The organism is Polaromonas sp. C04, assembly GCF_002002705.1.
Taxonomy (GTDB): domain Bacteria; phylum Pseudomonadota; class Gammaproteobacteria; order Burkholderiales; family Burkholderiaceae_C; genus Rhodoferax_A.
Map to the genome: position 1 here is coordinate 1 of NZ_MUNS01000035.1, position 57,671 is coordinate 57,671.

The following is a 57,671-nucleotide window of genomic DNA, read 5'->3' on the forward strand; positions in this document are numbered from 1 at the left end:
CCCCCTCCCCCGCCCGCCGCCCACTCGCAAAGCAGGCTGTCATCAAATAGCCCCCCGTAGGCGCCTCCCAATCGAGCATTTCGCCAGCACAGAACACGCCGGGTAGTTGCGCCAGCATCAAATAGTCATCCAGCGCCTCGAACGGCACGCCGCCCGCGGTGCTGATGGCTTCAATGATCGGCCGGGCGGCAACCAGGCGGATCGGCAGGGCCTTGATGGCCTCTGCCAGCCGGGCGGGCTGCGCCAGCTCGTTCTTATTCAGCAGTTCGTGCAGGATGCTGGCCTTGATGCCGTCCAGGCCGAGGCGGCTTTTGAGGTGGCTGGAGAGCGTGCGCGAGCCGCGCGGGTGCGCTACCTCGGCCAGCACACGCTCGGGCGTTTTGTCGGGCAGCAGGTCGAGGTGGAAGGTGGCGCTGCCATGCGCCGCGATCTCGTCGCGCAGCAGGCTGGACGCCGCATACACCAGGCTGCCCTCCACGCCCGTGGCGGTGGCGACGAATTCGCCGCGGCGGCTGAAGCTGTGGCCCTGCGAGTCGGTGAAGGCGATGGCCACCGACTTGAAGGGCTGGCCGGCGAAGCGGGTTTTGAAATGCTCCGTCCAGCCGGCGCGCCCGGCGCTTCCCACATCAAAGCCGCAGTTGGCGGCCTGCAGGGGCGCGATAGTGATGCCGCGCGCACCGAGCAAACCCGCCCACGCGCCGTCCGATCCCAGACGCGCCCAGCTGGCACCGCCCAGCGCGAGCACGACGGCGTCGGCCTGCACGCGCACCGGGTTCGGGTCCTGCGGCGTGGCAAAGGTCAAGGCGCCTGGATCGCCTTGATCGTTCCAGCCGGTCCAGCGGTGCCGCATATGGAACTGCACGCCCGCCGCCCGCAGCCGGTGCAGCCAGGCGCGCAGCAGCGGCGCGGCTTTCAGGTCCTTGGGGAAGACGCGGCCCGAGGTGCCGACAAAGGTGTCCACACCGAGCGCCTTGGCCCAGTCGCGTAGCTCGGCGGCGCCGAACGTTTTTAACAGCGGCTCGATCTGCGGCTGGCGTGCCGCGTAGCGCGTGACAAATAGTTCGGGCGGCTCGGAATGCGTCAGGTTCAGCCCGCCCTTGCCGGCCAGCAAAAACTTGCGCCCTACCGAGGGCATCGCGTCGTACACATGCACCTCGACGCCCGCGCCCGCCAACACTTCGGCGGCCATCAAACCGGCCGGGCCGCCGCCCACCACCACTGCTTTTTTCATTCAATCCAACCTTGTAATTTCCCTGAGTGTGCCTTGTGCGGTCATGAAGGCGGCCTTGACCGTGGCATCGGGGTAGATGGCCTGCACGGCGGCGCGGTAGGTTTGCAGTTGCGCCACCTTATCGGCCTGGCGCTGCGGCTGCGCCGCCGATTTGTAGTCGAGCACCCACCACTCGGGCACGTCCTTGCGGCGCACCAGGCGGTCCAGCCGCAGGCTGGCGCCCTGGTGGGACAGCGCCACTTCGTTGCCGTGCCAGGCGATCGCCTCGGGGCTCCAGGCCCAGGCACCTTCGCCGACCAGGATGCGCTGCGCCATCTCCAGCGCCTGCTGCGCCTGCGCCGCGTCCAGGGCGAACTCGCGCGCCACCGACTGCACCTGCGCGCCGGGGCACGCGCTGGCCCCGAGCGGCGCCCATTCGAGCAGGCGGTGCATGGCTTGGCCGATCAGCGATTCGGGCGAGGACGCCGGCGCGCCAGCGCCATCTGCTTCTGTTTTAATAGCCGACTGCGCAGGCGGTACAAGGGCTGGCGGCAGAATTGGCAACAAATACGGCGCTGCACCGGGCACCTGGAGAGCACCGGGCACAGCAGTGGCGGCGCCGTCGATGGGCGTCGCAAGCGCCTGCAGCCGCTGCCACCAGCTGCCCGCATTCGCGTTTTTCGGCTCCAGCGACGACAGCACGAGACGCTGTTTGGCGCGCGTCATGGCCACGTACAGGCCGTTGAGTTCCTCGCGCGCCCGGGCGATTTTCTCGGCCTGCAGCGCGGCGACGGCACTCGGCGGCGGGCTGGTTTCGCTGGCCAGAAACATGAAGCTCTGCGGCGCCGGCGCCTCGCCCGGCCAGTCCACCAGCACGCCCATGGTCTGCGCGGCGGGCTCGGCGGCGTCGGTGTCGAGCAGCAGCACCAGCGGCGCCTCCAGTCCCTTGGCGCCGTGCACGGTGAGCAGACGCACGGCGTTGGCGTCGGCCATGGCGGGCGCCTTCACGCCGCCGGCCTTCAATGCGCGCACCAGCGCATACGGCGTTGCGTAGCGTGCGCCGCCACCCTGGTCCAGCGCGGCCGCCAGCACGGCGCGCAGATTCGCCAGCACGCTGCCCTGCAGCGCGGCCGGCGTGGCGGCGCAAAAGCGCGCGAGCACGTCGCCGTGCGCGTAGATGCGGTCCAGCGCATCGTGCGGCGGCAAGCTGTCGAGCCAGCCCTTCCATTGCATCAAAACAGTCGCCAGCCCTTGTCCATTGGGCGCTTTCAGCTCTGTTTTTGGTAGCAGATCGAACCACGCGCTGGCTTGCCGCGCATCAGGCCCATCAGGCGCATCGGCGCGGGTTTGCCGCTGCAGCATGGCGATCTGCACCAGCTCGGCATCGCTCACGCCAAACAGCGGCGACTTGAGCGCCTGCGCCGTTGAGAGGTCGTGCGAGGGCGACACCAGCGCGTCGAGCAGCGCCACGATGTCGCGCACCTCGGGCGCTTCGGCCAGATCGGTCTTTTCGGGCTGCTGGCTTGGGATGTGCAGCGTGCGCAGTTCGTCCTGCATCACCGCGAGCCGGTCGCGCTTGCGCGCCAGCACCATGATGTGCTGCGGCTGCAAACCATTGCGCAGTTGCTGCGCGAGCCAGTGCGCGGCCTGGCGGCACTCCAGCGTGCGCAGGGTCTCCTCGGGCAGTTCGCGCGGCGTGGTGAGGCTGTCGCGCCACGCCAGGCCGTCATCGTCTTGCGCCCTTGACTCCTCCCGGCCCGGGCGCGGGATCTGCGCCAGCTTGAGCACCGCGCCCGCCTCGCTCGATGCGGTGCTGTGCGCCCGAAAGCCCAGGTATTCGCCGGCCTCTTGCGCTGCGGTCATCACCTGGTTGACCGTGGCGATGACCTCCGGTGCATTGCGCCGCGTGTGGTCGCAGCTCAGCAGGTCGCCCCCCAAACCATCCACCACAAAGGCCTGCGCCGCCAGAAACACCTGCGGCTCGGCGCGCCGGAAGCGGTAGATGCTCTGCTTGGGGTCGCCCACGATGAAGACGCTGGGCGCGTGGCCGCCGGCCCCCGCGTAGCCACTGAGCCAGCTGCTGAGCGCCTGCCATTGCAGCGGATTCGTGTCCTGGAATTCGTCGATCAGCAGGTGCTTGATGCGCGCGTCGAGCCGCTCCTGCACCCAGCCGCTGAGCAGCGGGCTGGAGAGCATGACCAGCGCGGCGCGCTCCACATCGTTCATATCGATCCAGCCGCGCTCGCGCTTGAGGGCGGCGAATTCGGCGCAGAGCACGCGCGTCAGGCGCGCCATGCGCTGCTGGTGCAGCCACGCGTCGTGCTGCGTGCGCGCCTGCGCCACGCGCAGCAGCAGTTCCTGCGCGGCACGCACCTGCTCGATGCCAATGATTTTTTCGCTGAACTTGCGCGGCTCGCCTTTTTGCGTCAGCAGGGCCGTGGCAGCGGCCTGCGTGTCGCCTGCCGTGATGGCCTGCTCCAGCTCCACGCCCTTGGCCGAGAAGGTCGGCGCGCTGGCGCGGCCCAGCGCCTGCGCGGCGGCCTGCAGCTGCTGGCGGTGCGCGGGTTGGGCCAGCAGTTCTTCAGGCTCTTGCAGGCCGGCAAACCCGGCCAGCAGCGCATCGAAGCGCGGGACGGATCGCTCCACCACGCCTTGCGCATCGGCCAGCGCAAACTCCACACGCTTGGCCAGCGCCGCGCTCAGGGCCTTTTCGGTTTGAAACCGGCCATGCTCGGCCACCGCCGCAAAGTAGTCCTGCCGCACCTCGGGCAACGCCGTCAGGGCCGCGTAGAAGCGGCGCCAGACCTCGCCGACCGCCTGCGCGTCGTCCTCCAGCAATTCGTAGTTGGCGGGCAGGCCGAGCGACTGCAGCACGGCCAGCGGCGCGGTGCCGAGCAAGGCGGCGAACCAGCTGTGGAAGGTGCGGACCTGTACCGGCCGGCCGCTGGCCAGCACACTCGCGTACAAATTCTTCAGCGCTGCGCCGCCGCTGTGGGCACTCGAAGGGCTGACGCCGCGATAGAGCAGTTCCTGCTCCAGCTGCTCAGGCGTTGCGCGCGCGAATTCGGCCAGCCATTCGCCCAGGCGCTGGCGCATCTCGCCCGCGGCTTTCCTGGTAAAGGTGATGGCCAGGATTTCGTGCGGGCGCACGTGTGCCTGATCACTGTCCTGTGCGCCGTCGAGCAGGGCCCGCACGATGCGCGACACCAGCATCCAGGTCTTGCCGGCGCCGGCGCAGGCTTCCACCGCCACGCTGCGGCGCGGGTCGCAGGCGATGGCGTAGAACGCCGCGCTGGAGACGCGCCGGCCGTTGTGTTCGTAGGCAAATTCGGAGGCAGATTCAGTCATGCGGCGTCCCAGAAGTCTTTGCGGCACAGGCCGCGCGCGGCGCAAAAGTCGCAGGCCGAACCTTCGCCCAGCGCCGGCAGGGCGGCGCCCTCGCCAATGCGCGCCATGTCGTGCAGGATGCCGGCGATCAGCGCGTCGCGCACCTCCACCACGGCGGGCTGTTCGACCGCGGTGGTCGCGCCCTTCTCGCCCACGTTGAGGTAGGCCGCGCGCAGCGTGTCGTGCGGCTGCAGCGCGGCATAGAAGGCCAGCTGCGTGTCCTCGGTGGGCTGCCGGACGCGCTCGCGCGTCTTGGCCAGGGCCTCGGTCTTGTAGTCGATCAGCAGGACCGCGTCGTCCGCGTCCTGGTCGATACGGTCGATCTGGCCGATTAGCGTGAGCACGCCGAGCGGCTGCTCCTGCCAGGCCTCGGCCTGCTCGAAGCGGGCGCCGCTGGCTTCGTGTCCGGCGAGCCAGGCGAGGTAGCCATCGCGCACCTGCGGCCACGCGGCGGCGAACGGCAGGAACTCGTCTTCGCCGAGGTGCATGGCTTCGGTGATTTCTTCGGCTGCTACATTAATCATAGCTACCAGCGCAGGCAGGTCATGGGCTGGAGCCGCTTTTAATGCTTCATGAAAGGTTTTGAGCACCGCATGCAGCCACAGGCCGAAGTCGCGCTTGTCAACTTCGCCCTCGAGTTCGTCGGCCTCCTTCAGGCCGAGCTGGCGCAGTGCAAAAAAGCGGTAGGGGCAGCGCCGCAGATCCTCGTAGGCGCTGGCCGACAGGCGCTGCACCGGCAGGCTGGGTGCCACCGGCTGCGGCCGTGGCGCGGGTTGCGACGGCACGGCGCGGTGCTCGCGCGGGTCCATGGCCGTGGGCGCAAGGCCCTCCAGCAGCAGTTCCTGCACCAGCGGGCTGGGCAGCAGCGGCTCGCCCGTGTCGTCGCTGTGGCGCCACAGCACGTCGCCGTGCGGCGTCTGCAGTGCATCGCGCCAGGCGGCGCGCACGGCCAGCGCCAGCGCCTCGCGCGTCGGCAGGGCGAGCGCTGCGCGCTGCGCGGCGGTCCACGGCCCCGGCGGCTCGGGCGAGACCGCCAGGCGCACCTCGTCGCAGCCCGGCAGCACCACCGCGGCAAAGGGACGCGCCAGCAGTTGGGACATCGGCAGAATCACCACCTGCTCGTCGCCTGCCAGGCTGGTGTGCGACGGCACAAATTTGTCGGCCTCCAGCGCTTCGTTGACCCAGGCCGTGAATTCGGCCAGATCCAGCCGCCGCGTGGCCCAGACCGTGGGGGCCAGCGACTGCTCGAACGCGCCCTGCTCCGCCGGACTCAGGCGCAGCACGGCCAGCAGCTTGTCACCGGCCGCGTCGCCGGCCAGCAAGGCCCACTGCCCGCTGGCGTGCAGGAGCACACGCAGGCCCTCAAGCCACTGCACCAGCGGTCGGGGGCGCTGGACGGTTTGCAGCAGGCGGTTGACCTCAAGGGTCAGCGCCGTCAACGCCGCGATCCCGGGTTGCGCAGTGTTCGCTGTCGGATCAGGCGCATTCCACGCCCGCCAGGCCTGCACGCCAGCGCGCCGCAGTGATTTTTCGAGGAGCAGGACCTGACTCTGCGCAAAGGCCGGAGCGTTCTTCAGCCAGTCCAGTACGGCGTCGGAGCTGGCGTCCCAGCGGCAGGCCCGCAGCGCGCCCATCACATGGGCGGCGGCGCGCGTGGTCGAGAGCGTCCAGCCGTTCTCGTCGCGGATCGTGATGCCCTGCGTGTCCAGCATGGCGCGCACGCGGCGCGTCAGCACGCGGTCGGTGGCGGCCAGCGCCACCGGCGTACGCCCGGCCTCGATGTGGCGCAACACGCAGGCGGCCGCGCGCTGGGCCTCGTCCTCAAGGTCGCGCGCCGCATGCAGCACGATGCTGCCGCGGGCAGCGTGTGTCGGCAGCGCGATGGACGCGGCCTTGTCGCCCCTCTGCGCCTGCAGCGCCTGCGCCAGGGGTTCGGCCTGAAAGCCTTCCAGCACGATCAGGCAATCCAGTCCGGTGCCGCCAGCGGCATCGACGGCAGTCGCCTCGAACAGCGTATCCGTGGCATAGCTGGAGGCCGCCGCCCATTCCAGCGCCACGCGGGCCACGGCCGCTTCCAGCGCCAGCACCGGGGCGTCCAGCCCCGAGGCCACCACGGCGCGCGCACGGGCCACCCAGGCCGGCCGCTGCGCTGGCGCGATGGCGGCGACCAGCGCGGCCAGTTGCTGCGCGGACTCGACCAGCCGGCCCGCCAGGCCGTCGCGCTGCGCACCCAGCCCGGCGCGCTCCAGCAGGGTTTGCGCAGTGAGCCCATCGCGCGCTGCATCGAACGTGATGTCGTCCGGCCCGGGCATGAAGCCCGTCATGCTGCGGGCCCAGTTCCGGGTGGTTTCAAAGCGCGGCGCGAAGCCGCCTTGCATCACTTGCGACCAGAGTTTTTGCGCCAGCGGCATGAGCTGGGCGTAGGGCAGCAGGACCACGGTCTGCACCGGGTGCAGCGCCGGTTGCGCCATGCAATGCTCAATCGCCGCGGCGATTCTGGCGATCAGCCCGTCTTGCGGATCGAGCCACAACGCGCGCACCGGATGCCCTGGCGCCAGCGCGGATTCATGGCTTTTTGCTATCACGTTCATAGAGTCCGCGTCCCCGGTCATTTTGCTTGCTTTCTGTCACAATGCCTCCACTTTAGCGGTACACCCCATCCAACAAGGAACACGCCATGGCCAGCGAACTGATCAAACATATCTCCGACGCCACTTTCGAGGCCGAGGTCCTGCAATCCGACAAGCCGGTGCTGGTGGACTACTGGGCCGAGTGGTGCGGCCCCTGCAAGATGCTGGCGCCGATCCTGGACGAAGTGTCCACCGCCTATGAAGGCAAGCTGCAGATCGCCAAGATGAACGTGGATGAAAACCGCGACATTCCGGCCAAATTCGGCATCCGCGGCATCCCCACGCTGATGGTGTTCAAGGGCGGCCAACTCGCTGCCACCAAGGTCGGCGCCATGAGCAAGGCGCAGATGACCGCCTTTATCGATCAGCAACTCGCCTGAGTCTTTTCCCCGGCAGTCCCGGCACCGTGCTTGGGGCTGCTATCGTTTTTCCTGTCATAATCCCCCCAGTTCGCCAATTCGCACACCCACGCGAATAGGTTCGAGTTTCCGGTTTGTGAGGCACACCCAGCCTCCTTTCAAATCCCCCAATTTTTGTCAAATACTCCTGAACGGAGTCCCCCCATGCACTTAAACGAACTCAAGGCACTGCACGTGTCTGAAGTCCTCAAGCAGGCTGAAGAGCTGGAGATCGAGAACACCGGCCGCATGCGCAAGCAGGAACTGATGTTTGCCATCATCAAAAAGCGCGCGCGCGCCGGCGAACAGGTGATTGCCGACGGCGTGCTCGAGATCCTGCCCGACGGCTTTGGCTTTTTGCGCAGCCCCGACACCAGCTACACCGCCAGCACCGACGACATCTACATCAGCCCGAGCCAGGTGCGCCGCTTCAACCTGCACACCGGCGACATGATCGAGGGCGAAGTGCGCACCCCGAAAGACGGCGAGCGCTACTTTGCCCTGAACAAGCTCGACAAGGTGAACGGCGGCGGCCCCGAAGAGAACAAGCACAAGGTCATGTTCGAAGCCCTGACGCCGCTGTTCCCGAAGGAGCAGATGAAGCTCGAGCGCGACATCAAGGGCGAAGAAAACATCACCGGGCGCATCATCGACATCATTGCCCCGATCGGGCGCGGCCAGCGCGCGCTGATCGTCGCGCCGCCCAAGAGCGGCAAGACCGTGATGATGCAGCACATCGCGCATGCCATCGCGGCCAACTACCCGGACGTGCACATGATGGTGCTGCTGGTCGACGAGCGCCCCGAGGAAGTGACCGAGATGCAGCGTTCGGTCAAGGGCGAGGTGATCGCCTCGACCTTTGACGAGCCGGCCGCGCGCCACGTGCACGTGGCCGAAATGGTAATCGAGCGCGCGAAGCGCCTGGTCGAGCTGAAAAAAGACGTGGTCATCCTGCTCGATTCGATCACCCGGCTGGCGCGCGCCTACAACAACGTGGTGCCTTCCAGCGGCAAGGTACTCTCGGGCGGCGTCGACTCCAACGCACTGCAGCGGCCCAAGCGCTTTTTTGGCGCGGCCCGCAATGTGGAAGAAGGCGGCTCGCTGACCATCATTGCCACGGCCCTGGTCGATACCGGCAGCCGCATGGACGAGGTGATTTTTGAAGAGTTCAAGGGCACCGGCAACTCCGAGCTGCACCTGGACCGGCGCCTGTACGAAAAGCGCGTGTTCCCCGCGATCCAGCTCAATCGCAGCGGCACACGCCGCGAGGAGCTGCTGCTGGCCCCCGAAATCCTGCAAAAAACCCGCATTCTTCGCCAATTCCTGTTCAACATGGACGAAATCGAGTCGATGGAGCTCATGCTCAAGAACATGAAGGCCACCAAATCCAATGTCGACTTCTTCGACATGATGCGCCGCGGCGGCTGAAGCAGCGCGGCCTGCGATGGCCGGCGGATCTGGATTTCATGCGATAATTTAAAGCTAACGCGAAAAGTACCTGGTTTTTATATTGCGCAAAGGGTTTGCGCGAGGCGCCGGGCGGCTGTCGCAACTGAAAAGGAAAGAACATGAAAGAAGGCATTCACCCCAGCTACCGCGAAATCTGCTTCGTGGACCTGTCCAACGGTTTCAAGTTCGTGACGCGCTCGTGCGCCAACACCAAGGAAACCATCAAGATGGACGACGGCCGCGAACTGCCGCTGTACAAGCTCGATACGTCGAGCGAATCGCACCCCTTCTACACCGGCACGCAAAAGTCGGTGGACAACATGGGTGGCCGTGTCGAGCGCTTCCGCAACCGTTTCGGCAAGACCGCCGCCAAGTAATTCGGCCGCAGGTTTTCTGCTGTACGTCCGCCAAAGGGCAGCCCGGGTTACCGCGCTGCCCTTTTGTTTTACACACCAGCCCCTGATTTTCAGCACGGCATCCTCCCCGCGTGAACCAGCCGACCCCCGCCATCGTTGCCCAGGGCGCCGTGCGTCGCCTGCCGCGCATCGCGCTGCTGCTGTTTTGCGCCGCCTACGTGCTGCCCGGCTTCATCGGCCGCGAGCCCTGGAAAAGCGCCGACATGACGTCGTTCGGCTACATGCTGGAGCTGGCGCGCGGCGCCAGCGGCTGGCTGCATCCGCAACTGCTCGGGCTGCCGCCGGAGACTGACGGACCCCTGCCGTACTGGCTCGGCGCCTGGGCCCTGCAGGCGGCCCCGGGCTGGATCACTCCGGCCTTTGCGGCCCGCATCCCGTTTGTGTTTTTGCTGGCGCTGACCCTGGTCGCGACCTGGTACGGCGTGTACTACCTGGCGCGCAGCACGCAGGCCCAGCCGGTGGCGTTTGCCTTTGGCGGCGAGGCCAAACCAACCGACTACGCCCGGGCCATGGCCGACGGTGGTCTGCTGGCGCTGATGGCCTGCCTTGGGCTGGCGCAGCTGTCGCACGAAATCACACCCGCCCTGACGCAGGTCTGCTTTACCGCGCTGACCTTTTACGCCGTGGCAGCGGCCCCCTATCGCACGGTGGCCCCCGCCATTGGCTTGACTGTGGGCATGGCCGGACTGGTGGCGAGCGGCGCGCCCGCCATGGCCACGCTCTTCGCGGCCGGCAGCGCGCTGCTGTGCCTGGCCGAGCCGGATGAAAGCCATGACGCGCGCCGGCGCAGCATTTTCTGGGCCTGCGGCATCGTCGTGGTGACCCTGCTGGCGGCCTGGCTGGCAGCGTGGCTGGACCTGTGGCGCTGGCGCGCCACCCTCCCCGAGAGTCGCTGGGTGGAATGGCGCAACCTGGGCCGGCTGCTGCTGTGGTTTACCTGGCCGGCGTGGCCGCTGGCCTTGTGGACCCTGTGGCGCTGGCGCCGGCAACTGGCCAGTCGCCAGCTCAGCCGGCACCTGGCCCTGCCGCTGTGGTTTGTGCTCGTCTCGGTGGGCGCCATGACCATCATGCGGCCGGCCGACCGCGCCCTGATGCTGGGGATGCCGGCGCTGGCGACACTGGCCGCGTTCGCGCTGCCCACGCTCAAGCGCAGTGTCACTGCGTTGATCGACTGGTTCACCCTGCTCTTTTTTACGGGCTCGGCCGTCATCATCTGGGCCATCTGGATTTCGATGCAAACCGGTTTCCCGAAGCAGCCCGCCGCCAACGTGGCGCGGCTGGCCCCCGGGTTTGAACCCAGCTTCTCGCTGCTGGCATTTCTGGTCGCGCTGGCCGCCACGCTGACCTGGGGCTGGCTGGTGAAATGGCGGGTCGGGCGAAACCGCGCCGCCATCTGGAAAAGCCTGGTGCTGCCCGCCGGCGGCACCGCGCTGAGCTGGCTGCTGCTGATGACGCTGTGGCTACCGGTACTGGACTTTGCGCGCAGTTATGCGCCGCTGGTGGGGCGGGTCGTGAGTGTCATCAACCGGCCGGAATGCGTCGAAGTCTATGGACTGAGCCGCGGCCAGATTACGGCCTTCCAGTACCACGGCCATTTGAACCTCAAAGAGGCCGCGATGCAGGCGCAGTGCCCCTGGCTGGTGGTCGACGCCGATGCGCGCGACACGCTGCACAAGTCCGTGAACCTCAAGCAATGGACCCTGCAGGGCATCTTCCGCCGCCCCTCGGACGACAACGAGAATGTGCTGCTCTACAAGCGTGCGCCTCGCTAGAGCCCCCACGCTTGCCACTGCGTGTGCTGCGCTGCCCCCCGAGGGGGCTGAACTTGCTCGGGGCGGCCCTTCGCTGCATTCATGCCCGAGCTGAAAGTCATCATCCGGCACGCCGTCACCGTGCTGGTGGGCCAGCTGGCCGTCATGGCATTCGGCGTGACCGACACCATCGTGGCCGGGCGCTATTCCGAGACTTCGCTGGCTGCGCTGTCGGTGGGCTCGGCCATCTACATCAGTGTCTACGTGGCCTTGATGGGTGTCATGCAGGCGCTGCTGCCGGTCTGGGCCGAACAGCATGGCGCGCGCCGCCTGGCCGACGTAGGCCGCTCGCTGCGCCAGGCGCTGTACCTGTGCGCCATCACCATCGTGATGGGGATGGCGGCCCTGCTGTCGCCGGACGCGGTGCTGCGCTGGACCGAGGTGCCCGCCGCACTGCAGGGCGAGGTGCAGCGCTACCTGGGTGTGCTCGCCCTCGCGCTGGCCCCGTCCCTGCTGTTTCGCATCTACAGCACGCTGAACCAGAGCCTGGGCAAGCCCCAGCTCGTGACCTGGCTGCAAATCGGCTCGCTGTTCATCAAGGTGCCGCTCTCCATCTGGTTTGCCTTTGGCGGTCTGGGCCTGGCGCCGCAAGGCGTGGTCGGATGCGCCTGGGCCACCCTGGTCGTGAACTACGCCATGCTGGCGCTGGCACTGTGGCTGCTGCGCACCCAGGACTTCTACCTGCCCTACCGCATCTGGCAACGGCTGGAGCGGCCCGACTGGCGGCAAATCGGCGAGTTCGCGCGACTCGGCATTCCCGGCGGGTTGGCCATTTTGGTGGAGATCACCTCGTTCACACTGATGGCGCTGTTCATCGCCCGACAGGGCACGGCGGCCGCAGCGAGTCACCAGATCGCGGCCAACCTGGCGGCCGTGCTGTACATGATGCCGCTGTCGATCGCCATTGCCACCAGCGCGCGCACGAGCTACTGGCTCGGGGCCGGCGACCCGCGCCGCGCCCGCGCCGCCATTCGCATGGGTTTTAAGCTTGTAGCCCTGATGGCTATTGCGCTGTCCACTATTCTTTTCATAGCACGCGGGGAGGTAGCGGAAATCTATGCGCGCAACCCGGCCGTGATTGCGCTGGCCAGCGCCCTGCTCGCCTGGGTCGCCGCCTACCACCTGGCCGACGCGGTCCAGACCCTGTGCGTGTTTGTGCTGCGCTGCTATCGCGTGACCGTGGCGCCGCTGCTGGTGTATTGCGTGCTCTTGTGGGGATTGGGACTGACGGGCGGCTACCTGCTGGCTTACCACGGTGTCGGGACTGTCCACGCCATCGCATCGCCCATCACGTTTTGGGCGACCAGCGCCATCGCGCTGGCCCTGACCGCGACTATTTTTGCAGCGATTCTGTGGCGGGCCGTGCGGCGACCGGCGGCGCGGCAGGCGCAGGCGCCGCGCCGCCCGGCCCCTTGATGCGGCTGGCGGGAAAGATAATCGAAAACGTGGAGCCCAGCCCCGGCGTGCTGGCTATGCGCAGCTCGGCGCCGTGCCGCTGCGCGACATGCTTGACGATCGCCAGGCCGAGTCCGGTACCCCCCGTCTCGCGCGAGCGGCTGCGATCGACGCGGTAGAAGCGCTCGGTCAGGCGCGGAATATGCTCGGGTGCGATGCCCGGCCCCGAGTCCTTTACTGAGAACTCGGCGCGCCCGTCCGGCAGCATCCGCCACTGGACCTCGATGACGCCGCCCGCGGGCGTGTAGCGCACGGCATTGTTCAGCAGATTCGACAGGGCGCTGTGCAGTTCATTCGGCGCGCCCGCAATCTCGCCCATGCTGTGCGGGTCCGGCGCAGGGTCAAAGCGCAATTCGTGTCCCGCGGTCTCGCCGCGAGTCACTAGCGCCGACAGCGTGCGCGCCTCTTGCAGGCACCGCTCCAGCAGCGGATGCACCGGTGTCCATCCGGCAGCGCCGGGCGGCGGACTGCCTTCCAGCCGCGACAGGGTCAGCAAATCGTTGACCAGTGTCTGCATCCGCTCCGCCTGCTGCGCCATCAGGGCCAGATAGCGGCTGCGCTCGGACTCGTTCAGCGGCAGCGTGCGCAGCGTCTCGACAAAGCCGGCGAGCACGGTCAGCGGGGTGCGGATCTCGTGCGATACGTTGGCCACAAAGTCCCGGCGCATGGCTTCGGCCTGCTCCAGCGCCGTCACATCGCGCGACAACAGCAGCTTGCGGCCTTCGCCGTAGGGATGCAGGTGGATGGATACCCGCACCGGCCGCGAGGGCGTGCTGCCCGGCCCCGGAATCGAAATTTCGTGCGCATAGTCGCCCCCGGCATAGTAGGCGGCAAAGGCCGGGTCGCGCACCAGATTGCCGATCTGCTGAAGTACATCGCGCCGGGCGTCGAAACCAAACTGCTCGGCCGCGATCTGGTTGCACCATTCAATGCAGCCGGCCTTGTCCAGCAGCACGACGCCGTTGGGCGACGCCTGGATCGCCGCCAAAAACTCCTGCAGGCGTGCCTGGCTGTCCTGGGTTTGCTGCTCGCGCTGGCGCAACAGGCGCCGGGTCCGGTCCGACACCTCCCCCCACAGGCCGCGCAGCGCGGGGGCACCACTGGCCTCGCCCTGCTTGAGCCAGCGCAGAACGCTCGCGCCGCGCAGCAAGTCCACGCCGAACCAGAACAGGCCGGCGAGTGCCAGGCCGGCCAGCGCACCCCAGCGCCCGCCCAGCCACCACCCCGCCAGTGCGCCGGCGAATTGGAGCGTCAGGAAGCCGAAAAAACGAAACAGCATGGCGCGATTGTGAAGGGAGATGGCAGCGCGGGCATTGCCGCGGCAACGCCGACCTCGCGGCTCAGGCCTGGCTGGCAGCCACCTGTGGCTGCGCCGTCAGTCGGTAGCCGGCGCCGCGCACGGTCTCCACCATGGCGCCGGCAGCGCCCAGCGCTTCGCGCAGACGCTTGACGTGCACGTCGACGGTGCGCTCCTCGATGAACACGTGGTCGCCCCAGACCTTGTCCAGCAGTTGCGCGCGGCTGTGCACGCGCTCGCGATGCTTCATGAGGTAATTCAACAGCTTGAACTCGGTGGGCCCGATCTTGAGAACCTGGCCCTGCCAGGACACCCGGTGCGTTGCCGAGTCCAGCGCCAGGGCACCGATCGTGATACTGGCATCGACCTGCTCGGGAGCGCGGCGGCGCAGCACGGCACGGATGCGGGCCAGCAGCTCCTGCGTCGAAAAGGGCTTGGTGATGTAGTCGTCCGCGCCCGCATCGAGCCCCGCCACCTTGTCGGGTTCGTCGCCGCGCGCCGTCAGCATCAGGATCGGGATGCCCTTGGTGCGCGCATCGGCGCGCCACCGGCGTGCCAGCGCCACGCCGCTTTGCCCCGGCAGCATCCAGTCCAGCAGGATCACGTCAGGCAGCACGGCATCGAGTTCGCGCTGGGCGGCGACGCCCTCCTCGGCCCAGATCGGCTGGAAGCCGTTGTGCCGCAGATTGACCGCAATCAACTCGGCAATCGCGGGCTCGTCTTCGACAATCAGGACGCGGGGAAAGTGCTTCATTGCACGGCCGACTCGACTTGCTCCATCGTAGTGTGGCGCACGTCCGCGCCCTTCACGATGTAGATGATGAACTCCGCAATGTTCTTGGCATGGTCGCCAATGCGCTCGATTGCCTTGGCCAGGAACAGCAAGTCCAGGCTCGCGGAAATCGTGCGCGGATCTTCCACCATGTAGGTGATGAGCTTGCGCACAAAGCCGTCGAACTCGCGGTCGATCAAATCGTCTTCCTTCAGGATGGTCACGGCCACGGCCGTATCCAGCCGCGCAAATGCATCGAGCGCCTTGCGCAGCAGGCCGGAGGCCAGATCGGCGGCGACGCGCAACTCGGACGCCGGCAGGGTGCGCGCCGCACCGCTCTCGATGATGGACTTGACCATGCGCGCAATTTTTTCGGCCTCATCGCCGACCCGCTCCAGGTTGGCGGTGGTCTTGGAGATGGCAATGAGCAGGCGCAGGTCGCGCGCCGTTGGCTGGCGCCGCGCAATGATGGACGACAGCTCTCGGTCGATCTCGATCTCCATCGCGTTCACGCGCGGCTCCGCGTCGATCACCTGCTGGGCCGCTTCCACACTGAACTGCGAAAGTGCATAAATCGCCTGGTGGATCTGGGATTCGGCCAGCCCGCCCATCTCCATCACGCGCGAGGACACGCCATTGAGCTCGCTGTCGAACTGGGTTGAAAGGTGTTTGTCGGACATAACTGCCTCCTTGAAAGTCACCCGAACCGGCCGGTGATGTAATCCTCGGTCTCTTTGCGCCGGGGCTTGAAAAACAACTCTTCGGTGACGCCGAACTCGACCAGGTCGCCCAGGTACATGTAGGCCGTGTAATCGCTGCAGCGCGCGGCCTGCTGCATGTTGTGCGTCACGATGACCACGGTGTAGTCGTTTTTGAGCTCGGCAATCAATTCTTCTATTTTGGCAGTGGAAATCGGATCGAGTGCCGAGCAGGGTTCATCGAGCAGCAAAATTTCGGGCTTGATCGCAATCCCGCGCGCAATGCACAGGCGCTGCTGCTGGCCGCCCGACAGGCTGGCGCCGTTCTGGTGCAGCTTGTCCTTCACCTCGCTCCACAGCGCGGCCTTTCGCAAGGCCCATTCGACGCGCTCTTCCATATCGGCGGCATTGAGATTTTCGAACAGTTTGACACCAAACACGATGTTGTTGTAAATCGACATGGGGAACGGCGTCGGCTTCTGAAACACCATGCCCACCTTGGCGCGCAGCAGGGCCACGTCCTGCCGCGAGGTCAGCAAATCCTCGCCGTCGAGCATGATCTGGCCCTCGGCGCGCTGCTCGGGGTAGAGCGCGTACATGCGGTTGAAGACGCGCAGCAGGGTCGATTTGCCGCAGCCCGACGGGCCGATGAACGAGGTCACCTTCTTCTCCGGAACTTCCAGGTTGATGCCCTTGAGCGCGTGGAATTTGCCGTAGTAAAAGTTCAGGTTTCTGACCGAGATTTTCGATTTTTCCTGGGGCATCGTCATGATCTGTCTTGCTCGATTTTGAGGGTGGGATTCGGGAACTTGCGGGTATCACTGCCTGCTGCGTGTCATGACGCGCGCCAGAATGTTCAGCCCCAGCACCGCCACCGTGATCAGGAACACGCCGGCCCACGCCAGTTTCTGCCAGTTCTCGTAGGGACTCATGGCGAACTTGTAAATGGTGACCGGCAGGCTGGCCATGGGCTGGCTCAAGTCAGAGGTCCAGAACTGGTTGCTCAGCGCCGTAAACAGCAGCGGCGCCGTCTCTCCGGCAACGCGTGCCACCGCGAGCAGGACCCCCGTCACCACCCCGGCGCGCGCCGCCCGCAGGGTGATGCCGAGAATCACCTTCCACTTGGGCGCGCCCAGCGCATAGGCGGCTTCGCGCAGACCTGCCGGCACCAGTTGCAGCATGTTCTCTGTCGTGCGAATCACCACCGGAATCACGATCAGCGCCAGCGCCAGCGCACCGGCCCAGCCGGAAAACGACTTGAAGCGGGCCACGACGACGGCGTAGATAAAAAGACCGATGACGATGGACGGCGCCGACAGCAAAATATCGTTGACAAATCGCGTGACAGACGCAAGCCAGCCCTTGGGGTTGTATTCGGCCAGATAGATGCCGGCCATGATGCCAACGGGCGTGCCGATAAAAGTGGCCGCGGCAACCATGACCAGCGAGCCGTAGATGGCGTTCGCCAGGCCCCCAGCCTCGTTGGGGGGCGGTGTCATTTCGGTGAACGTGGCCAGCACCAGTCCACCGACGCCCAGGCGCACCGTTTCCAGCAATATCCAGAACAGCCAGAACAGGCCAAACGCCATCGCCGCCAGCGACAGGGTCAGCGCAATCCGGTTGACCCGCTTGCGATGCGCAAATTTGGCCAGGCGCACATCCCGCTGCTGGAGGCCGTTCATGCCCGGGTTCCTTCATTCTTTCGCAGTCGCGCCAGCAGAATTTTGGACAGCGCCAGCACGACAAACGTGATGAAGAACAGGACCAGCCCCAGATAAATCAGGGCCGCCTGGTGCAGGCCCGGAGCGGCTTCGGCGAATTCATTGGCCAGCGCCGAGGTGATGCTGTTGGCCGCCTGGAACAAGCTCAGCGAATCGAGCTGGTTGAAGTTGCCGATCACGAAGGTCACCGCCATGGTCTCGCCGAGTGCTCGCCCCAGCCCGAGCATGATGCCGCCCATCACGCCGGCCTTGGTGTAGGGAAGCACCACCTTGAACACCACCTCCCAGGTCGTCGCCCCCAGACCGTAGGCCGACTCCTTGAGCAGAACCGGGGTGACCTCGAACACGTCGCGCATCACCGCCGCGATGAAGGGGATGATCATGATCGCCAGGATGATGCCCGCCGACAAAATACCGATACCCACCGGCGGCCCCGAAAACAGGGACCCCAGGTAGGGCACGCCGGCGAACAGGGTCTGCAGGGGCTGCTGCACATAGGTCGCCAGAATCGGGCTGAACACCAGCAGCCCCCACATGCCGTACACGATGGAGGGCACGGCGGCCAGCAACTCGATCGCGGTGCCCAGCGGTCGCTTGAGCCAGGCCGGCGACAGCTCCGTCAGAAACAGGGCAATGCCGAAGCTGACGGGCACGGCAATCAAGAGTGCGATGAGCGAGGTGGCCAGCGTGCCATAGATCATGACCAGCCCGCCGTACTCGTTCTTCACCGGGTCCCAGACGGTGCTGGTCAGAAAACCAAGACCGTACTTTTCGATGGCAGGCCACGCGCCAATCACCAGCGACACCAGAATGCCAAGCAGCAAGCTCAGGGTCAACCAGGCGGCACCCGCAGCAGTCCAGCCGAACAGCCGGTCCAGCAGGGGGCCCGAGCGGGCCAATGGATGGGGTGGTGGACGGGTCATGGCGCGTGGAGTGACCTTGGCGGCAAGGTCGAAGGGAGCTTCGTTTACCGGAAGTGTAGAGGACACGTGAAACACCCCTTGCGCCATGAAGCTTGAGAAAACCTGATTTTCCTGCTTACTTGTAAGCGACGACCTTGCCCGATGCGTCCTTGATCTCGCCCCAGCTCTTCTCGACGATCGCCTTCACGCTCGCAGGCAACGGAACATAGTCAAGGCTGTCCGCTGCCTGGTCACCGTTTTGGTAGGCCCATTCGAAAAACTTGAGCGTGGTCGCGCCTTGCGCCGGCTTGTCCTGCACCTTGTGCAGCAGGATGAACGTGGCACCCGTGATGGGCCATGAATCCTTGCCCGGCTTGTCGGTCAGGATCTGGTAGAAGCTCTTCGTCCAGTCCGCACCCGCGGCAGCCGCCTTGAAGGCCGCAGCGTCCGGCGACACGAAGTTGCCGGCGGCATTTTGCATCAGCGCATACGTCATCTTGTTTTGCTTCACATAGGCGTATTCGAGGTAGCCGATCGAGTTGGGCAAGCGGCCCACGAATGCGGCGACCCCTTCATTACCCTTGCCACCCGCGCCGGCCGGCCAGTTCACCGCCGTTCCCTCGCCCACCTTCGCCTTCCACTCGGCATTGACCTTGCTCAGGTAGTTGGTGAAGATGAACGTCGTCCCCGAGCCATCGGCGCGGCGAACCGGCGTAATGGTGGCGTCCGGCAAAGCCAGTGTCGGGTTCAGCGCCTTGATGGCCGGATCATCCCATTTGGTGATCTTGGCCAGGTAAATGTCACCGAGAACCTGCCCATTGAGCTTCAGTTGCCCTGGCGCGATGCCCTTGACGTTCACCACGGGAATCACACCACCGATCACCGTCGGGAACTGCATTTCGCCTTTTTTTGCCAGATCCTCGTCCTTGAGCGGCATGTCGGAGGCGCCAAAATCGACGGTCTTGGCGTCGATTTGTTGAATGCCGGCGCCCGAACCGACGGACTGGTAGTTGATCTTGACGCCCGTGATCTTGTTGTAGTCGGATGCCCACTTGGCATAGATGGGGGCGCCAAAAGTGGACCCGGCGCCAGTCACGCTCTGCGCGTTGGCGGGCATGGCATAAACGAAGGACACAGCCGCCAGGCTGATCATCGTCGCACTGAACTTCATCGTCATGAAAAGACCTCTCAGGGTGGTTAGGAGATGCGCAGACTTTAAGACGCCGATATGACAATGGTGTGACAGAAAATCCCGGGCAAACAAACGGGCCTGAATGCTATGCTGACCAGCAATCAATCAGGCCAGACAATGCAAAACGGAACTCGACTCGCCGCTGTGGACCTGGGCTCCAACAGCTTTCGCCTTGAAATCGGCCGCTTCGAGGGCGGACAGATTCACCGGGTTCAATACCTGAAGGAAACGGTCCGGTTAGGTAGCGGCCTGGATGCCGAGCGCAACCTGACCTGCGTCGCCATGCAGCGAGGCTGGGATTGTCTCGCGCGCTTTGGTGAACGACTGGCAGATTTCAAGCGGGGCCAGGTGTGTGCGGTCGCCACGCAGACCCTGCGTGAAGCACGCAACCGTGACGCATTTTTGGCGCGTGCCCACGAAGTACTGGGGTTTCCAATTGACGTCATTTCGGGGCGCGAAGAAGCCCGGCTGATTTACCAGGGCGTGGCGCATCTGTTGCCCCAATCCGACGAAAAACGCCTGGTGGTGGACATCGGTGGGCGCTCCACCGAGTTGATTCTGGGCCGCGCGTTTGACGCCCGCGTGGTGGAGTCATATCGCGTCGGCAGCGTCACCTTGTCAATGAAACACTTCTCCACCGGCCAGTTCACCGCCCATGCGTTCCAGATGGCGGAAATCGCCGCCAAAGCAGTGCTCGATGAAGCGCTCAACGCCTATCGACGCGATGCCTGGGAGGTGGCTTATGGCTCCTCGGGCACCATTGGCGCCGTAGGCGACGTGCTGACTGCAGCGGGCTGGCCGGCCGGCTCAGTCACGCGCGAAGGCCTGGATTGGCTGCTGGCCCGATTGCTCAAGGCGCAAAGCGCTGACCGCTTGCAGCTTGACGGCATCAGGGAAGACCGCCGCGCGGTCATCGGCGGCGGTGTCAGCGTTTTGCGCGCCGTGTTCGACCTGCTTGGCATCGACACGATGCAGGCCGCCCAGGGTGCGTTGCGGCATGGCGTCCTGTACGACCTGCTGGACCGTGAGCAGACGCAGACCGACGTCCGCTCGGCGACCGTTCAGCGCCTTGTCGACAAGTTCGAAACGGACACCGCGCAGGCCCGGCGCGTCGGCAAGGTCGCCTGTCACTTGTTCAATCAATTGCAGGGCGGGCCTGCCACGGCCGGCCCCGGCAGCAATTTGCGAAAACTGGATTGGGCCGCCCAACTGCATGAAATTGGCTGCCGGATTTCACACAGCGACTATCACAAACATGGCGCCTATATTCTGGACAACATCGATGCATTGGGCTTTGCCCTGCCAGAACTTCATCGCCTCAGCCTGCTCGTGCTGGGGCACCGCGGCAAGCTGCGCAAGCTGGAGGTGGATTTCGAAGACACCTTGTTTGTGCGCCAGTTGTTGTGCCTGCGCCTTGCCGTCATTCTTTGCCATGCGCGGCGCGATCCCGACCTGAAGGGCATGCGGCTCGCGGCAGACCCCGGCGCCGACCACCGGCTGGTACTGGCCTGCCGTCCGGGCTGGGCCGAGGCCTTTCCGCAATCGGCTCACCTGTTGCGCGAAGAGGTGGCAGCCTGGCAGAAAACGCCCTGGACCCTGCAACTCGCGGGCTGCTGATTTGCCGAGGCGATTTAAACCGTATAAACTGTATATACAGTTTTAATTAAAATCCTCCCATGCCCACCGTAAAAAAAATCGCCCCCAGCAAGAAACCAGCCTCCGCAAGTCCCGAAAGGATCCCGGCCAAACCAGTGGCAAGTCCCGCCAAGGCCGCTGTAGCCAAGACCGTTGCCAGACCCAAGGCCGCCGACAAGCCCACCAAGGCCAGGAAGCCCAAGCTGGTGCGCGACAGCTTTACCATCCCCAAGATTGAATACGGCGTGCTCGACGAATTGAAGCAGCGTGCCGCCAAACTGGCCCATCCCGTGAAGAAGAGCGAAGTGTTGCGTGCCGGCATCAAAGCCCTGGCCGCCCTGCCCGATGCAGTCTTCCTCACCGCACTGGAAGCCGTTCCGGCCATCAAGACCGGCCGGCCCAGCCAATCCTGACGTCAGGCGCCTGTCACAGGGCTTCCGGCGACTGCACGCTCACCACCACGGTTTGGGACTGTCCCTCGCGGTCGCGATGGCGCAGCCACCAGAGCGCGCCTTTTTTGATCGCGCACTCGCTGGCCTGAAGTGCCAGCAATTGCGACAGGGTCTGCCCCAGCGTAGGCTGGTGCCCGATCACCAGCACGGTTGACTTGTTCGCAGGCCACTGCACGAGTTCCAGCAATTGCGCAGGCGTGCCGCCCGGGCCGAGTTCGGGCCGCAACTTGTATTTGCGCCCCAGCGCCAGCGCCGTCTGCTCGGCCCGCCGCGCCGGACTGACCAGAATCCGCGCGCCTTCGGGCAACTGCCGGTCCAGCCAGGTGGCCATGCGCGCAGCCTGCTTCTCGCCACGCGGCGTCAGCGACCGCTCCAGATCATTGCAGCCTTGCACCCATTGTTCGGCTTCCGCGTGGCGCCACAGGATCAGATCCATGGTGTTTACTCGCCGCTTGCGGCGTCCCCATCCGCGTAACGCGCCATCAGCGCCGCCTGCGCACTGTGTCCCGTGTGCCCTCCCGCCGCATCAACCCGTGTGTAGGTGCCATCCGGCCCCAGATCCCAGGCATCGCGGCCATCGTGCAAATAAGCCACCAGGCATTCATCGATGATGCGCTGGCGAATGACGGGGTCGCTCACCGGCCAGGCCAGCTCGACCCGCCGCAGCATATTGCGGTTCATCCAGTCGGCACTGGACAGATACAGCTCTTCCTCATCCGCGCAGCGGAAATAGAACACCCGCGAATGCTCCAGAAACCGGCCGATGACCGAGCGCACCCGGATGTTTTCGGTAACACCGGGCAATTGCGCCGGCAGCGTGCAGGCGCCGCGCACGATCAGGTCAATCTTCACGCCGCGCTGCGAGGCCTTGATCAGCGACAGGACCAGCGCCTCGTCGGTCAGTGCGTTCATTTTGGCGACAATGCGCGACGCCTTGCCCTGGGCCGCACCCTCGCCCAGCGAATCAATCTTCTCGATCAGTTTGCGCTGCAACTGGAACGGTGCCAGCCATAGCCGGTTCAGTTTGGGCAGCTTGCTCTGGCTCGCCAGATGCACAAACACGCTGTCGACGTCGGCTGTCAGCAGCGGATCGGCGCTGAGGTAACTCACATCGGTGTACAGCTTCGCGGTACGCGAGTTGTAGTTGCCGGTCGACAGATGGGCATAGCGCTTGAGGTTCTTGTCTTCCCGGCGCGTGATCAGCAGCATCTTGGCGTGCGTCTTGAGGCCCACCACGCCATACACCACCTGGGCGCCAATGGATTCGAGCATCTCCGCCCAATTGATATTGGCCTCCTCGTCAAAGCGCGCCTTGAGCTCCACCACGGCCGTGACTTCCTTGCCGCGGCGCACCGCCTCGCGCAGCAGGTCCATCAGCTCCGACTCCACGCCCGTTCGATAAAACGTCTGTTTGATGGCCAGCACCTGCGGGTCGTGCACGGCCTCGCGCAAAAAGGCAAGAACCGCATCAAAACTCTCGAACGGGTGATGAATCGAAACATCCCCCTGCTTGAGTCGCTCAAAAAACGACTGGCCAGGCACCAGCTGCGCGGGATAGGACGGCTTGAACGGTGGGAACAGCAATTCGGGTTCGTCGATCAGATCGATCAGTTGCGCCAGCCGCGCCAGGTTCACCGGGCCATGAACGCGGTAGAGCGCCAGCGCCGGCAAGTTGAATTGCTTGAGCAGAAAACTCGCAAGATACTCGGAACACCCCGTCGAGACCTCCAGTCGCACCGCCTGACCGTAGTGGCGGTGCTCCAGGCCCAGGCGCAACGCGGTGCGCAGGTTTTGCACGTCGTCTTCGTCCACGGCAAGATCCGAGTGGCGCGTCACCCGGAATTGCGAAAACTGCCCCACATCGCGTCCCGGAAAAAGCGTTCCCAGGTTGGCACGGATCACACTGGACAACGACAGGAACAGGACCCGCCCGCCCGACACCTTGCCCGGCATGCGGATGAGTCGCGGCAGGACACGCGGCACCTTGACGATGGCGATGTCGTTCTCGCGGCCGAAGGCGTCACGCCCGCCGAGCCGCACGATGAAGTTCAGCGACTTGTTGGCCACCTGCGGAAACGGGTGCGCCGGATCCAGCCCCACGGGAATGAGCAGCGGGCGCACCTGGCGCTCAAAGTATTGTTTGACCCACTGCCGCTGGACGACGTTGCGTTCGCCATGCGCGATGATCTTGATGGCGTGCTTCTCAAACGCGGGCATCAGCTCGTTGTTGTAAAGCGCGTACTGGCGCGCAACCAGGTCATGCGCGGCGGCGGCCAGCGCCTCGAACGACGCCACCGTATAGGGTCCCTTGTGTTCGGCGCTCTGCAATGCCGCCAGGTGCGGCGCGGCACGAATCTCAAAAAATTCATCCAGATTGGAAGAAACAATGGACAAATAACGCAGTCGCTCCAGCAGTGGCACCTGGGGCCGATGCGCCCAATCGAGCACGCGCTCGTTGAACGCGAGAATGCTGTGGTCCCGATCCAGGAGCGGGACGGCAGGGGGTTCGGCTGCTGCAGGCTGGCGGGCAACGACCTTGGAATTCATCTTGGGCTGGGGCGAATCAAACAAATTGGGTCATAAAAGCCTGTTTGTGACAGTATTTACCAATTTGATGACAAATGCGTGACAACGTCCTGCGCCAAACCTGATCTGGCGCAAACCAGGCCGTGACGCACCGGCACCACATGCCCGAGAAAAAGCTGTGTCGCCTGCGCCCAGCTGAATGCCAACGCCCGGCTACGCGCCTGATACCTGGGCAGTGCCAGTGCGCTGTAGCAGGCCTGCCGCAGGTCTTCGTTCATCACACCGCCCAGGCTGGCCCCACTATTGCCCGTGCCGGCTTGCCCCAGAACTTCGAGCGGCCCGTCCACCGGATAGGCTGCCACAGGCGTGCCGCACGCCATGGCCTCCAGCATGACCAGGCCAAAGGTCTCGGACTTGCTCGGAAACACGAAAACGTCGGCCGCCGCATAGACTTTGGCCAATTCGTCGCGCGGCAGCACACCCAGCCAGCGCACGTGGGGATAGCGCTCCTTGAGCGAGGCTTGCAGCGGACCGACCCCGCAAACCACCTTGGTGCCGGGCAGGTCCAGGCGCAGGAAGGCTTCAATGTTCTTCTCGTACGACACATGCCCGACGAACAGCGACACCGGGTGCGCCATCACACCCACCGGCGGATAAACCCTGGCCTCGGTCCGGAACTCGAACAGCCGTGTGTCCACGCCATGCGTCCAGCTGCGCAGGTTGCGAAAGCCACGCTGCTCCAGCATGCGCAGCACGCCTTGGGTGGGCACCATCACCCCCGAAGATGGCCGGTGGAAATGGCGGATTAGCGCGTAACCCCAGGACAGCGGCACGCGCAAAGCGGCATGGAGAATTTCAGGAAACTTGGTATGAAACGCCGTCGTGAAAGACAATCCCCGCTTGACGCAGTAGCCGCGCGCCGCCCAGCCCAAGGGGCCTTCCGTTGCAATATGGATGACCTCGGGCTGCAGGGCATCGAGCCTGGCACCCAGCAGGCGTTTCGGGCGCACCGCCAGGTCGATGCCCGCATAGCCGGGACAGGGGCGGGTCTTGAACAAGCCGGGGTGAATCACCTCGACCTGATGGCCCAGCGTCGTAAGCTCCAGCACCAGTTCGACCAGCGTGGTGACCACGCCATTGACCTGCGGCTGCCACGCATCGGTAATCAAGGCCATTTTCATGTTGCCAGCTCCCTTGTTATGGATTCGTGCCCCTGCGCTTCGTGCGAGGGTTCCCAATGCACCAGCTCCAGGCGGCCATCGAAGTGCTCGACCAGCGCCGTACGGCTTTCCACCCAGTCGCCGTCGTTGCAGTACAGGGTGCCGTCGATGTCGCGCATCTCGGCGCGGTGGATGTGGCCGCAGACAACGCCCTGATGGCCACGGCGCCGCGCCTCGCTGGCCACCGCCACTTCAAAGTCGGTCACATAGCTCAAAGCCTTCTTGACCTTGTGCTTGAGGTAGGCCGACAGCGACCAGTAGGGCAGGCCCAGCCGGGCGCGCAGGGTGTTGAGATGGCGATTGAGCTTGAGCGTGAATTCATACAGGTTGTCGCCGAGGTACGCCAGCCACTTGGCGCACTGGATCACGCCATCGAAGTAGTCGCCGTGAATGACCCACAGCCTGAGCCCGGCCGTCGTGGTGTGGACGGCGTCCTCGATGACCTCGATGCCGCCAAACCGGTGACCCAGGAAGCCACGCGCGAACTCGTCGTGGTTGCCGGGCACATAGATAATCCGGCAGCCCCTGCGCGCGCGGCGCAGCAGTTTTTGCACCACGTCGTTGTGTGACTGCGGCCAGTACCACCTGCGGCGCAGCTGCCAGCCGTCGACGATGTCGCCGATCAGGTACAGGTAGTCGCTGGGGTGGGCTTTCAGGAACGCCAGCAAGGCCACCGCCTGGCAGCCCGGCGTGCCCAGATGCAGGTCCGAGATAAAGATCGCGCGGTAGCGTCGCTCGGCCGCCGCATCGTCGCGGTCGTCCGCGTCATCGGGCGCAAAGCCGTGGCCCCATGCGCCCAGTGCCTCGAAGGTGGTACGCATCAGGCCCCCAGAAAGTGTTTTCGGTAGCGCGGCGGCAGGTCGGCAATGCGCATGAGCATGGGCAGATCGGCTGTGTTGAAGTCGGGGTCCCAGGCCGGCGCGCCGAGCACCTTGGCACCCAGGCGCAAATAGCCCTTGATCAGCGCAGGAGGCTCGATATCGAGCGTGCCGTCCAGCTCGTCGACGGGCAGCGGCAAACGTGGCAGCACGTGGTCTGCGACCGGCGCCAGATGGGTCTGCCTGAGCTGGTGCCAGATACTGGCCGCCGCGTCGCCACTGATGGCACCGTTGTGCAGCATGGGAATGCTGGCGCAGCCAATCATGGTGTCGAGGCGGTTGCGCACCATGAACTCGGCCAGCGCGCCCCACAACGCCAGAATCACGCCGCCGTGGCGATGATCGGCATGCACGCAGCTGCGGCCCAACTCCACCATGCGCGAGCGCAGACTGCGCAGCCGTGTCAGGTCGAATTCCAGATCGCTGTAGGTGCTGCCGACGCGCTGGGCCTGGGCCGGTGTCAGCACCCGGTAGGTGCCCACGACTTCCCGCGTGGTCTCGTCCCGTACCAGCAGGTGCTCGCAGTAGTCGTCGAACAGGTCCATGTCGTGCCCGGCCAGCGGCGTGTTCAGCCGCGCGCCCATTTCGCCCGCGAAGACATTGAACCTCAGCCGCTGCGCTTGCCGGACTTCGTCCTGATGGCGGGCCCACGACACCGAGATGCCGCTGCGTGCCGTCTCGACGATGGCCCGGCTTTGCGCATCATCAACCGGTAGATGGCGTCGATGAAGTGACCCCCTGGGCAAGGAGATCGGAGACAGTGCAAAGGTCGGGGTCGGTAGTTCTTTCATTTTTCACTCCTTCAACAGTTTTCAATGCTTCATTCAGTTGTAAAAAAGCCCCGGAGTGCGGGGCTTGGGGGAATGCATCAGGTGCCGACAATGCCGCCATCCTTGCGGCGGATGGCCACGGTGGCAGAGCGCGGGCGTCCCCCCGTAGGTCCATCCGGCCAGCGGCTCACCGCTTGCGGCCGGTCGGGGTCGCTGCGTTCGCTGGCGGTCTCACCGGGGTGCTGGATGTTGATGAATACGGCACGGCGATCCGGCGTGAAGGTGATGCCGGTGATCTCGCAGCCCGAGGGGCCGGTCAGAAACCGCTTGGTCTCGCCCGTGGACGGGTCGGCGCACAGCATCATGTTGTTGCCCAGGCTTGTGTACGCCCCCTGGTTCAGGGCCGAGGTGGAAACATCGGTCTGGATCCAGAGCAGCCCGCCGGCATCCACCTTGAGACCGTCCGGACAGCCATACATGTCGCCCAGGATCGTGCCGCGGGACCCAGCCTTGTCGGCCTTCGGGTCACCCGCCAGCGCGAAGTGCATCCAGCGAAACTCGCCGGCGCCCGCATCGCCGTGCTGCGTCGTGCCTTCGCGCCAGCGGATGATGTGACCCATGATGTTGTCGCCGCGCGGGTTGGCGTCATCCACGCCGCGTCCCGGCTGGCCGCGCTGGCTGTTGTTGGTGAGCGTCACAAACACTTCACCGGTTTGCGGGTGCACCGCGATCCACTCCGGCCGGTCCATCTTCGTGGCGCCCGCCACGTCGGCGGCCTGGCGGCAGCGGATCAGCACCTCGGCCTGGCTGGCAAACCCCCGCTCGGCAGTCAGGCCGTTTTGCCCATGCACCAGCGGCAGCCAGCGGCCATGGCCCTGCGCATCGAAGCGCGCCACGTACAGCGTGCCGTGGTCCAGCACCTGTCGGTTGGCCGGGTAGCCGCCCGGCACCATCCGGTCGCGGCTGACAAACTTGTAGATGTATTCGAAACGCTCGTCGTCCCCCATGTAGACCACCGCGCGGCCGTCCTTGCTGAGGGTCGTGGTTGCGCCCTCGTGCTTGAAGCGGCCCAGCGCGGTGCGCTTGACGGGCGTTTGGGTCGGGTCCATCGGGTCGATCTCCACCACCCAGCCAAAGCGGTTCGGTTCGTTGGGGTGTTTGGCGGCGTCGAAGCGCTCGTCATGTTCGTGCCAGCGGTAGCCCCAGCCGTTGGGGCCGAGTCCGTAGCGCAGCTCGTCGGCGCCGGGGTGTTGCCGCGAGGAAAAATAGCCGTTCCAGTTCTCTTCGCAGGTCAGGTAGGTGCCCCACGGGGTTTGGCCCGCCGCGCAATTGTTGAGCGTACCGAGCGGGCGCGTGCCCGACGGGTCGGCTGCCGTTTTGAGCATGTCGTGGCCGGCCGCCGGACCGCTGAGCCGCATGGGCGTGCTGGCCGTGATGCGCCGGGCGTACATTGAATGCGGCATCACCTGCCAGACGCCTGCGCGCTCCACCACTTCAACCACGCTCACGCCGTGCGCCGCCTGAGACTTGCGCACCTTGTCGGCGTTCCAGGTCTTCATGCCGTCCGCATGCAGCAGGCCGTCGTCGGTGTACTCATGATTGATGGCCAGCAAGCCGTGCCGCGGGTCCTGGTCCAGCGGGAAAAATTCCATGCCATCGTGGTGCATGCCCGCCTGCAGCGACTGCTCCTGCCAGGTGTTGGAGCCGTCCAGTTCGAAGGCGGGAGATCCCTGCGCCGATCCGATGGGGTCTCCCCATCGGTACAACACCTGCGCCTCGTATTCAACCGGCACGGTCAATGTGTCTGCCACCGACACCGGCACGCCGGTAAAGCCGAGCGGCTTGCCTGTGCCCGCGCTCGCGCCCCAGGTGTGCGAGCCCATCAGCAACGCCACGGCCGCTGTGGTGCACTTGAAAACATGACGCCGGCCGCTGTCCACCTCGTGAATGGACGGGTTGGGCGTGTCATTCACGCCGTCTTGCAGCTCAAAGCACTTGCCAAAACCCTTGCTCATTTTCGTTCCCGCTGCTGTTCGATCCGGGAAGCTTGAACGCCGCCAGTGACGCGCCTGTGTCAGTTCGGCGGCATTTGTGTGACAAGCCGCAAATTCGCTTTCAAAGTGCGCCTTGCAGGCGCGCCGGGCCGCGTCGTGAGCCAAAGGTATGATGATTGACTTGTCCGGCACCAACGAGGAACTTCTTGCCATGAAACACATCGGATTTATCGGCGCCTCCGGCCTCATGGGCCATGGCATTGCAAAGAACCTGCTGGCCAAGGGCTATGCCGTGTCGCTCACGGTGCACCGCAACCGGGACCGGGTGGCTGACTTGCTGGCCGCTGGCGCCAGGCAGGTGTCCGGCGCGGCCGGGCTTGGTGCCTGCGACGTGGTGATCCTGTGCGTGACCGGCTCGCCGCAGGTGGAAGCGTCCCTGGCCGGGCCGGGCGGCGTGCTGTCGAATGCCAGGGCAGGCCTGATCGTGATCGACACCTCCACCAGCGAGCCTGAATCCACCGCCCGGCTGGCCGCCCTGTGCCGCGAGCGCGGCGCGACACTGGTGGACGCGCCGCTCGCACGCTCGCCAGTGGAAGCCGAGCTCGGCAAGCTCAACACCATGGTCGGCGCGGATCCCAAGGTGTTCGCGCGCATCCAGCCGGTGCTGCAGGCCTATTGCGAAAACATCTTCCATGTGGGCGGACCGGGTGCCGGCCACGTCATCAAGCTGCTCAACAACTTTGTCGGCCAGGCCATCTGCACGGCCACCGCCGAAGCCTTTGCCGTGGGCGCCAAGGCCGGCGTGGACGTGCAGCAGCTCGTCAGCGTGATCGGCGCCGGCGCCGTCAACTCCGGCCTGTTCCAGGCCATGGCGAAAACCCTGGGCGGCGACTTCACCGGCCTCAGGTTCGAACTCGATAACGCGCGCAAGGACCTGCGCTACTACACCCATCTGGCCGAGCAGAACGGCGTGCCGTCCCTCGTCGGCGAGGCCGTGCACCAGAGCCTGGCAACCGCGTCGGCGCTCGGCTACGGCAGCAAATTCGTGCCCGCACTGGTGAGCGCGCAGGAACAGCTCACGGGCGCGCGGATTGCGCCGCAGGCCTGACGCTGACAGTCAGCGTTAAAACCGCGAGCCCACCGACAGCCGCCACATGTCTTGCGGCGTGAAGTTCACCCGGGGGTCATAGGCCAGCCGTACAAAGTTCTGGCGCCAGTCGTAGGTGACCGACAGGCCCAGGCGGTGAATGGGGACGCCATTGAGCAGCCCGGTTTTGGCCAGCAGATCGAGCGTCAGCAGGCGCTGGTCTGCCACCGGCGTGCGGTACAGCAGGTGCACATTTTGCTGGCTCGGGTTCTGCCGGTTGTCGCGCACCACCTGCAGCGACGGCATGAAGCGCACACCCCCGAAATCGTAGGTCCGGTGCCAACCCGCACGCGGCTGTGCAACGTCCAGCACCGGCGCGCGAAACCAGCCCAGCCAGAGATCACCGAGTCCCGAGGTGTAGCGCAGGTTCAGGTCCAGCCCCAAGCCGGCGGGTGCGCCACCGCCCGACATCGAATACAGGCCGGTCGTGAGCTTGAAGGGCGTGGCGGCTGCGGGTACGGCATCGCCGGCCCGCGCCAGGCTCGCACCCGCCAGGAATGCGGCCCCAAGCGCCAGGGCCACAGCGGCCCGGCTGCCCTTGTTGCGCGTTTTGCGTGGATGTCGGGGTGGGCGCAAATTCACGCCAGCCACTTTGGGCAGAAACTGCGCCTGTCCCAGAGCCGGGTCCAGCTGGTAGCCGGCAAAGCCCACGCGTTCATACAGCCTGCGCGCACTGCCTTTGCCAGACGGCACCTCCAGCGTGAGTTTGCAGTCGCCGCGCTCGCGCGCGTAGGCGTCGAGCAGCATCACCAGCGAGCAGGCATCGGTCGGGTTGGCGTATTTGGCCGGGAGGATGTTCAAGAGGCAGGAATACGCCACTGATTTCGACACGTGCCGATTAAAAAGTGCCGAATGGCGGGGTTTGGCAATGGATGCCCACTAGAAGGCATTGGGATCGGGAGTCTCTTCGATCTGGTGATGGTTACGCTGCACAAAGTCTCGAAACTTTCCCGGGTAGATCTGCTTCGCTTCGCGATCAAACACCTCACGCAGCAGCGGATGCCGCATTTTGCGAAAAATGTACTCGTCCCACCCTTCTTGTTCGAACTGCCGGGCGATCCAGCCGGAACGGCTCGTGGTGAGGAAGATCTCTTCGAACACGTTCAGGTGAAAGTAGACAAGCGCCTTTAACTGATAGAAGTCTTTTGTGCGGGGAACCACACTTGGGTCGGCGTAAAAATACGGAGATGTACGATGCACTTCCGCCATGAAACGAGCGAAGAGTTCGGGGTACGAAAGAACCAGCTTGTCCAGCTCGTAGACGCGGTCCCAGAGTTTGCCGCTCGGGGCGAGCGGCAACAGCGAGCGAGACAGGACGTAGGTGAGAAGGCCAAGCATCAACGCAAGCGCCGCCACGGCGACTCCCAGCAAGGTCGCTTCGATCTGGCTCATGTTGTGTGCTCCCGATGCCCCATGGTTGGCCCACTCGATGCTGGGCGCAGCCAATTGCCGCAGACAGGTTCAGATTGCCGGACCTGTCCGGTCGGCCGCTGAAAAATCAATGCCCGCATTGAACTTTCCCCTTTCCCTTCTGAACACCGGCCACTATCACTGGCAACCCTGATAGCCCGGAGAAACCTACCCCGCCCGCACCGCCTGCACCAGCCGCTGCGCACACGCCTTCGCCTGTCCCGCATTGCGCGCCTCCACCATCACGCGCAGCAGCGGCTCGGTGCCGCTGGCGCGGATCAGCACGCGGCCGGTGTTGTCGAGCTCGGCTTCGACGGCTTTGGTTTCTGCCGCGAGCCGGACGTTGGCTTTCCAGTCCTGGTCGGGCTGCAGCCGCACGTTGATCAGGGTTTGCGGGAACAGGGTCACCTCGGCCAGCATCTGGGCCATGCTGCGGCCACTGCGCACGCAGGCCTGCAGCACCTGCAGGGCGGAGATCAGGCCGTCGCCGGTGGTATGTTTGTCCAGCGCCAGCAGATGGCCCGAGCCTTCGCCGCCGAGCAGCCAGCGGTTCCTCTCCAGCTCCTCTAACACGTAGCGGTCGCCGACCCTGGCGCGCACGAACTGCAGGCCTTGCGCCTTGAGCGCCACTTCCACGGCCATATTGGTCATCAGGGTGCCGACCACGCCGGGGATGCGCTCGCCGCGCGCCAGCCGGTCGGCCACCATCAGGTACAGCAGCTCGTCACCGTTGTACAGGCGCCCCGTGGCATCGACAAGCTGCAGGCGGTCCGCATCGCCGTCGAGTGCGATGCCGTAGTCGGCCTGGCTGTCCCGCACGGCGCGCACCAGCGCCTGCGGGTGCGTGGCGCCGACGTCCTGGTTGATGTTCAGGCCGTCGGGCGCGCAGCCGATGGCGAAGACCTCGGCGCCCAGCTCGTGGAACACCTTGGGCGCGATGTGATAGGCCGCGCCGTGGGCCGCATCGACCACGATCTTCAGGCCCCTGAGCGTGAGCTCGTGCGCGAACGTGCTCTTGCAGAATTCGATATAGCGGCCGGCCGCGTCGTCGAGCCGGCGCGTCTTGCCCAGCGAGGCGGAGTCGGCCCAGGCCGGCGCCTCGCCCAGCGCCACTTCCACGGCCTGCTCCCAGGCATCGGGCAGCTTGCTGCCCTGCGCGCTGAAAAACTTGATGCCGTTGTCGGCAAACGGGTTGTGGCTGGCGCTGATGACCACGCCCAGGCTCGCGCGCTGCGCCCGCGTGAGATACGCCACGCCGGGCGTCGGCAGGGGGCCGAGCAGCACCACGTCGACGCCGGCAGAGTTGAAGCCCGATTCAAGCGCGCTCTCCAGCATGTAGCCGGAAATGCGGGTGTCCTTGCCGATCAGCACCGTGGGGCGTGCCTCGGATTTCTTGAGCACTTGGCCCACGGCGTGCGCCAGGCGCAGCACGAAGTCGGGCGTGATGGGCGGCTGGCCCACGGTGCCGCGGATGCCATCGGTGCCGAAGTATTTGCGTGTCATTTATTTGTTCTCCCCTTTATTCATCAGCATTGTCCGCTACCGGATTCATAGCGCGCAAGATTTTCAGTGCGGCCACGGTCTCGCGCACGTCATGAACCCGCACAATCGCCGCGCCGCGCTCCACCGCCAGCAGCGCCGCGGCCACGCTGGGCACCATGCGTTCGCTCGCGGGCGGCGCCAGGCCGTCAACGGCAGTCACCGCCGCCAGCGACGACTTGCGTGACCAGCCCGCAAGGATCGGATAGCCCGCCGCCAGCAGTTCCCGCTGGCGCGCCAGAAGCGCAAAGTTTTGCGCCACGGTTTTGCCAAAGCCGATGCCGGGATCCAGCACAATGCGCGCCTTATCGACGCCCAGCCCCTGCAGGGCCTGCGCAGTTCGCTCCAGAAACGATAGCACCTGCGGCACCACGTCGCCCGCCATGGGCGCGGCCTGCATGGTCTGCGGCTCGCGGTGCATGTGCATCAGGCACACGCCGCAGGTGGGGTGTCCGGCCACGACCTGCGCGGCGCCGCTCTGGCGCAAGGCCCAGATGTCGTTGATGATGTCGGCGCCCAGATCCAGCGCGGCCTGCATGACTTGCGGCTTGTAGGTATCGACGGACAATGGCACGCCCAGCTTGACCGCCTCCCTGAGCAGCGGCAGCACGCGCGCCAGTTCCTCGTCCAATGGCAGCGGCGGCGCGCCGGGACGGGTGGACTCGCCGCCGATGTCCAGGATGTGCGCCCCGTCCTTGAGCAGTTGTTCGCAGTGCTTGAGCGCGCTGGCGGCCCCGGCATGCTGGCCGCCGTCAGAAAACGAGTCGGGCGTGACGTTGACGATGCCCATCACGCGCGGCTGCGTCAGGTCCACAGAGTAGCGGGTGGTTTGCCAGAACATGTCGAGTCACAACAAAAACGGGGCGCAAGGCCCCGTTGATCCCATTCTTTAATCCTTCAGACCACGGTGGGCGCGGGATCCGGCTTGACCGCAGGCGGCGGGCCGTCGTTGCCGCCACCGGTGGCAGGCGGGATGCGCGGCGTCCAGTCCTTGGGCGGGCGCGGCTCCTTGCCGGCCATGATGTCGTCGAGCTGCTCGGTGTCAATGGTTTCCCACTCCAGCAAAGCCTTGGCCATGGCGTGCATTTTGTCGCTGTTGTCTTCGATCAGCTTGCGCGCCAGCGCGTATTGCTGGTCGATGATGCGGCGCACTTCCGCGTCGACCTTTTGCATGGTCTCCTCAGACATGGTGGTGGTCTTGGTGACCGAGCGGCCCAGGAACACTTCGCCCTCGTTTTCGGCATAGACCATCGGGCCCAGCGCCTCGGTCATGCCGTAGCGCGTCACCATGTCGCGCGCAATCTGCGTGGCGCGCTCGAAGTCGTTGCTGGCACCGGTGGTCATCTGGTGCATGAACACTTCCTCGGCGATGCGCCCGCCAAACAGCATGGCGATCTGGCTCAGCATGTATTCGCTGTCGTAGCTGTAACGGTCCTGCGCCGGCAGGCTCATGGTCACGCCCAGCGCGCGGCCGCGCGGGATCACGGTGACCTTGTGCACCGGGTCGCATTTGGGCAGCAGCTTGCCGATGAGCGCATGGCCGGACTCGTGATAGGCCGTGTTGCGGCGCTCTTCCTCGGGCATCACCATGCTCTTGCGCTCGGGGCCCATCAGGATCTTGTCCTTGGCCTTCTCGAAGTCCTGCATTTCGACCACGCGGGCGTTGCGGCGCGCAGCCATCAGGGCCGATTCGTTGCACAGGTTGGCCAGATCCGCACCGCTCATGCCGGGCGTGCCGCGCGCGATGATGCCGGCGTTCACGTCCTGGCTGACCGGAATCTTGCGCATGTGAACGTGCAGGATCTGCTCGCGGCCCCGGATGTCAGGCAGCGTCACATACACCTGGCGGTCGAAGCGGCCGGGGCGCAGCAGCGCAGCGTCCAGGATGTCGGGCCGGTTCGTGGCAGCCACCACGATCACGCCCATATTGGTCTCGAAGCCGTCCATCTCGACCAGCATCTGGTTCAGGGTCTGCTCGCGCTCGTCGTTGCCGCCGCCCAGGCCTGCGCCACGCTGGCGGCCCACGGCGTCGATTTCATCGATGAAGATGATGCAGGGCGCATTTTTCTTGGCGTTCTCGAACATGTCGCGCACACGGGCCGCGCCCACGCCGACGAACATCTCGACGAAATCAGAACCCGAAATGCTGAAGAACGGCACCTTGGCTTCACCCGCGATACCTTTGGCCAGCAGCGTCTTGCCGGTGCCCGGAGGCCCGACCAGCAGCAGACCGCGCGGAATGCGCCCGCCCAGTTTCTGGAATTTCTGCGGGTCTTTCAGGAAATCCACGACTTCCTTGACTTCTTCCTTGGCCTCGTCGCAGCCGGCCACATCGGCAAAGGTGACCGTATTGTTGTTCTCGTCCATCATGCGGGCCTTGCTCTTGCCGAAGCTGAACGCCCCGCCCTTGCCACCGCCCTGCATCTGTCGCATGAAGTAGACCCAGACCCCGATCAGCAGCAGCATCGGCCCCCAGCTGACCAGCAGGGTCATCAGGAGCGAGCCTTCTTCGCGCGGCTTGACGTCGAATTTGACGTTGTTGTTGATCAGGTCGCCGATCAGGCCACGGTCGAGGTAGGTCGCGGTCGTGCGGATCTTGCGGTCATCGTTGGTCACGGCCACGATGTCCGTGCCGCCCTGGCCTTCCTGGATGGTCGCGCTCTTGATCTGGTTGCTGCGCACGTCAGCCAGGAAGTCGGAGTAACCCACGTAGCCCGCGCTGACGCCGGCACGGGTATCAAACTGTTTGAATACCGTGAACAGCACCATGGCGATGACGAGCCAGATGGCGATTTTTGAGAACCACTGATTGTTCAAACGAGGCTCCGATAGCAAAAAGACAGCAAAAGGTGCCGGAACGCGTTTCCGGACCCCATGTACTTGTGATCCATTTTAGGCGTTTCAAGATGCGCTGGTACGGCTTTTGCCGCCAGCAGCCACAGGTGTTACAAGGGTTTGTGCGGCATTTCGCGTGGTTTCTTGCCTTAAATCATGCTCCAGCCTTGTTTCGATGAGGCCGATGCCGACCAGAAAGGTCTCCGACGATTTGTCGCGCGAGGCCTTGGGCTTGATGGGTTTGACGAGCTTGAAGGTGTCTTTGAACAATTGGGTCAGCTCGCTGTAGCCATTGCCATGGAACACCTTGGCCACCAGGACCCCCTCGGGTTTCAGGTGGTTCTGGCTGAATTCCACCGCCAGTTCCACCAGGTGCGCGATGCGCGCCGTGTCGGCCGACGCGATGCCCGAGAGGTTGGGCGCCATGTCTGAAACCACCACATCCGCTTTCCGGCCCTTCATTTCGTGCTCCAATTTTTGTAGCACTTCGGATTCGCGGAAATCGCCCGGCAGGAACACCACGCCTTCGATCGGCGCCATCGGCAGGAGGTCCAGCGCGATGATGGTGCCATTGAGCGCCCCCATCGCCGCGCCGCCCGGCGACAGTTTGCGCCGCAGGTACTGGCTCCAGGCGCCGGGCGTCGAGCCCAGATCGACCACCAGATGGCCGGGCTTGATCAGACCCAGTGTTTCGTCGATTTCCTTGAGTTTGTAGGCCGCGCGCGCGCGGTAGCCCTCGCGGGTGGCCAGCTTGACGTAAGGGTCATTGACGTGGTCGTTCAGCCACGCCCTGTTGACTTTCTTACTTTTGGACTTCACTTTCTTTTCACTTTCATACTGCCTCGATAATACGGGTATGCCCCAAATTCAACTTACCCCCGCCCAGCGCAAGGTTCATCGCGCCGCCGCCCACCACCTCGACCCCGTGGTCATGGTCGGCGGCGAAGGCCTCACGGCTGCCGTCAAAAAGGAAGCCGACGCCGCCCTGAACGCGCATGGGTTGATCAAGATACGCGTGTTCTCGGACGATCGTTCCGCGCGCGAACGGATGTACCAGACGCTGGTCGATGAACTCGGCGCCGCTCCGATCCAGCATATCGGCAAACTGCTGATCCTGTGGCGGCCGCAACCCGAGAAGGAAAAGGTCATCGACGAGGACCGCATGGCCGGCCCGCGCGACTTCAAGGTGCTCAAGTACAGCAAGCGCGGCGGCCAGCGCCCCGAGGTCAAGACCCTGCGCGTGCTGGGCAACCAGCGCCTGACGGCCGGCGGCAAAGTCAAGCGGGCCAAACCCAAACCGCAGACCTCGGTCAAGAAACGCAGCCAGACCTGAGACCATGACGACCGCGGCACTGCCTGTTGCGCCGCCCGAGCGCAACGTCATTTGCATGAAATGGGGCACCAAATACGGCCCCGAATACGTCAATCGCCTGTACGCCATGGTGCGCCGGCACCTGGGCGGCGCGTTTCGCTTCGTCTGCCTGACCGACGACCGCCAGGGCATCCGGGCCGAGGTGGACTGCTTTCCGATCCCGGCGCTGGAGCTCGATGTGCCGCCCGGCACGCCGGACCGGGCCTGGAAGAAGCTGACCACCTTCTCGGCCGACCTGTACGGGCTCACCGGCACCGCGCTGTTTCTCGACGTCGACGTGGTGATCGTGGGCAGCCTGGACGCCTTTTTCGAGGAACCCGGCGAGTTTCTGATCATCCGCGACTACCGCCGTCCCTGGCAGACGCGGCGCATCACCGGCAACTCGTCGGTGTACCGTTTCGAGTTGGGCGCGCACCCCGACGTGCTGGCCTACTTCAAAGCCCACTTGGGGGAGGTGCAGTCGCGCTTTCGCAACGAGCAGGCCTACCTGTCGGATTTCCTGCACCGCCAGGGCAAGCTGCGCTACTGGCCGGCGGCCTGGTGCCCCAGCTTCAAATACCACAGCATCCCGCGCTGGCCGGCCAACTACTGGACCGAGCCGGCCGTGCCCGTGGACGCGCGCATCGTGATTTTCCACGGCGAATGCAATCCGCCCGACGCACTGGCGGGCCGGCGCAACCGGCGCTTTAGCGCCATGCGCCCGGCCGGATGGGTCGCGACGCACTGGAAGGAATAGCCCTCAATCCGCGGCACGCTCACGCCGTCCGCTGCGTCACCAGAGGCCGTCCGGTCAGCCGGGAGAGGATCGCCAGCGGGCTGGCCTGCGGGTCGTATTGATGCTCAGGCGCCAGGAACAGCGTCTGCTCCAGCATGTACTGGCCCGACATCACGGCGTGCGAGGTCTGGTCGGAAAAACACACCCAGACCGAGCCGGCCGGGAACGGCACGGTGGCCTGGTCGGCCGTTTGCTGGTAGTCCAGGTCGCTCTTCATGCCGTCGTGCAGCTGCAGCATCAGATGGTCGTATTCGGAGCGCAGCGACTTGGTCACGTGCAGCGCGCGCAGCGCCCGGGCCTGCCACGGTGAATAGGCCCTGGCGCGCGGTAAAAACCGCCGCGCCACGGTCTCGAACGGTTCACCCACGCGCCAGACCCTCGGCACGCCGGACGGATTCACGTTGGTGAACACGCGCAGGATGCGCTCGCCGTCATTCGGTCGCGAGGGGAAGGCGTCGACATGCATCCGGCGGTCGTCGGCGCGCCAGGACTGCTGGCGCGACTCCACCTGCATCGGCCGGTAGCTGGTCGGCGCCAGGCGCAGGAACTCGGTGTAGTGCGGCAGCAGCGCGGCAATGAGCTGCTGCGACTGCGCCCGAAAGCGCCCGATCATCGCGGCCAGCGCCTGCACCGTGGCCGGCTCGCCGTTGGCACCGCGCAGCGCACCCTGTGCGTCAAGGCTGATGTTGCGCGATTTCGGCGACAGCACGCCGGGGTTGAGCAAGCCCGCTTCCTGCGGCAGCAACTCGAAACCCAGGCGCGGGAAATACAGCACCTTGCCGGCCTCCAGCGCTGCGGTCCACGCCGCGTTGGCCTGGACGGCCTGCCAGGCCGTCGCTTCAATTTCCACAATTTGTGATTCCACTGCCGTGCCCCTGGACAAAAAAATCAAGCCATTGCAACAGGATAACGCGCTGCCGGGGCGCACCGCAGAAGGACGAGTGTCAGTCAGGCGAGCGCGGAGCCGGCACCAGCGTCCACAGCACCACGCCGGCGCACAGCCACTGCACCAGGTACATCGCACTGCCCACGCTGTGCCAGAGCCGGAGGTTCTCGCGCGCCACGATCCTGGGCGCCACGGCAAACTGGCTGAGCAGGGCCAGCAGCAGGCCGAGAACTATAAAAATAATAGCAAACTGCGCCCACTCAGCCAGGGCTTGAGACTGTTTTGACGTCGAAAGCAGCAACAGCAGCAGACCGCAGGCCACAGACACCCAGGTTTGCGCCGCGAACAATTTGGCCGCCATGCCGCCCGCCATCGCCGGCGTAGGCAGGTTGGCAAACAGCAGGGGCACCACCAGAAAACCGATGGTCGTCAAACTGCCCCACCACAGGGCGGCAATCAGGGCCGGAAAGCGTCGTTTCAAAACGCGCGCCACTCAGAGATAGGACACCGCCACGATCTCGAAGTGCTTCACACCGCCGGGCGTCTGCACCTCGGCGGTGTCGCCCTCTTCCTTGCCGATCAGCGCGCGCGCGATCGGGCTGCCGATATTCACCAGTCCGAGCTTGAGATCGGCCTCGTCCTCCCCGACGATCTGGTATTTGACGATGCTGCCCGAGACTTCATCTTCCAGTTCCACGGTGGCGCCGAACACCACCTTGCCGCCGGCCTCCAGCGTGGACGGGTCGATCACCAGCGAGCCCGACAGCTTGCTCTCGACCTCCTGGATGCGGCCTTCGATAAAGCCCTGGCGGTCCTTGGCCGCTTCGTATTCGGCGTTTTCGCTCAGGTCGCCCTGGGCTCTGGCCTCGGCGATGGCATTGATGACCCAGGGCCGGTCAACCGTCTTGAGCTTGTGCAATTCGGCCTTGAGTTTCTCTGCGCCGCGTTTGGTAATGGGAATGGTAGCCATAGGATTTTCAACAAAAGGTTCATCAAAAAGGAAACCGCCGAGCGTTGCCGTCCGGCGGTGTCTTGATACGCGGATTATGCCGCGATTGTTATTTCCGGCTCAAGCAGCGGCAAGCAGGGCGTGCAATTCCTGCACGGAATGCACATCCAGGTCGTCCAGGTACTTCATGCCCTCGACCGCCGCCTCCGCGCCGAAGATGGTGGTGAACGTGGTCACGCGCGCCTGCAGCGACGAGGTGCGGATGGCGCGCGAGTCGGCAATCGCGTTGCGGCGTTCCTCCACGGTGTTGATGACCAGCGCGATCTCGTTGTTCTTGATCATGTCCACGATGTGCGGGCGCCCTTCGGTGACCTTGTTCACGCTCACGCAGGCGATGCCGGCCTGCGCAATGGCGGCGGCCGTGCCCTTGGTGGCCACCAGCTCGAACCCCATGGCCGCGAGTCCGCGTGCGATGTCCACCGCGCGCGGCTTGTCGTTGTTCTTCACCGAAATGAAGGCCTTGCCGCCGCGCGGCAGCCGGGTGCCCGCGCCGATCTGCGACTTCACATAGGCTTCGCCGAAGGTCTTGCCGACCCCCATGACCTCGCCCGTGGACTTCATCTCGGGGCCGAGAATCGTGTCCACGCCGGGGAACTTGACGAACGGGAAAACCGCCTCCTTCACGCTGAAATAGGGCGGCGTGACCTCGTCAAAAATGCCCTGGGCGTCGAGCGATTGCCCGACCATGCAGCGCGCGGCCACCTTGGCCAGCTGGATGCCCGTGGCCTTGCTGACGAACGGCACGGTGCGCGAGGCGCGCGGGTTGACTTCGAGCACGTAGATCACGTCGCGGCCATCGACTTCCTGGATGGCAAACTGCACATTCATCAGCCCGACGACGTGCAGTGCTTTGGCCATCGCCGCCGTCTGCACCTTGAGCTCGGCCACGGTGGCGGCGGACAGGTAGTACGGCGGCAGCGAACAGGCCGAGTCGCCGCTGTGCACGCCGGCCTGCTCGATGTGCTCCATCACGCCGCCGATGAACACGCGCTGGCCATCGCAAATGGCATCGACATCGCATTCGATCGCGTTGTTCAGGAAGTGGTCCAGCAGCACCGGCGAGTCGTGGCTGACCTTGACCGCCTCGCGCATGTAGCGCTCCAGATCGCGCTGTTCGTGCACGATTTCCATCGCGCGGCCACCGAGCACATAGCTCGGGCGCACCACCAGCGGGTAGCCCAGCGCGGCGGCCTTCTCCAGTGCCTCGGATTCGGTGCGCGCGGTGGCATTGGGCGGCTGGCGCAGCCCCAGCTCGTCGAGCAGGTGCTGGAAGCGCTCGCGGTCTTCGGCCGCGTCGATCATGTCGGGCGAGGTGCCGATGATGGGCACGCCGTTGGCCTCCAGATCGAGCGCGAGCTTGAGCGGCGTCTGGCCGCCGTACTGCACGATCACGCCGAAGGGCTTTTCCTTGTCGACGATCTCCAGCACATCCTCCAGCGTCAGCGGCTCGAAGTACAGGCGGTCCGAGGTGTCGTAGTCGGTCGAGACGGTCTCGGGGTTGCAGTTGACCATGATGGTCTCGTAGCCGTCTTCGCGCAGGGCGAGCGCGGCGTGCACGCAGCAGTAGTCGAACTCGATACCCTGGCCGATGCGGTTCGGGCCGCCGCCCAGCACCATGATTTTCTTCCTGTCGGTGGGCTCGGCTTCGCATTCGCCGCCTTCGGCCTCGTAGGTCGAATACAGGTAGGCGGTGTTGGTGGCAAACTCGGCCGCGCAAGTGTCCACGCGCTTGTAGACGGGGCGCACGCCCAGCGCAATGCGTTTTTCGCGGATCGCGGTGTCGGTGGTTTTGAGCTGGCGCGCAAGGCGGCGGTCGGAAAAGCCCTTTTGCTTGAGCGCGCGCAGCGTCGCCGCGTCGATGTCGTCCAGCGACTTCGTTTCGAGCTCCAGCTCGATCTTGACGATCTGCTCGATCTGCACCAGGAACCAGGGGTCGATCCTGGTCAGCGCAAACACCTCGTCCACGCTCATGCCTTGCGCGAACGCGTCGCCCACGTACCAGATACGTTCGGGGCCGGGCTCGCCCAGCTCCTTTTCCAGCACTTCGCGGTCCTGCGTCTTCTCGTTCATGCCGTCAACGCCGACCTCCAGGCCGCGCAGCGCCTTCTGGAACGATTCCTGGAAGGTGCGGCCCATGGCCATGACCTCGCCGACCGACTTCATCTGCGTGGTCAGGCGGGAATCAGCCTGCGGGAATTTCTCGAAGGCGAAGCGCGGAATCTTGGTGACCACGTAGTCGATGCTGGGCTCGAAGCTGGCGGGCGTGGCTCCGCCGGTGATCTCGTTGCGCAGCTCATCGAGCGTGTAGCCGACGGCCAGCTTGGCCGCGACCTTGGCAATCGGAAAGCCCGTGGCCTTGGAGGCCAGCGCCGACGAGCGCGAGACGCGCGGGTTCATCTCGATCACGATCATGCGGCCGTCCACCGGATTCACCGCGAACTGCACGTTGGAGCCCCCGGTATCCACCCCGATCTCGCGCAGCACCGCGAGCGAGGCGTTGCGCATGATCTGGTATTCCTTGTCGCTCAGGGTTTGCGCCGGCGCCACGGTGATCGAGTCGCCCGTGTGCACGCCCATCGGATCCAGGTTCTCGATCGAGCAGACGATGATGCAGTTGTCCGCCTTGTCGCGCACCACCTCCATCTCGTACTCTTTCCACCCAAGCAGCGATTCTTCGATCAGCAGTTCGCTGGTCGGCGAGGCTTCCAGGCCGCGCTTGCAGATGGTTTCAAACTCGTCCGGGTTGTAGGCAATGCCGCCGCCCGTGCCGCCCAGCGTGAAGCTGGGACGGATGACGGTCGGAAAGCCCAGCGTCTTTTGCACACCCCAGGCCTCGTCCATGCTGTGCGCTATCCCTGAGCGTGCCGAGCCCAGACCGATCCTGGTCATCGCGTCCTTGAATTTCAGGCGATCCTCGGCCTTGTCGATGGCCTGCGGCGTGGCGCCGATCAGTTCCACCTTGTACTTGTCGAGCACGCCGTTGCGCCACAGGTCGAGCGCGCAGTTCAGCGCGGTCTGCCCGCCCATGGTCGGCAGGATCGCGTCCGGCTTTTCGCGCGCGATGATCTTCTCGACCGTTTGCCAGGTGATGGGCTCGATGTAGGTCACGTCGGCCGTGGCCGGGTCGGTCATGATCGTGGCGGGGTTGCTGTTGATCAGGATGACCTTGTAGCCCTCCTCGCGCAACGCCTTGCAGGCCTGCACGCCCGAGTAGTCGAACTCGCAGGCCTGGCCGATGATGATCGGGCCGGCGCCGATGATGAGAATGCTCTTGATGTCTGTGCGCTTGGGCATTTAGTTTTTCTCCCGTGCCGTTTCCATGAGCGCGATGAAGCGGTCGAACAAATAGCCGATATCGTGCGGGCCCGGCGAGGCTTCGGGGTGCCCCTGAAAGCAGAAGGCCGGCTTGTCGGTGCGCGCCATGCCCTGCAGCGTGCCGTCGAACAGGCTGATGTGTGTGGCGCGCAGGTTCGCCGGCAGCGTTTTCTCGTCCACCGCGAAGCCATGGTTCTGGCTGGTGATGCTGACGCGGCCCGTGTCCAGGTCTTTCACCGGATGGTTGGCACCGTGGTGGCCGAACTTCATCTTGAAGGTGCGCGCGCCGCTGGCCAGCGCCATGATCTGGTGTCCCAGGCAGATGCCGAACACGGGAACGCCCGACTCGATCAGCTCGCGCGTGGCGTCGATCGCATAGTCGCAGGGCTCCGGGTCGCCCGGGCCGTTGGACAGGAACACGCCGTCGGATTTGAGCTTGAGCACATCCGCTGCGGATGTCTGCGCGGCCACCACGGTGACCCTGCAGTCACGCTCAGCCAGCATGCGCAGGATGTTGTTCTTGACACCCCAATCGTAGGCAACCACATGAAACCTGGGGGCTGTCTGCTCGCCGTAGCCGGGTTTGCCGTCGGCATTGGCAAGCTGCCACTCGGTCTGCGTCCAGTCGTAGGGCGAGTCGATCGACACCACCCGGGCCAGGTCCAGCCCGGTCATGTCGGGCGCGGCTTGCGCCAGCGCCACGGCTTTGTCGATCAGCGCGGGGCTCGCCTTCTCCCCCGCCGCCAGACCCATGATGCAGCCGTTTTGTGCGCCTTGTGTGCGCAGGTGCCGCGTGAGCTTGCGGGTGTCGATGTTGGCAATTGCGACCGTCTTTTCCCGGATCAGGTACTCGGACAGGGTCATGGTCTTGCGGAAGTTGGACGCCACCAGCGACAAGTCCTTGATGATCAGGCCGGCGGCATACACGCGCCTGGCCTCCACGTCTTCGACATTGATGCCGTAGTTGCCGATGTGGGGGTACGTCAGGGTGACGATTTGCTGGCAGTAGCTGGGGTCAGTGAGGATTTCCTGGTAGCCGGTCATGGCGGTGTTAAACACCACTTCGCCGACGGTGGTGCCTGGGGCGCCAATGGAATTGCCAACAAAGACCGTGCCGTCTGCGAGCGCCAGGATGGCGGAAGGGAAGTTTCCCTGTAGAGACAAAAGCACTGGGTTCTCCGGGTTGATGACGGTTCGCCCAAGCGTGCACAAGAAACGACTCTTGGTTGCTGCTGTTGTGAGGGGTTTGGCTTGAATGCGGCTTAGGCGAAGCTGATTTGGGAAAGCCCCTGATTATAGCGGAGCGGCAGCCTGCGGCTGCCCAGAAGTGGCAGCGACCGCGCTGGCGTGCAGGCAAATAGCGGCGGCGGCGGCCACGTTGAGCGACTCTTCGCCGCCCGGCTGCTCGATGCGCACCGACAGGCTGGCGCGCGCCATCAGTGCCGCACCCACGCCCTGCCCTTCGTGCCCGAGCGCCCAGGCGCAGGGCATCGGCAATTTTTGCTCTTGCAAGGCGCTCCCGGTGTGCGAACTGGTCACGACAACCGGCACCGTCAACGCGTCCAGCGCATCCGGTTCGACGCCTTCGACCAGCCGCAGCGCGAAGTGCGCGCCCATGCCGGCGCGCAGCACCTTGGGAGACCACAACGCGGCCGTGCCTTTGAGCGCGATGATCTGGCCAAAACCAAACGCCGCCGCGCTGCGCAGGATGGAGCCCACATTGCCGGCGTCCTGCACCCGGTCCAGGATCACCGAGGCCGTGCCGGGCACCAGCGCAGGGATGGCCGGCAGGTCGATCACAAAAGCCATGCGGGCCGGCGACTCCAGCGCGCTGATGCCGGACAGCAGCGCATCGGCAATCACTATTGTTTTAATAGCTGCCTGCGTCCATTGCACCGGGGCTAGAGGCCAAAAAGACTCCGAAAACACGGCGATGGCCGGCCGCACGCCGCGCGCCAGGGCGGCGCGGCACAGATGGTCGCCTTCGAGCCAGACCTGTCCCCGCTTGCGGTAGGCCGTGCTGTCCTGCGAGAGCCGGCGCAGCTCCTTGAGCAAGGCGTTGTCGCGCGACGTGATGTGGGTCGCGTTCATCGCAGCACCCTGGATACCGGTGCAAACGTTTTGCGGTGCTGCGGGCACGCACCATGCTCCTGCAGCGCGGCCATGTGCTCGGCGGTGCCGTAGCCCTTGTGCCCGGCAAAACCGTATTGCGGATACTGCTCGTGATACTGCACGCACCAGCGGTCGCGGTGCACCTTGGCCAGGATCGACGCGGCCGAAATGGCCGGCACCAGCGCGTCGCCCTTGACGATGGCCTCCGCCAGCATGCCAAGCTGCGGCAGCCGGTTGCCGTCGACCAGCACCTTGGCCGGCTTCAGCCGCAGGCCCTGCACGGCGCGCTGCATGGCCAGCATCGTCGCCTGCAGGATGTTGAGGCGGTCGATTTCTTCGACGCTGGCCTCGGCGATCGAGCAGCACAGCGCCTTGGCGCGGATTTCATCAAACAGCTGCTCGCGTTTGCGTGCGCTGAGTTTTTTCGAGTCGGCCAGGCCCGCGATCGGATTCAGCTCGTCCAGAATCACGGCCGCGGCCACCACCGGCCCGGCCAGCGGGCCGCGGCCCGCTTCATCCACGCCGGCCACCAATCCCGGCGCGTCCCACACGAGCGCAACTTGCTCAGCCTTGAAGAATTTTCTGGATCGCATCGGTCGCTAGTTTGGCTGTGTCGCGCCGCAGTTCGGTGTGCAGCGTGGTGAATCGTTGCTGGATGGCCGCTATTTTCTCAGGCGCGGCCTGCAGCCACTGCAGCACGGCATCCGCCAGCGCCCGCGGTGTCGCCGCGTCCTGCAACAACTCCGGCACGACAAAGTCGCGACACAGGATGTTGGGCAGCCCGACCCAGGGCTGCAACTGCTTGCGCCGCATGATGTGCCAGGACATCCAGTTCATGTTGTAGGCAATCACCATCGGTCGCTTGTACAGGGCCGCCTCCAGCGTCGCCGTGCCGCTGGCGATCAGGGTGACATCACAGGCGGCCAGCGCGGTGTGCGACTGGCCCGACAGGATTTGCAAATCGCCCCCCAGGCCACTGGCCAGCGCCATCTGCTCCAGCGTGGCTTTCAGCGCCGGCACCGCGGGAACTATGAATTTGATAGCATGATTCGCTTGTCTTATAAGGGCTGCGGCCTCAAAGAACCTTGAAGCGAGATACTGGACCTCGGATTGGCGGCTGCCCGGCAATAGTGCCACGACCTGATCATCGGAGCTCAGACCCAGCTTCAGGCGCGCGGCTGGCCGATCCGGCTGCATCGGAATCACACTGGCCAGCGGATGCCCGACATAGGTGGCGGCGATGCCGTGGCTCTCCAGCAGCGCCGGCTCGAACGGAAAAATGCACAGCACGTGGTCCACGCTGCGCTGCAGCTTTTGCACCCGGTCGGCACGCCAGGCCCAGATCGAGGGACAGATGAAATGCACGGTCTTGATGCCCTGCGCCTTCAGGGCCGCTTCCAGATCCAGATTGAAGTCGGGCGCATCGATCCCGATGAACATCTGCGGCGGCTGCAGCAGCAGCCGGGCCTTGAGCTGGTTGCGAATGCGCAGGATGCCGCGGTAGTGCCGCAGCACTTCGACGTAGCCGCGCACGGCCAGCGCCTCGCTGGGCCACCAGGCCTCGAAACCGCGCTGCGCCATGTTCGGCCCGCCAATGCCGCCGGCCCGGACTTGCGGCCAGCGCTCGCGCAAGCCGTCCAGCAGCAATCCGGCCAGCAGATCGCCCGAGGTCTCGCCGGCCACCATCGCGATGTGCGGCGATACGTCATGCGCCTGCATGCGTGGCTCTAGCGGACAATGCCGCGCGTGGCTTGCGCGAGGAACCCGGTCATGGTCGCAATGTCGCCCGCCGCCTGCGGCATCGTGGCGGCCAGTGCGGCGATGTCGGCGCGCGCCTGCTCGAAGGTCAGGCCGGAGCGGTACAGGAGCCGGTGCATCTGTTTCACCGCCGCCAGCCGCTCGGGGCCAAAGCCGCGCCGGCGCAAGCCCTCGATGTTGAAGCCGCGCACCGCCAGCGGGTTGCCATCGACCGTCATGAACGGCGGCACGTCCTGCGACACGGCGCTGGCAAAACCTGCCATGGCATGCGCGCCGATCTTGACGAACTGGTGCACGCCCGTCAGGCCGCCGATGAACACCCAGTCGCCCAGGTGCACATGGCCGGCCAGCGTGGCATTGTTGGCCAGAATGGTCTGGCTGCCGACCTGGCAATCGTGGGCGATGTGCACATAGGCCATGATCCAGTTGTCGCTGCCAACGCGCGTCACCGCAGTGTCTTGCGCCGTGCCGATATTGAAGGTGCAGAACTCGCGGATGGTGTTGCGGTCACCGATGTGCAACTCACATGGCTCGCCGGTGTATTTCTTGTCCTGCGGAATGGCGCCCAGCGAATTGAACTGGAAGATGCGATTGTCCTGGCCAATGGTGGTGTGGCCCTCGATCACGCAGTGCGCGCCGATGCTCGTGCCGGCGCCTACCTTCACATGGGGACCGATCAGGGTGTAGGGCCCCACCGTCACTGAGCTGCCAAGTTCGGCGCCGGTATCCACCAACGCCGTCGGGTGAATGGTCGTCACAGCGCGCCGTCCTCAGGTAATGGTGCGCATGGTGCACATCAGCACGGCTTCCGCCGCCAGCTCTTCTCCCACGAGTGCGCGCGCGTTGAATTTGTAGATCCCTCCGCGCGCGCGGTCCATCTCCACTTCCAGGATGAGCTGGTCGCCCGGCTCCACCGGCCGCTTGAAGCGTGCGCTGTCGATGCCCGCAAAATAAAACACGGTCTTGTCGTCAGGCAGCACGCCCATCATGTCGAAAGCCATGATGGCCGCCGTCTGCGCCATCGCCTCGAGCATCAACACGCCCGGCATGACGGGACGGTACGGGAAATGGCCGACGAAAAAAGGCTCGTTGATGGTGACGTTTTTCAGCGCCTTGATGCGCTTGCCCTTTTCGATCTCCAGAACCCGGTCCACCAGCAGGAACGGATAGCGGTGCGGCAGGTGCTTGAGGACTTGATGAATATCCATCATGGTTTTATTTTCTTCTCCAGCGCCTTGAGGCGTTCGCGCAGACTGTAAAGCTGCTTGAGGGTTGCGGCATTTTTCTCCCAGGCCGCATTGTCGTCTATGGGAAAGAAGCCAGTGTAATGGCCGGGCCTGTGGATCGAGCGGCTGACCATCGACGCGGATGAGATATGGACATGGTCGGCGATGGTCAGGTGACCCAGCACCATGGCCGCGCCGCCGAAAGTGCAGTGCGCCCCGATCACCGTGCTGCCCGCCACGCCGGTGCAGCCCGCCATGGCCGTATGTTTGCCGATGTGCACGTTGTGCCCGATCTGGATCAGGTTGTCGAGCTTGACGCCGTCCTCGATGACCGTGTCCTGCAACGCGCCGCGGTCGATGCAGGTGTTGGCGCCAATCTCGACATCGTTGCCGATGCGCACCGCGCCCAGCTGCTCGATCTTTTCCCAGGTGCCGTCATGCGGCGCAAAGCCGAACCCGTCGGCGCCCAGCACCACGCCCGGATGCAGGAGGCAGCGCTCGCCAACGATGCAGTTCTCGCCCACCGAGACGCGCGACTTGAGCACCGTGTCCGCACCAATGCGCGCGCCACGTTCCACCACGCACAAGGCACCAATGGACGCGCTGGGATCCACGAGCGCCGCCGGATCAATCACGGCACTGGGATGAATCCCGCTGCCGCCCGCCGCAGCGTGCTGGCGCTTCCAGAGCTGCGTGACCTTCGCGAAATACAGGTAGGGCTGCGCCGCCACAATGCATGCGCCGCGCATCAGGGCCGCCTCCTGCATGGCTGGCCCCACGATGACGCAGGCCGCCTGCGAGGCGGCCAGTTGCTGCTGGTACTTGGGATTGCTGAGAAAGCTCAGGCTGGCGTTTGACGCCGTCTCCAGCGGAGCGATGTTTTCAATTTGCACATCGGGGTTGCCATGCAACTCCCCGCCCAGTGCATCGACGATGGATCCTAAACGCAGCGCCACACTGGGTCAGCCTCGGCGCCGCTTATTTGGCGGGGGTCGCGTTCAGCGCCTTGATCACCTTGTCGGTGATGTCGAGCTTGGGATTGATATAGACCGCTTCCTGCAGGATCACATCGTACTTTTCGGCCTCCGCCACCTGCTTGACCACCTTGTTGGCGCGCTCCAGAACCTGCTGCAGTTCTTCGTTCTTGCGCGAATTCAGGTCTTCCTGAAATTCGCGGCGCTTGCGCTGGAAATCACGGTCCTGGTCCACCAGCTGCTTCTGGCGCGCCAGGCGCTGGCTGTCCGGCAGCGTCGGCCCTTCACGCTCGAGCTTGTCCGATGCGGCTTTCAGGATATTGCCCTGATCCACGAGGTCTTTTTCGCGCTTGGAGAACTCCTGCTCCAGCTTGGCCTGAGCCGCCTTGGCCGCGTTCGCTTCCTTGAAGATGCGGTCCGTATTCACATAACCCACGCGAAAGTCCTGCGCGTTCGCGGAAAACATGAACAGGCCGAGCACCAGGCCCAGCCAGCATTGACGCGAAAAGTTTTTCATTAGAAGGATGTACCAATCTGGAATTGCAATCTCTGGATTCTATCGCCGGCAAACTTGCGTATCGGATTTGCAATGGCAAATTTGAGGGGGCCGATCGGTGAAATCCAGCTCAAACCTACACCAACAGAGGCTCTGAGCTGATTCGCGGTGATAGGTTCATTCTCGCCGTAGACATTGCCCACGTCCACAAAGCCGAACATCCGCAGCGTACGGTCGTTGCCAGTGCCGGGGAACGGCGCATTCAGCTCGGCCCCGAGCGTGACTTTTTTGGCCCCGCCAACGATAAATCCCGTCACATCCCGTGGGCCCAGCGTCCCCTGCTCAAAGCCACGAACCGAGCCCAAACCGCCGCCATAAAAATTCTTGAAAACGGGGAACGGGGAACCGCCCAGCCCCTTGCCCAGCCCCAGTTCGCCATTGAACGCCAGCGAGAACTGCTTGTTGAGCGGAACGTATTGCTGGTACTGGTAGTCCGCTTTCAGGTAGCGCGCGGCACCCCCAACACCCCACTCGGAGTTGAAGCGCTGCAGCCGGCCATCGGTCGGCACCAGCGCACTGTCGCGACTGTCCCGGGACCATCCGACCGTCAACGGGAACGCCGTGCTGGAGTAGCCAAACTCACTGGCATAGAGCAAATAGGCGGCGGGGATGCTGGTGCCCGGATCGATCCGCGTGCGCTCAGCGCCACCACCGAAATATACCCGGTCGGTTTCGCTGAATGGCACGCCGAAGCGCACGGAGGCGCCCTCGGTCGTCAGCTTGTAGTTACCCCCCTGATCCTGATACGGCTGGGTGGCTCTGTGGTAGAGGTCGATGGTGCGCGACACCCCGTCCGTCGTGAAATAGGGATTGGTAGTGCTGACCACGATCACCTGGTTGTACTTGCTGGTGTTGACCTGCAGGCCCAGCGAATTCCCCGAGCCGAACGCATTTTCCTGATTGATGCCGAAGGACAGCGAGAGCTTGTCAGCGCTGCCGTAGCCGGCACCCACCGTGAGGCTGCCGGTGGGCTTTTCCTTGACGCTGATGTTCAGATCCACCTGGTCGGGAGAACCCGGCACGTCCTGGGTTTCAACATTCACGTCGGTGAAAAATCCCAAGCGGTCGACACGGTCGCGCGACAGCTTGATTTTGTCGCCGTCGTACCAGGACGACTCGAACTGGCGAAATTCCCGGCGCACCACTTCGTCGCGCGTGCGGTTGTTGCCGCTGATATTGATGCGGCGCACATAGGCGCGGCGGGACGGGTCGGCGACAATCACGAAGGCCACGCGGCCATTGGCGCGGTCAATCTCCGGGCGCGCTTCCACATGGGCAAATGCGAACCCGAATTTTGCAAAGAAATCGGTGAACGCCTTGACCGTTGCGGCCACCTCGTCGGCGTTGTAGGCCTCGCCCGGCTTGATGGTGACCAGCGACTTGAACTCGTCTTCCTTGCCCAGGTAATTGCCTTCCAGCTTGACGCCGGTCACCACATAACGCTGGCCTTCCGTCACATTCAGGGTAATGGAAATCGCCTGCTTGTCCGGGGAGATGGCCACTTGTGTGGAATCGACCTTGAACTCCAGGTAACCCCGCGTGAGGTAATACGAGCGCAGGGTTTCGATGTCGGCATTGAGCTTGGCGCGCGAATACCGGTCGGCCTTGGTGTACCAGCTCAGCCAGCCGCCGGTGTTGAGGTCGAACAGATCGAGCAGCGTCGACTCGCTGAACGCCTTGTTGCCGACGATGTGGATTTCCTTGATCTTGGCGGGCTCGCCCTCGGTGATGGAGAACGTCAAATTGACGCGGTTGCGCTCGATGGGCGTCACCGTGGTCACCACCTGGGCGCCATACAGGCTCCTGTTGATGTATTGCCGCTTGAGTTCCTGCTCGGCGCGGTCGGCCAGCGCCTTGTCGAAAGGGCGCCCTTCCGTCAGGCCGATGTCGGCCATGGACTTCTTCAAGGCTTTGCTGTCGAACTCCTTGGAGCCGACGAATTCGACGTCGGCGACCGTGGGTCGCTCCTCGACGACGACCACCAGCACATCCCCGCTGGTCTCGAGCCGCACGTCCTTGAACAAGCCGAGCGCAAACAGCGCCCGGATGGCAGCCGAGCCTTTTTCGTCGGTGTAGGTGTCGCCCACGCGCAGCGGCAAGGACGCGAAGATGGTGCCCGGCTCCACCCGCTGCAAACCTTCGACCCGGATGTCGCGCACCGTGAAGGGCTCCACGGCCCAGGCGGCAGTGGCGGCGAAGGCCATGATCGCCACCGCCGAAACAGTGCGCATGCGAAAGCAATTGAAATAATTATTCATGAATGAAGGTGATGCCGACGACGCTCTTGGGGGCCGGCGTGTAGTTAACCAAAGATGCGGGTAATGTCATTGAACAGCGCAATCGACATCATGAGCAGCAGCACGGCCACACCACCGCGCTGCAACCGTCCCATCCATGCCTGCGACACGCTCTTACCCGTCACGCCTTCCCAAAGATAATACATCAGGTGCCCGCCATCGAGAACCGGCAGCGGCAGCAGGTTGAGCACACCCAGGCTGACGCTGATCAGGGCCAGGAACACCAGGTACTGCGAGAGCCCCAGGCTGGCGGACTTGCCCGCGTAGTCGGCAATGGTCAAAGGTCCGCTCAGATTCTTGAGCGAGGCCTCGCCAATTACCATCTTGCCCATCATGCGCAGCGTCAACGCAGACACCTCCCAGGTGCGCGTGACCCCACGCCACAAGCCATCGAGCGGTCCATACCGGACTGTGACGAATTCAGGAGGCGCGCCCACATAGGCCCCGATTTTTCCGACTGCGACCCCGCCGTCCTGCACCACTTGCGGCAGCACGCTGAGCACCACGGTCTTGTCGCCGCGCTGCACCCGCCACGCCTGCGCCAGCGGCTGCGAGTCCCGCACCGACGCCCGAATCACGTCACGCAACTGGCGTCCGTCAACGATGCGGGTCGCGCCAACCGCGTCGACCACATCGCCCTTGCGCAGGCCCGATTTCTCGGCCGCACCGCCGGCCATCACGTCGCCCAGCACGGGGCGGGTCCATGGCGCTACCAGGCCGACCTTGCGCAGCAACTGGGCATCGGCCCCTTTCGTATCCAGCCGGCTGAGCGGCAGCACAACGTCGCGCGCCGGGGCGCCATCCGGACCCGCCAGCTCAAGGCGCACATCGCGTCCGTCCAAAGCGCCCCGGGTCAGCAGCCAGTTCAGGGATTCGAACGAACGCACCGGCTCCAGCGTGCCATCCTCAAAGCCGGCGCGCTGCACCAGCTCGCCCCCCTGCAAGCCTGCCTGCGCAGCGACGGAGCCCGCCACGGGACTGCCCAGCACGGCCTTGGGCTCCTCCTGCCCGTACCAGCTGACCGCCGAGTACAGCAACACCGCCAGCAACAGGTTGGCGATCGGTCCCGCCGCAACGATGGCGGCGCGCGCGCGCAGAGGCTGGGTATTGAACGCCAGGTGCCGCTCCTCGGGCGCAACCGGGGCCTCGCGCTCGTCGAGCATCTTGACGTAGCCGCCCACCGGAAAGGCGCCGATCACGAATTCCGTCGATTGCCCATGCTTTTGATTTTTGGGTTGCCAGCGAAACAGCGTCGTGCCAAAGCCAATCGAAAAGCGCACCACCTTGACACCACACGCCACGGCCACCCGGTAATGCCCATACTCGTGCACTGCAATCAGCAGGCCCAGGGCCACCAAAAAAGCAACAAGGGTCAGCATGTGCCACCTTTCAACATGTCATGCCTCCATGCGCGCCACGACGCGCTGCGCGGCTGCGCGCGCACGTGCATCGAGCGCCAGCAGATCATCCAGCGTCCGGGGGATGGAGGTCGTAACAGCTTGCAAAGTTTCAAGATTGATATGGTGAATCTGATCGAACCGGATGCGTTTGTCCAGAAAGGCCGCCACGGCCACCTCATTGGCCGCATTCAGCGTGGCACAAGCGCCTGCCGGCGCGCGCAGCGCCTCCCACGCGAGCTGCAGGCCCGGAAAACGGTCCCGGTGCCCCTGTGTCTCAAATGACTCGAAGGTCATGCCCGACAGCGTCCTGAAGTCGAGCGCCTGGGCGCCCGAGGCGATGCGCTCGGGCCAGGCCAGGCCATAGGCAATCGGCACCCGCATGTCGGGCGTGCCAAGCTGGGCCACGATCGAGGCGTCGCGGTACTGCACCATCGAGTGAATCACGCTTTGCGGGTGAATCACCACCTCAATCTGCTGCGCCGGCATGTCGAACAAGTAGCGCGCCTCGATGACTTCGAGCGCCTTGTTCATCATGGTGGCCGAATCCACCGAGATCTTGCGCCCCATGACCCAGTTCGGGTGCGCGCAGGCCTCGTCGGGCGTGACGTCCGCCAGCGTCGCCGGCTCGCGCGTGCGAAATGGTCCGCCAGACGAGGTGAGGATGATTTTCTCGACCCGTTGCTGCCAGCTGGCAGGGTCTTCGGGCAAGGACTGAAAGATGGCGGAATGTTCGCTGTCGATCGGCAGCAACGTCGCCCCACCCTCCCTGACCGCCCGCATGAAGACATCGCCCCCCACCACCAGCGCCTCCTTGTTCGCCAGCAGCAGGCGCTTGCCCGCTCTGGCCGCAGCGAGGCACGAGGCCAGCCCGGCGGCCCCGACGATGGCGGCCATGACGGTATCGGTCAATTCATGGGACGCTATCAACTTAATAGCTTCAGGTCCAGACAGCACCTCGACATCAAGCCCATTTGCCTTGATTTTTTGAGCCAGCTCCCGGCCATGCGGAGCGCTGGCCATCACGGCGAACCGGGGCTTGAACTGCGCGCACTGCTGCAGCATCAGGTCTACCCGGGTTGCCGCACTGAGGGCAAACACCTCGAACCGGTCCGGGTGCCGGGCCATCACATCGAGCGTGCTGGTGCCGATGGAACCGGTCGACCCCAGGACGGTAACGCGCTGCTTCATGGCCGTCACCAGGAGACCAGCATCATGGCCAGCGGCAGGGTCGGCAGCAAGGCATCCACCCGGTCCAGCACACCACCGTGGCCGGGCAACAGGCCGCTGCTGTCCTTGACACCCGCACTGCGCTTGATGAGCGACTCCACCAGATCACCGACCACGCTCATGGCCGCCATGAACAGAACCGCGAGCAGCAGCATCCACCAGCCCATGCCGACCAGACGGCTGTAAAAGCTGGCCACCGGCGCCTGCCAGGCCGCATCGGCCCAGACCCACAGGACGGCCAGCAAGAGCACGCCGGCCATGCCGCCCCAGACCCCCTCCCAGCTCTTGCCCGGGCTGATGGCGGGCGCCAGCTTGCCCTTGGTGAAGCGGGTACCAAAGGCGCGCCCGGCAAAATACGCAAAGATGTCAGCGACCCAGACCAGCAGCAGGATGGACAACAGGAAGTTGATGCCGATCACGCGCGCCTGGGCCATCGCCAGCCAGGCCAGCCATACGGCAGCAAGCCCGCCGACGAGCCGGATGGGCCTCGCAATACGCGGCCAGCCCGCGACGCCGGTACGCAATAGCCACGCCCCCACCAGCACCCACGCCGCGCCGACAAAGCGCCACAACCAGGGCGTCGGCATGGACAACAGGCCGAAAGCCCAGCTGCCAACGCACAAAAGCACACAGGCTGCGCCCAGCAGCCAGGCCAGTGGGTTGCTGCAGTCATTGAGGCGCCCCCATTCCCAGGCGCCGGCCGCGATCAACACCAGCGTGATGGCGCAAAACGGGTCGGGCGACGGGTAAAACAGGGCCGGCAGCAGGATGGCCAGCAAGACCAGGGCGGTGATGACGCGCTGTTTGAGCATGAAGCTTCTTCAGGCCACCTTCTGCGCGCTCGCCACACCGGCGAGCTGCGCGGAAGTCTTGCCAAAGCGGCGCTCGCGCCGGTTGAACGCGGCAATCGCGGCATCGAGTTCGGCTTCGTCAAACTCGGGCCACAGGCTGTCACTGAAATAGAGTTCGGAGTACGCCGCCTGCCACAGCAGAAAGTTGCTGATGCGCTGTTCGCCGCCGGTGCGGATCAGCAAGTCGGGGTCCGGCACGTGCGCCAGCGCCATCGCGCGGTCAAGGCTGACCTCGGTCACGGGCTGCCCCTGCGCCGCGAGCCGGGCTGCGGCCTGGGCGATGTCCCAGCGGCCGCCATAGTTGAAACAGACGTTGAGCACCAGCCGCGTGTTGTGTGCCGTCACAGCCTCGGCCTGGGCCAGACCTGCGCTGACCTTGTCGGACAGGCCGGCACGCTCGCCCACGAAATGCAACTGCACCCCCTCGGCCTTGAGCTTGGGCACTTCCCGGCTCAGGGCCATGGCCAGCAACTCCATCAGGCCTGACACTTCCTCGACCGGACGATTCCAGTTCTCGGAAGAAAACGCAAAGACGGTGAGCACCGCCACGCCCCTGGCCGCACAGGCCCTGACGCAGCGATTCAACGCATCGACGCCCTGCTTGTGACCGGCCACGCGCGGCAGATACCGGCGCGTCGCCCAGCGGCCGTTCCCGTCCATCACGATGGCGATGTGGTGAGGTACCTGGCTCATGGTGTGGTGCGGGTTGGGCAGGAGCGCCGCCGGGCCGCCCCAAGGCGCGAGAGCCCCCAGCCCAAGCAACGCGCAGGGCACACCTGCGCTTGGGGGCAGCGCAGCACACGGAGTGGCAAGCGTGGGGGCACCGTTATACCGCCATGATGTCCTGTTCCTTGGCCGCCACCAGCTGGTCGATCTCGGCAATGTGCCGGTCGGTCACCTTCTGGATCTCGGCCTCGGCCCGCTTCTGGTCGTCCTCGGACGCCAGTTTGTCTTTCACCAGCTTCTTGACCGCTTCGTTGCCATCGCGGCGCAGGTTGCGCACCGCGATCTTGGCGCCTTCGCCCTCGCTCTTGACCACCTTGGTGAGCTCCTTGCGGCGCTCTTCGCTCATGGGCGGCATCGGCACGCGAATCAGGTCGCCCATGGACGAGGGGTTCAGGCCCAAGTCGCTCTCGCGAATCGCCTTTTCGATCTTGGCACCCATGCCCTTTTCCCAGGGCTGGATGCTGATGGTGCGCGAATCCAGCAGCGACACGTTGGCCACCTGGTTGATGGGCATCAGGGTGCCGTAGTAGTCGATCTGCAAGGTATCCAGCAGGGCGGGGTTGGCCCGTCCCGTGCGGATCTTGGTAAGGTTGCTTTTGAACGCGCTGATGGACTGATCCATCTTCGCCTCCGTCGTCTTCCTGATGTCGGCAATCGTCATGTTTCTCTCCTCAGACATACACCAGCGTTCCTTCATCTTCTCCCATCACCACCCGCTTGAGCGCACCGTGTTTGAAAATGGAGAACACCTTGATGGGCAGCTTCTGGTCGCGGCACAGCGCAAACGCCGTGGCGTCCAGGATGCCCAGATTTTTCGCGATCGCCTCGTCGAACGATATTTTGGTATAGCGGGTGGCGCCCGGATCCTTTTTCGGGTCCGCCGTGTACACCCCGTCCACCTTGGTGGCCTTGAGCACCAGTTCCGCGCCGATCTCCGCGCCGCGCAGCGCCGCCGCGGTATCGGTGGTGAAAAAGGGGTTGCCCGTGCCGGCAGCAAAAATCACCACCTTGCCCTCTTCCAGGTACTGCAGCGCCTTGGGCCGCACGTAGGGCTCCACCACCTGCTCGATGGCGATGGCGGACATCACGCGCGCCGTCAACCCGGCCTTGTTCATGGTGTCGGCCAGTGCCAGCGCATTCATCACGGTGGCCAGCATGCCCATGTAGTCGGCCGTGGCGCGATCCATGCCGACCGAACCCCCGGCGACCCCGCGAAAGATGTTTCCGCCGCCAATCACCACCGCCACCTCCACACCCAGACGGGTCACTTCGGCAATCTCTTCCACCATGCGAACGATGGTCGCGCGGTTGATGCCGAACGCGTCGTCCCCCATCAAGGCCTCGCCGGACAGCTTCAACAAGATGCGCTTGTGGGCTGGTTTGGCGTCGGGCATGTGGGGGCTCCTTGGGTTGGTGTGAGTTTAGCGGGGTAAAAGCGCAGGC

Annotated in this window: 50 protein-coding genes and 1 pseudogene; 10 read left to right on the forward strand and 41 right to left on the reverse strand. The window is 64.9% G+C overall.

The genetic code is table 11. The features are described 5' to 3' along the window. The 3 genes from B0E49_RS14070 to B0E49_RS14080 form a co-directional block, all read right to left on the reverse strand. On the reverse strand, positions 1–1,231 hold a 1,231-nt coding region (locus tag B0E49_RS14070), incomplete at its 3' end, for a TIGR03862 family flavoprotein (protein WP_077562839.1). After that, the gene (locus tag B0E49_RS14075; RefSeq protein ID WP_077562840.1) at positions 1,232–4,558 is read right to left on the reverse strand and encodes a UvrD-helicase domain-containing protein; all 3,327 of its coding nucleotides are present in this window, start codon (positions 4,556–4,558) and stop codon (positions 1,232–1,234) included. Continuing rightward, the gene (locus tag B0E49_RS14080; protein ID WP_077562841.1) at positions 4,555–7,188 is read right to left on the reverse strand and encodes a PD-(D/E)XK nuclease family protein; all 2,634 of its coding nucleotides are present in this window, start codon (positions 7,186–7,188) and stop codon (positions 4,555–4,557) included. The genes B0E49_RS14075 and B0E49_RS14080 overlap by 4 nt, the downstream gene beginning before the upstream one ends. A gap of 86 nt (positions 7,189–7,274) precedes the next feature. Between B0E49_RS14080 and trxA the strand changes: the two genes are divergently transcribed. The 5 genes from trxA (at position 7,275) to B0E49_RS14105 (ending at position 12,717) form a co-directional block, all read left to right on the forward strand. Then, positions 7,275–7,607, forward strand: a complete 333-nt coding sequence (trxA, locus tag B0E49_RS14085) for a thioredoxin TrxA (RefSeq protein ID WP_077562842.1) — start codon at positions 7,275–7,277, stop codon at positions 7,605–7,607. A 183-nt stretch (positions 7,608–7,790) separates the two neighbouring features. Then, the gene (gene rho / locus B0E49_RS14090) at positions 7,791–9,053 is read left to right on the forward strand and encodes a transcription termination factor Rho (protein WP_077562843.1); all 1,263 of its coding nucleotides are present in this window, start codon (positions 7,791–7,793) and stop codon (positions 9,051–9,053) included. 140 nt (positions 9,054–9,193) lie between these two features. Continuing rightward, on the forward strand, positions 9,194–9,451 hold the full coding sequence (locus B0E49_RS14095; protein WP_077562844.1) for a type B 50S ribosomal protein L31: 258 nt from the start codon (positions 9,194–9,196) through the stop codon (positions 9,449–9,451). Positions 9,452–9,561: 110 nt separating this feature from the next. Then, positions 9,562–11,262, forward strand: a complete 1,701-nt coding sequence (locus tag B0E49_RS14100) for a hypothetical protein (protein WP_077562845.1) — start codon at positions 9,562–9,564, stop codon at positions 11,260–11,262. Positions 11,263–11,343: 81 nt separating this feature from the next. Continuing rightward, entirely contained in the window at positions 11,344–12,717 is a 1,374-nt protein-coding gene (locus B0E49_RS14105; protein ID WP_077562846.1) for an MATE family efflux transporter, read from the forward strand. Here the strand turns inward: B0E49_RS14105 and phoR are convergent. The 7 genes from phoR to pstS form a co-directional block, all read right to left on the reverse strand. Continuing rightward, the gene (gene phoR / locus B0E49_RS14110) at positions 12,635–14,035 is read right to left on the reverse strand and encodes a phosphate regulon sensor histidine kinase PhoR (RefSeq protein ID WP_077562847.1); all 1,401 of its coding nucleotides are present in this window, start codon (positions 14,033–14,035) and stop codon (positions 12,635–12,637) included. The genes B0E49_RS14105 and phoR overlap by 83 nt on opposite strands. Positions 14,036–14,096: 61 nt before the next feature. Beyond that, positions 14,097–14,807, reverse strand: a complete 711-nt coding sequence (gene phoB / locus B0E49_RS14115; RefSeq protein WP_077562848.1) for a phosphate regulon transcriptional regulator PhoB — start codon at positions 14,805–14,807, stop codon at positions 14,097–14,099. After that, positions 14,804–15,505, reverse strand: coding sequence for a phosphate signaling complex protein PhoU (phoU, locus tag B0E49_RS14120; RefSeq protein WP_077562849.1), 702 nt, complete (start codon positions 15,503–15,505; stop codon positions 14,804–14,806). Before phoU ends, phoB begins: the two co-directional genes overlap by 4 nt. 17 nt (positions 15,506–15,522) lie before the next feature. Continuing rightward, complete coding sequence (gene pstB / locus B0E49_RS14125; RefSeq protein ID WP_077562850.1) at positions 15,523–16,293, reverse strand: phosphate ABC transporter ATP-binding protein PstB; 771 nt, start codon at positions 16,291–16,293, stop codon at positions 15,523–15,525. Between the two features lie 48 nt (positions 16,294–16,341). Continuing rightward, positions 16,342–17,205, reverse strand: a complete 864-nt coding sequence (gene pstA / locus B0E49_RS14130) for a phosphate ABC transporter permease PstA (RefSeq protein ID WP_077562851.1) — start codon at positions 17,203–17,205, stop codon at positions 16,342–16,344. Continuing rightward, positions 17,202–18,254, reverse strand: coding sequence for a phosphate ABC transporter permease PstC (gene pstC, locus B0E49_RS14135; protein ID WP_077562852.1), 1,053 nt, complete (start codon positions 18,252–18,254; stop codon positions 17,202–17,204). The genes pstA and pstC overlap by 4 nt, the downstream gene beginning before the upstream one ends. A gap of 28 nt (positions 18,255–18,282) precedes the next feature. After that, positions 18,283–19,317 carry a phosphate ABC transporter substrate-binding protein PstS gene (gene pstS / locus B0E49_RS14140; protein ID WP_077562935.1) on the reverse strand — a complete coding sequence of 345 codons (1,035 nt, stop codon included), beginning with the start codon at positions 19,315–19,317 and terminating at the stop codon, positions 18,283–18,285. A gap of 138 nt (positions 19,318–19,455) precedes the next feature. Here pstS and ppx point away from each other — a divergent pair, with 138 nt between their 5' ends. Together ppx and B0E49_RS14150 are read left to right on the forward strand one after the other, a co-directional pair. Further along, a complete protein-coding gene (gene ppx, locus B0E49_RS14145) occupies positions 19,456–20,955 on the forward strand; it encodes an exopolyphosphatase (RefSeq protein ID WP_077562936.1) in 1,500 nt (499 codons plus the stop codon). 134 nt (positions 20,956–21,089) lie between these two features. Then, complete coding sequence (locus B0E49_RS14150) at positions 21,090–21,386, forward strand: hypothetical protein (RefSeq protein ID WP_286138013.1); 297 nt, start codon at positions 21,090–21,092, stop codon at positions 21,384–21,386. Positions 21,387–21,399: 13 nt separating this feature from the next. On the opposite strand, the gene B0E49_RS14155 is transcribed toward B0E49_RS14150, so the two are convergent. The 6 genes from B0E49_RS14155 to B0E49_RS14180 form a co-directional block, all read right to left on the reverse strand. Beyond that, positions 21,400–21,861 (reverse strand): SixA phosphatase family protein, encoded by a 462-nt coding sequence (locus B0E49_RS14155; protein WP_077562854.1) that lies wholly within the window; start codon positions 21,859–21,861, stop codon positions 21,400–21,402. 5 nt (positions 21,862–21,866) lie between these two features. Beyond that, complete coding sequence (ppk1, locus tag B0E49_RS14160; protein ID WP_077562937.1) at positions 21,867–23,972, reverse strand: polyphosphate kinase 1; 2,106 nt, start codon at positions 23,970–23,972, stop codon at positions 21,867–21,869. 56 nt (positions 23,973–24,028) lie between these two features. Then, on the reverse strand, positions 24,029–25,132 hold the full coding sequence (locus tag B0E49_RS14165; RefSeq protein ID WP_077562855.1) for a glycosyltransferase family 4 protein: 1,104 nt from the start codon (positions 25,130–25,132) through the stop codon (positions 24,029–24,031). Then, positions 25,129–25,992, reverse strand: coding sequence for a UDP-2,3-diacylglucosamine diphosphatase (locus B0E49_RS14170; protein WP_077562856.1), 864 nt, complete (start codon positions 25,990–25,992; stop codon positions 25,129–25,131). Before B0E49_RS14170 ends, B0E49_RS14165 begins: the two co-directional genes overlap by 4 nt. Continuing rightward, the gene (locus tag B0E49_RS14175; RefSeq protein ID WP_077562857.1) at positions 25,992–26,840 is read right to left on the reverse strand and encodes a GNAT family N-acetyltransferase; all 849 of its coding nucleotides are present in this window, start codon (positions 26,838–26,840) and stop codon (positions 25,992–25,994) included. Before B0E49_RS14175 ends, B0E49_RS14170 begins: the two co-directional genes overlap by 1 nt. A gap of 77 nt (positions 26,841–26,917) precedes the next feature. Beyond that, a complete protein-coding gene (locus B0E49_RS14180; protein WP_077562858.1) occupies positions 26,918–28,834 on the reverse strand; it encodes a PhoX family protein in 1,917 nt (638 codons plus the stop codon). Between the two features lie 148 nt (positions 28,835–28,982). On the opposite strand from B0E49_RS14180, the gene B0E49_RS14185 reads away from it, so the two are divergent. Then, positions 28,983–29,921, forward strand: coding sequence for an NAD(P)-dependent oxidoreductase (locus tag B0E49_RS14185; RefSeq protein ID WP_286138014.1), 939 nt, complete (start codon positions 28,983–28,985; stop codon positions 29,919–29,921). A gap of 630 nt (positions 29,922–30,551) precedes the next feature. Here B0E49_RS14185 and B0E49_RS14195 read toward each other — a convergent pair. The 6 genes and pseudogenes from B0E49_RS14195 to B0E49_RS14220 all read right to left on the reverse strand — a co-directional run. Continuing rightward, positions 30,552–30,698 (reverse strand): annotated as a pseudogene (locus B0E49_RS14195) (GNAT family N-acetyltransferase); the annotation flags it as partial. Between the two features lie 141 nt (positions 30,699–30,839). Then, positions 30,840–31,352, reverse strand: coding sequence for a hypothetical protein (locus B0E49_RS14200; protein ID WP_077562859.1), 513 nt, complete (start codon positions 31,350–31,352; stop codon positions 30,840–30,842). Between the two features lie 186 nt (positions 31,353–31,538). Continuing rightward, a complete protein-coding gene (gene glmM, locus B0E49_RS14205; RefSeq protein ID WP_077562860.1) occupies positions 31,539–32,873 on the reverse strand; it encodes a phosphoglucosamine mutase in 1,335 nt (444 codons plus the stop codon). 16 nt (positions 32,874–32,889) lie between these two features. Then, positions 32,890–33,750, reverse strand: coding sequence for a dihydropteroate synthase (gene folP / locus B0E49_RS14210; RefSeq protein ID WP_077562861.1), 861 nt, complete (start codon positions 33,748–33,750; stop codon positions 32,890–32,892). A gap of 56 nt (positions 33,751–33,806) precedes the next feature. Next, on the reverse strand, positions 33,807–35,726 hold the full coding sequence (gene ftsH / locus B0E49_RS14215) for an ATP-dependent zinc metalloprotease FtsH (protein ID WP_077562862.1): 1,920 nt from the start codon (positions 35,724–35,726) through the stop codon (positions 33,807–33,809). An 84-nt stretch (positions 35,727–35,810) separates the two neighbouring features. Next, complete coding sequence (locus B0E49_RS14220) at positions 35,811–36,563, reverse strand: RlmE family RNA methyltransferase (RefSeq protein WP_286138015.1); 753 nt, start codon at positions 36,561–36,563, stop codon at positions 35,811–35,813. Between the two features lie 37 nt (positions 36,564–36,600). On the opposite strand from B0E49_RS14220, the gene B0E49_RS14225 reads away from it, so the two are divergent. Continuing rightward, complete coding sequence (locus tag B0E49_RS14225) at positions 36,601–37,077, forward strand: YhbY family RNA-binding protein (protein ID WP_077562864.1); 477 nt, start codon at positions 36,601–36,603, stop codon at positions 37,075–37,077. A 4-nt stretch (positions 37,078–37,081) separates the two neighbouring features. Then, entirely contained in the window at positions 37,082–37,852 is a 771-nt protein-coding gene (locus B0E49_RS14230) for a glycosyltransferase (protein ID WP_077562865.1), read from the forward strand. Between the two features lie 19 nt (positions 37,853–37,871). Here the strand turns inward: B0E49_RS14230 and kdoO are convergent, their stop codons facing one another. From kdoO to pyrH, 19 genes are all read right to left on the reverse strand, one after another. Continuing rightward, complete coding sequence (kdoO, locus tag B0E49_RS14235) at positions 37,872–38,756, reverse strand: Kdo hydroxylase KdoO (RefSeq protein ID WP_077562940.1); 885 nt, start codon at positions 38,754–38,756, stop codon at positions 37,872–37,874. 79 nt (positions 38,757–38,835) lie between these two features. Next, positions 38,836–39,258, reverse strand: coding sequence for a DUF4149 domain-containing protein (locus tag B0E49_RS14240; protein WP_077562941.1), 423 nt, complete (start codon positions 39,256–39,258; stop codon positions 38,836–38,838). 12 nt (positions 39,259–39,270) lie between these two features. After that, complete coding sequence (greA, locus tag B0E49_RS14245; RefSeq protein WP_077562866.1) at positions 39,271–39,747, reverse strand: transcription elongation factor GreA; 477 nt, start codon at positions 39,745–39,747, stop codon at positions 39,271–39,273. 99 nt (positions 39,748–39,846) lie between these two features. Beyond that, positions 39,847–43,080 carry a carbamoyl-phosphate synthase large subunit gene (gene carB, locus B0E49_RS14250; protein WP_077562867.1) on the reverse strand — a complete coding sequence of 1,078 codons (3,234 nt, stop codon included), beginning with the start codon at positions 43,078–43,080 and terminating at the stop codon, positions 39,847–39,849. Continuing rightward, complete coding sequence (gene carA / locus B0E49_RS14255) at positions 43,081–44,271, reverse strand: glutamine-hydrolyzing carbamoyl-phosphate synthase small subunit (RefSeq protein ID WP_077562868.1); 1,191 nt, start codon at positions 44,269–44,271, stop codon at positions 43,081–43,083. A gap of 123 nt (positions 44,272–44,394) precedes the next feature. Continuing rightward, positions 44,395–45,192: a TrmH family RNA methyltransferase gene (locus B0E49_RS14260; protein ID WP_077562869.1), complete on the reverse strand. Its 798-nt coding sequence runs from the start codon at positions 45,190–45,192 to the stop codon at positions 44,395–44,397. Continuing rightward, positions 45,189–45,806, reverse strand: coding sequence for a ribonuclease HII (rnhB, locus tag B0E49_RS14265; RefSeq protein WP_077562870.1), 618 nt, complete (start codon positions 45,804–45,806; stop codon positions 45,189–45,191). Before rnhB ends, B0E49_RS14260 begins: the two co-directional genes overlap by 4 nt. Beyond that, positions 45,778–46,932 carry a lipid-A-disaccharide synthase gene (gene lpxB / locus B0E49_RS14270; protein ID WP_286138016.1) on the reverse strand — a complete coding sequence of 385 codons (1,155 nt, stop codon included), beginning with the start codon at positions 46,930–46,932 and terminating at the stop codon, positions 45,778–45,780. The genes rnhB and lpxB overlap by 29 nt, the downstream gene beginning before the upstream one ends. Before the next feature lie 8 nt (positions 46,933–46,940). Further along, positions 46,941–47,729: an acyl-ACP--UDP-N-acetylglucosamine O-acyltransferase gene (gene lpxA, locus B0E49_RS14275; RefSeq protein ID WP_077562871.1), complete on the reverse strand. Its 789-nt coding sequence runs from the start codon at positions 47,727–47,729 to the stop codon at positions 46,941–46,943. 12 nt (positions 47,730–47,741) lie between these two features. After that, a complete protein-coding gene (fabZ, locus tag B0E49_RS14280) occupies positions 47,742–48,182 on the reverse strand; it encodes a 3-hydroxyacyl-ACP dehydratase FabZ (RefSeq protein WP_077562872.1) in 441 nt (146 codons plus the stop codon). Then, entirely contained in the window at positions 48,179–49,153 is a 975-nt protein-coding gene (gene lpxD, locus B0E49_RS14285; protein WP_077562873.1) for a UDP-3-O-(3-hydroxymyristoyl)glucosamine N-acyltransferase, read from the reverse strand. The genes fabZ and lpxD overlap by 4 nt, the downstream gene beginning before the upstream one ends. Before the next feature lie 22 nt (positions 49,154–49,175). Beyond that, the gene (locus B0E49_RS14290) at positions 49,176–49,688 is read right to left on the reverse strand and encodes an OmpH/Skp family outer membrane protein (RefSeq protein WP_077562874.1); all 513 of its coding nucleotides are present in this window, start codon (positions 49,686–49,688) and stop codon (positions 49,176–49,178) included. Beyond that, the gene (gene bamA / locus B0E49_RS14295) at positions 49,688–51,985 is read right to left on the reverse strand and encodes an outer membrane protein assembly factor BamA (protein ID WP_077562875.1); all 2,298 of its coding nucleotides are present in this window, start codon (positions 51,983–51,985) and stop codon (positions 49,688–49,690) included. The genes B0E49_RS14290 and bamA overlap by 1 nt, the downstream gene beginning before the upstream one ends. Before the next feature lie 44 nt (positions 51,986–52,029). Next, positions 52,030–53,403, reverse strand: a complete 1,374-nt coding sequence (rseP, locus tag B0E49_RS14300; RefSeq protein ID WP_077562876.1) for an RIP metalloprotease RseP — start codon at positions 53,401–53,403, stop codon at positions 52,030–52,032. Between the two features lie 18 nt (positions 53,404–53,421). Next, the gene (gene ispC / locus B0E49_RS14305) at positions 53,422–54,612 is read right to left on the reverse strand and encodes a 1-deoxy-D-xylulose-5-phosphate reductoisomerase (protein ID WP_077562877.1); all 1,191 of its coding nucleotides are present in this window, start codon (positions 54,610–54,612) and stop codon (positions 53,422–53,424) included. 5 nt (positions 54,613–54,617) lie between these two features. Beyond that, positions 54,618–55,463 (reverse strand): phosphatidate cytidylyltransferase, encoded by an 846-nt coding sequence (locus tag B0E49_RS14310; RefSeq protein WP_077562878.1) that lies wholly within the window; start codon positions 55,461–55,463, stop codon positions 54,618–54,620. Positions 55,464–55,472: 9 nt separating this feature from the next. Further along, the gene (uppS, locus tag B0E49_RS14315; RefSeq protein WP_077562879.1) at positions 55,473–56,195 is read right to left on the reverse strand and encodes a polyprenyl diphosphate synthase; all 723 of its coding nucleotides are present in this window, start codon (positions 56,193–56,195) and stop codon (positions 55,473–55,475) included. 133 nt (positions 56,196–56,328) lie between these two features. Further along, a complete protein-coding gene (gene frr, locus B0E49_RS14320; protein ID WP_077562880.1) occupies positions 56,329–56,889 on the reverse strand; it encodes a ribosome recycling factor in 561 nt (186 codons plus the stop codon). 10 nt (positions 56,890–56,899) lie between these two features. Continuing rightward, the gene (gene pyrH / locus B0E49_RS14325; protein ID WP_077562881.1) at positions 56,900–57,622 is read right to left on the reverse strand and encodes a UMP kinase; all 723 of its coding nucleotides are present in this window, start codon (positions 57,620–57,622) and stop codon (positions 56,900–56,902) included. Positions 57,623–57,671 lie beyond the last annotated feature (49 nt).

Bases quoted from the DNA above. Each gene is read 5' to 3' on its own strand.
- B0E49_RS14075 (WP_077562840.1), bottom strand. From the start codon at position 4,558: ATGACTGAATCTGCCTCCGAATTTGCCTACGAACACAACGGCCGGCGC.
- B0E49_RS14080 (WP_077562841.1), bottom strand. From the start codon at position 7,188: ATGAACGTGATAGCAAAAAGCCATGAATCCGCGCTGGCGCCAGGGCAT.
- trxA (WP_077562842.1), top strand. From the start codon at position 7,275: ATGGCCAGCGAACTGATCAAACATATCTCCGACGCCACTTTCGAGGCC.
- rho (WP_077562843.1), top strand. From the start codon at position 7,791: ATGCACTTAAACGAACTCAAGGCACTGCACGTGTCTGAAGTCCTCAAG.
- B0E49_RS14095 (WP_077562844.1), top strand. From the start codon at position 9,194: ATGAAAGAAGGCATTCACCCCAGCTACCGCGAAATCTGCTTCGTGGAC.
- B0E49_RS14105 (WP_077562846.1), top strand. From the start codon at position 11,344: ATGCCCGAGCTGAAAGTCATCATCCGGCACGCCGTCACCGTGCTGGTG.
- phoR (WP_077562847.1), bottom strand. From the start codon at position 14,035: ATGCTGTTTCGTTTTTTCGGCTTCCTGACGCTCCAATTCGCCGGCGCA.
- phoB (WP_077562848.1), bottom strand. From the start codon at position 14,807: ATGAAGCACTTTCCCCGCGTCCTGATTGTCGAAGACGAGCCCGCGATT.
- phoU (WP_077562849.1), bottom strand. From the start codon at position 15,505: ATGTCCGACAAACACCTTTCAACCCAGTTCGACAGCGAGCTCAATGGC.
- pstB (WP_077562850.1), bottom strand. From the start codon at position 16,293: ATGACGATGCCCCAGGAAAAATCGAAAATCTCGGTCAGAAACCTGAAC.
- pstA (WP_077562851.1), bottom strand. From the start codon at position 17,205: ATGAACGGCCTCCAGCAGCGGGATGTGCGCCTGGCCAAATTTGCGCAT.
- pstC (WP_077562852.1), bottom strand. From the start codon at position 18,254: ATGGCGCAAGGGGTGTTTCACGTGTCCTCTACACTTCCGGTAAACGAA.
- pstS (WP_077562935.1), bottom strand. From the start codon at position 19,317: ATGAAGTTCAGTGCGACGATGATCAGCCTGGCGGCTGTGTCCTTCGTT.
- ppx (WP_077562936.1), top strand. From the start codon at position 19,456: ATGCAAAACGGAACTCGACTCGCCGCTGTGGACCTGGGCTCCAACAGC.
- B0E49_RS14155 (WP_077562854.1), bottom strand. From the start codon at position 21,861: ATGGATCTGATCCTGTGGCGCCACGCGGAAGCCGAACAATGGGTGCAA.
- ppk1 (WP_077562937.1), bottom strand. From the start codon at position 23,972: ATGAATTCCAAGGTCGTTGCCCGCCAGCCTGCAGCAGCCGAACCCCCT.
- B0E49_RS14165 (WP_077562855.1), bottom strand. From the start codon at position 25,132: ATGAAAATGGCCTTGATTACCGATGCGTGGCAGCCGCAGGTCAATGGC.
- B0E49_RS14170 (WP_077562856.1), bottom strand. From the start codon at position 25,992: ATGCGTACCACCTTCGAGGCACTGGGCGCATGGGGCCACGGCTTTGCG.
- B0E49_RS14175 (WP_077562857.1), bottom strand. From the start codon at position 26,840: ATGAAAGAACTACCGACCCCGACCTTTGCACTGTCTCCGATCTCCTTG.
- B0E49_RS14180 (WP_077562858.1), bottom strand. From the start codon at position 28,834: ATGAGCAAGGGTTTTGGCAAGTGCTTTGAGCTGCAAGACGGCGTGAAT.
- B0E49_RS14185 (WP_286138014.1), top strand. From the start codon at position 28,983: ATGATGATTGACTTGTCCGGCACCAACGAGGAACTTCTTGCCATGAAA.
- B0E49_RS14200 (WP_077562859.1), bottom strand. From the start codon at position 31,352: ATGAGCCAGATCGAAGCGACCTTGCTGGGAGTCGCCGTGGCGGCGCTT.
- glmM (WP_077562860.1), bottom strand. From the start codon at position 32,873: ATGACACGCAAATACTTCGGCACCGATGGCATCCGCGGCACCGTGGGC.
- folP (WP_077562861.1), bottom strand. From the start codon at position 33,750: ATGTTCTGGCAAACCACCCGCTACTCTGTGGACCTGACGCAGCCGCGC.
- B0E49_RS14225 (WP_077562864.1), top strand. From the start codon at position 36,601: ATGCCCCAAATTCAACTTACCCCCGCCCAGCGCAAGGTTCATCGCGCC.
- B0E49_RS14230 (WP_077562865.1), top strand. From the start codon at position 37,082: ATGACGACCGCGGCACTGCCTGTTGCGCCGCCCGAGCGCAACGTCATT.
- greA (WP_077562866.1), bottom strand. From the start codon at position 39,747: ATGGCTACCATTCCCATTACCAAACGCGGCGCAGAGAAACTCAAGGCC.
- carB (WP_077562867.1), bottom strand. From the start codon at position 43,080: ATGCCCAAGCGCACAGACATCAAGAGCATTCTCATCATCGGCGCCGGC.
- B0E49_RS14260 (WP_077562869.1), bottom strand. From the start codon at position 45,192: ATGAACGCGACCCACATCACGTCGCGCGACAACGCCTTGCTCAAGGAG.
- rnhB (WP_077562870.1), bottom strand. From the start codon at position 45,806: ATGCGATCCAGAAAATTCTTCAAGGCTGAGCAAGTTGCGCTCGTGTGG.
- lpxB (WP_286138016.1), bottom strand. From the start codon at position 46,932: ATGCAGGCGCATGACGTATCGCCGCACATCGCGATGGTGGCCGGCGAG.
- fabZ (WP_077562872.1), bottom strand. From the start codon at position 48,182: ATGATGGATATTCATCAAGTCCTCAAGCACCTGCCGCACCGCTATCCG.
- B0E49_RS14290 (WP_077562874.1), bottom strand. From the start codon at position 49,688: ATGAAAAACTTTTCGCGTCAATGCTGGCTGGGCCTGGTGCTCGGCCTG.
- bamA (WP_077562875.1), bottom strand. From the start codon at position 51,985: ATGAATAATTATTTCAATTGCTTTCGCATGCGCACTGTTTCGGCGGTG.
- rseP (WP_077562876.1), bottom strand. From the start codon at position 53,403: ATGCTGACCCTTGTTGCTTTTTTGGTGGCCCTGGGCCTGCTGATTGCA.
- ispC (WP_077562877.1), bottom strand. From the start codon at position 54,612: ATGAAGCAGCGCGTTACCGTCCTGGGGTCGACCGGTTCCATCGGCACC.
- B0E49_RS14310 (WP_077562878.1), bottom strand. From the start codon at position 55,463: ATGCTCAAACAGCGCGTCATCACCGCCCTGGTCTTGCTGGCCATCCTG.
- uppS (WP_077562879.1), bottom strand. From the start codon at position 56,195: ATGAGCCAGGTACCTCACCACATCGCCATCGTGATGGACGGGAACGGC.
- frr (WP_077562880.1), bottom strand. From the start codon at position 56,889: ATGACGATTGCCGACATCAGGAAGACGACGGAGGCGAAGATGGATCAG.
- pyrH (WP_077562881.1), bottom strand. From the start codon at position 57,622: ATGCCCGACGCCAAACCAGCCCACAAGCGCATCTTGTTGAAGCTGTCC.